Consider the following 57671-nt stretch of genomic DNA (forward strand, 5'->3'; position numbering starts at 1 on the left):
TTTGCTAGGGTATGGTTGGGTGTTAGTTTTGTTTTAGACAATGGTCCTTCCTCAGAGTCCGGAATGACAGAGGGGGGTGCTGTCCCGCCAGCATTTCAGTTCGGCTCATAACTGTCACTCGATCTCCGCCCCCAGCCCCTTCATCAGGCCCATGAACTCCGGAAAACTCGTCGCGATCATCGCCTGGTCGTCGATAGTGACAGGCTTTTCCGTTGCCAGTCCCATGACCAGAAAACTCATGGCAATACGGTGGTCGAGATGGGTCTGGACGACAGTGTTGGGTCCATTGGGATGTTGACCGAGCCCCTTGCCGCCGGGTTTTCCACGCACCGCCAGTGTGGCCTCGCTCTCGGTACAGTCGACGCCGTTGAGCTTCAGCCCTTCGGCCACTGCCGACAGCCGGTCTGACTCCTTCACCCGCAACTCTTCCAGTCCCTGCATCAGCGTCTCGCCCTCGGCGAAGCTGGCGGCGACGGCAAGCACCGGATATTCGTCGATCATCGTCGGCGCCCGTTCGGGCGGCACGGTGACGCCCTTCAGCTCGGAATAGCGCACGCGCAGATCGGCGACGTCTTCGCCACCTTCATTGCGCGGGTCGACAATGTCGATCCGGGCGCCCATTTCCTGCAGCGTCAAAAGCAGACCGGTGCGGGTCGGGTTCATCAGCACGTTTTCGATTGTGATGTCCGAGCCTGGCACGATCAGCGCCGCCACCAGCGGGAAGCCGGCCGAGGACGGGTCGCCCGGCACGGCGATCGTCTGGCCGGTGAGCTTGCCCTGGCCCTCGATGAAGATGTGGCGCACGCCGCGCTCGTCGGTCTCGACCGACAGATTGGCACCGAATCCCTTCAGCATCTTTTCGGTGTGGTCGCGCGTCATCACCGGCTCGATGACGGTGGTGACGCCGGGCGTGTTCAGGCCGGCGAGCAGCACCGCCGACTTCACCTGCGCCGAGGCCATCGGTACGCGGTAGGTGATGGGTGCGGCGTGCTTGGGCCCGTGCAGCGTGATCGGCATGCGGTCGCCGGGCGTTGCCTTCAGCACCTGCACGCCCATCTGGCGCAGCGGCTCGAGCACGCGGCCCATCGGGCGCCCGGATAGCGAGGCGTCGCCGATGAAGGTCGTCTCCATGTCGTAGGTGCCGACCAGGCCCATGGTGAGGCGCGAGCCGGTGCCGGCATTGCCGAAATCGAGCGGGCCTTCCGGCTGCAGCAACGCGCCGTTGCCGGTGCCGCGGATCACCCACTCGGTGCCGTGCTTCTCGATATGCGCGCCCATCGCCTTCATCGCCGCGCCCGTGCGCATCACGTCCTCGCCTTCCAGCAGGCCGGTGATGCGGGTCTCGCCAGAGGCGAGGCCGCCGAACATGAACGAGCGGTGCGAGATCGACTTGTCGCCAGGCACCCGCGCCGCGCCGGAAAGTGCCGATGATCTGCGGGCGGTGGCCGGTTTCGGGGCGGCAGTATGCGACATGGATTTTCCCTGATCAAAACGCCGGCGGCCGGCCTTTTTCTTTTGGTTTGCGCGGTCTCGTATCACGGCGGACCGAAATGGTCATCCCCTCGCGAGAGGTCGCTCAACGCGGGGATTTGCGACGCTGGCTTTAGGCTTTGACAGCGCCGTAAACTGTGGTTATGGGGACCAAACTTTCATCGACGAGGCTTGCTGTGGCAAAACCCGAACTTGGCACCAAACGCATCGACCCCGAGACGGGTCAAAAATTCTACGACCTGAACAAGGATCCGATCGTCTCGCCCTATACCGGCAAGAGCTATCCGCGTTCCTATTTCGAGGAAGGCAAGATTGCCGCTCTCGAGGAGGAAGAGGAAGTTCCCGAGAAGGAAGTGGACGCCGAGGAGGAAGAGGGCGTCGAGGTCGTCTCGCTCGAAGAGGCGGACGAGGATGCGAAAGCCGACGATCTTCCCGATCTCGGCGATGACGAGGACGATGTGGACCTCGGTGATGACGACGACGATACTTTCCTCGCTGACGAAGAGGAAGAAGACGACGACGTCGCCGACATGATCGGCGTCGGCGACGACGACGACGAAGTCTGATCCGGCCTGTGGCGCAAGCGCCTGCCGACTTTCGCGGCGTCTTGAGAAAAAGCGGCTCTTGAAGGCTTGATATTGACGGAAGGCGGGGTTAGAAGCCGCTGCACTAACGGCGCGGTCTCAACCCGCGCCGGATCTCTTCGCCGGTAACGGCGCCGGTAGACTGCCGGAAGTGGGGCCATAGCTCAGTTGGGAGAGCGCTTGAATGGCATTCAAGAGGTCGTCGGTTCGATTCCGATTGGCTCCACCAATTTTCTCCTACGGAAATCAGTCTATTTAGGCCTGCCTATCACTGGCAGGCTTCACAAAACCGGTCGGTCCTCCTGTTCGCTGTATTTCTGCTAGTCGACGCCTTGCGGTGACATCCGCTGCAGGATTGCTAGCGGTCGCCTGAAGCGAAAACCCCGGCAACCCACCGGGGTTTCAGCACACTATTTGCTAATAATACCAATCCCAGATCCAAACACGCCTGCGAAAGCACCGTCTGCGCGGACGGCCATTTCGCCAGACACGACGACAGATCCTTCTCCAAGCGCGCCGCCGGCGCCGCCGCCTTCGATGTCACCGCCGATGGCGGACCGGCTCCGCTTGAGTATCTTCATCCTCGAAGGCTTCCGTATCCGGCGCGTCGAGTTCATCGAGAATGCCGCTTCTGGCGCCTGGTACACCGGCTACCGCGTTGATTGGCCGAACTGCGGTCGCAAGGGCTGCTGCCCCAGCAATGCCAAACATTCCTGTCAAAAATAATCGCCGATCCATGGAAACCTCCAATCCTCTAGCCAGCGAGACAAGGTTCGCAAACCGAAAGATAGCGCAGTCGATACAAAAGCAAAGTACACCCTATGAATGATATTTAAAGAAGCTTAACGGGTCGGCTCCGCAGACATGTAGCAGTCCCCAAAGCGATAACTGCGTCAATTCTCATATGCCGCATTGCACAATCGCGCGGCGTGCGCAAAATGCGGCATGATCCGGAAATCCCTCACCGTCCTGGTGATCGACGAAAACCACATCCGCGCCTCCATCATTGAGGCGGGATTGCGGGAGGCCGGGCATGAGCAGGTCACGGTCGTTCACGATGTTGCCGGAATTGCGCGGCGCATCGCCGAGATCGAACCAGACGTAATCGTCATCGATCTCGAAAATCCCAACCGCGACATGCTTGAAAACATGTTCCAGCTGTCGCGCGTGGTGAAGCGGCCGATCGCCATGTTCGTGGATCGGTCGGATCAGGCTTCGATCGAAGCTGCGGTGGAAGCGGGGGTCTCCGCCTATGTCGTCGACGGGCTGCGCCAGGAGCGCGTCAAGCCGATCCTCGATATGGCGATCAGCCGCTTCAACGCGTTCTCGCGGATGGCGCGCGAACTGGAAGAAGCCCGCAGTGAATTGGAGGACCGCAAGGTCATCGACCGCGCCAAGGGCATCCTTATGAGGTCGCGCGGCCTGTCGGAGGACGCGGCCTACACGCTTCTGCGCAAGACCGCGATGAACCAGAATCGCAAGATCAGCGAAATCGCGCAGAGCCTGGTGACGGCGGCAGGCCTTCTGGATCCCGGAGAGAGTTAAGCATGGCGGCCGAACACCAGATCAATGCCGGTTTCATACCGCTCTTCGACAGCGCGGTTCTTGTCGCAGCGCGCGAGATCGGCTTTGCCGCGCGCGAAGGCGTCGACCTGACGCTCAGTCGCGAGACATCCTGGGCCAACATCCGCGACCGCATCGCGATTGGGCATTTCGATCTGGCTCATATGCTGGGGCCGATGCCGATCGCCTGCAATCTGGGGCTCACGCCACTCGCCTCCGATACGATCGTGCCGTTCTCGCTGGGACTGGGCGGCAATTGCGTAACGGTTTCGAACGTGGTCTGGGCGGGCATGGCCGCGCACGGCGCCTTGCCCGACGTCGATCCGGCGCGAGCCGGCAAGGCCTTGGGAGCGCTAATCCGTGAACGGGCAAATGCCGGTCGCGATCCGCTGCGCTTTGCGGTCGTGCATCCGCACTCCGGACACAATTACGAACTGCGCTACTGGCTCGCGGCCTGCGGCATCGATCCGTCGCGCGAAATAGAAATCGTCATCGTGCCGCCGCCCTTCATGGCCGACGCACTCGCCGCCGGCAGGATCGACGGCTACTGCGCCGGCGAACCCTGGAACAGCGTCTCGGTTGTCGCCGGCACTGGCCATATCGCCACGGTCAAGGCCGCTATCTGGAAGACCAGCCCCGAAAAAGTCCTTGGCGTGCGCAAGGCCTGGGCCGAAAAACACCCTGAAGCCCTTTCAGCCCTGCTGCGCGCGCTCCATTACGCTGCGCGCTGGTGCCAGGATCCGGCAAACCGCGGCGAACTGGCCGCCCTGATGGCGCAGTCTGCCTTCCTCGGCCTGCATGCGGCAGTGCAGATGCCGATACTGAGCGGACATCTCCAACTCGGCAGTGGCGCGGAACGAACGGTCGAGGATTTCTTCCTGCCCTTCGACAAGGCCGCCAACTTTCCGTGGAAGAGCCATGCGCTGTGGTTCTACACGCAGATGGTGCGCTGGGGGCATGTCGCGCACACGCCGGAAAACCTCGCTATTGCTCGCGACTGCTACCGCCCCGATCTTTACCGATCGGCGCTGAAGCCGCTCGGCGTCGCACTTCCCGGCGCCAATTCTAAGGTCGAGGGCGCGCTGGCGTCTGCCACCCCTGTCGGCTCCGCCGGCGCCAGTCTGGTGCTCGGCCCCGATGGTTTCTTCGATGGCCAGATATTCGATCCCGACGAGATCGACGCCTACATTGCCGGGCAGAAATTGGCGCGCGCCGAAGCCTGATCATTTTCGCGCCATTCTTGTGCATTGCACAAAAATTGTGCGTGCAACTGTGCTAATGAACAATCTTTGGCTTGCTCGCCCAGCGGGCCAGCGCGCCCACGATTGTGGCATGCCGTTGATCCCATTGATGTTTGTCATCCATCCCGAAACTGGCACGGTTCCTGCTTTGTAATAGGCAGACTCTTCTCGGGGTCACGGAACAGCGTCCAATGGCGGGCGCTACAGGCAAAGCTGCCGCTCAGGTCAACACGCGATCCCGGATGGATGGACGCGCGCGGCCTGGCTGGCGGCTTTTTTGTTTTGACCGAACACGCAATCGACGGCGCTGATCCCAAGCAGTGCCCAACGGGAGACGACGATGACGAAACGCACCAAGACTGAAGCCCCTCTCGAGGGCATGACCCGCCGCAATTTTCTGATGGCAAGTGCTGCCACCGCGGCCACCCTGGCGGCGGCACGCGCGCTGCTGCCGTCCGGCGCCTATGCGGCGACGGCAGCGCCGGAAGTCACCGGCGCCAAGCTCGGCTTCATCGCGCTGACCGATGCAGCGCCGCTGATGATCGCCAAGGAGAAGGGCCTGTTCGAAAAATTCGGCATGCCCGATGTCGAGGTGCTCAAGCAGGCCTCCTGGGGCGCGACACGCGACAATCTGATGCTCGGCGGCGAAGCCAACGGCATCGACGGCGCCCATATCCTGACGCCGATGCCTTACCTGATGCATACCGGCAAGGTGACGCAGAACAACCAGCCGATGCCGATGGCGATCGTGGCGCGGCTCAACTACGACTGCCAGGCGATTTCCGTCGCGCAGGAATATGCCGGCACCGGCGTCGGCCTCGATGCCTCCAAGCTGAAGGACGTCTTCGCAGCCAAGAAGGCCGAGGGCAAAGAGGTGAAGGCCGCCATGACCTTCCCGGGCGGCACTCATGATCTCTGGTTGCGCTACTGGCTGGCTGCCGGCGGTATCGATCCCGACAAGGATGTCTCGACCATCGTCGTGCCGCCGCCGCAGATGGTCGCCAACATGAAGGTTGGCAATATGGACGTGTTCTGCGTCGGCGAGCCGTGGAACGAGCAACTCGTCCATCAGGGTGTCGGCTTCACCGCCACCACGACAGGCGAACTCTGGAAAGGCCATCCGGAAAAGGCGCTCGGCCTGCGCGCCGCCTTCATTGATAAGAACCCGAACGCCACCAAGGCGATCCTGATGGCCGTCATGGAAGCCCAGAAATGGTGCGAAGCCATGGAAAACAAGGATGAGATGGCGGCTATCATCGGCAAGCGGCAATGGATGAACGTGCCGACCGCTGACATCATCGGTCGCCTCAAGGGCGACATCAACTACGGCAATGGCCGCGTCGCCACCGGCACCGATCTCTACATGAAGTTCTGGAAGGGCGGTGTGTCCTATCCGTTCAAGAGCCACGACAGCTGGTTCCTCGCCGAGAACATCCGCTGGGGCAAATTCGCGGCGACCACCGACATCAAGGCGCTGGTCGATCAGGTCAACCGCGAAGATCTGTGGCGCGAGGCGGCGAAGGATCTCGGCGTCGCTGCGGCCGACATCCCGGCGTCTTCATCGCGCGGCGTCGAGACCTTCTTCGACGGCAAGATCTTCGATCCGGCCAATCCGTCCGCCTATCTCGACAGCCTGAAGATCAAGGCATCGGCCTGACGTCGCCGGCAAGCGGTGCCAGCGGCGCCGCCTGTCACTCCAATGCTCAAGGAGCTTTTTGCGAAAATGTCTGTCCAAGCCATCGAGGACCCCAAGGTGAAGGCGTTCCCCACGCCTGCCAAGCCCGCAGAGGTCGTAGCTTTCACCGCCAAGGTGAGGAGCCGCTTCGATCCCGCCGTGATCGCCGGCAAGCTGGCAAGCACGCTGGTGCCGCCGGCAGTCGTCATCGTCGTCATGCTCGTCATCTGGCAGATCGCCTGCTCGTCGCCCAACGCCAGCTTGCCGCCACCCAGCCAGGTATGGAACGAGGCCTACGATCTGATCGCCCATCCGTTCTTCGACTACGGTCCGCAGGATATCGGACTGGCCTGGCGGGTGCTGATCTCGCTGCAGCGCGTCGCCATCGGCTTCGGCCTGGCTGCAATCGTCGGCGTTGCGCTCGGCGCGCTGGTCGGCCAATCGATCTGGGCGATGCGCGGCCTCGACCCTGTGTTCCAGATACTGCGCACCGTGCCGCCGCTCGCCTGGCTGCCGCTGTCGCTGGCCGCCTTCCGCGATTCCAGCCCATCGGCGATCTTCGTCATCTTCATCACCTCGATCTGGCCGGTGATCATCAACACCGCCGTCGGCGTCCGCAACATTCCAGAGGATTATCGCAACGTCTCCCGCATCCTCAGGCTCAACCAGCTCGAGTTCTTCGTGAAGATCATGGTGCCGGCCGCGGCGCCTTATATCTTCACCGGCCTGCGCATCGGCATCGGCCTATCCTGGCTTGCCATCGTCGCCGCCGAAATGCTGACAGGCGGCGTCGGCATCGGCTTCTTCATCTGGGATGCCTGGAACTCGTCGCGGCTGCCCGACATCATCGTTGCGCTCGCCTATATCGGCATCACCGGCTTTTGCCTCGATCGCCTGGTCGCGGCGGTCGGTGCTTTCGTCACCCGCGGCACAACGGCAAAGTGAGGAGAGGGCAATGTCGGCCTATCTGAAACTCGACCATATCGACAAATCCTTCACCCGCGGCGGCCAGGTCAGCGAGGTGCTGAATGACATCCGGCTGACCATCGACAAGGGCGAATTCGTCTCCATCATCGGCCATTCCGGCTGCGGCAAGTCGACCTTGCTCAACCTGATCGCTGGGCTGACGAAAGTGTCCGCCGGGGCGGTCCTGCTAGAAGACAAGGAGGTTGACAGCCCCGGTCCTGAACGCGCCGTGGTGTTCCAGAACCACAGCCTGCTGCCATGGCTCACCGTCTACGAAAACATCAACCTGGCGGTGTCGAAGGTGTTCGGCCGCACCAGGAGCCGGGCCGAACGGCACGACTGGATCATGCGCAACCTCGACCTCGTGCAGATGGCGCACGCCAAGGACAAGCGGCCCGCCGAAATATCGGGCGGCATGAAGCAGCGCGTCGGCATCGCCCGCGCGCTAGCCATGGAGCCGAAGATCCTGTTGCTCGACGAGCCCTTCGGCGCGCTTGACGCGCTGACGCGCGCTCATCTGCAGGACGCGGTGATGGATATCCATTCGAGGCTTGGCTCGACGACGATCATGATCACCCACGATGTCGACGAGGCGGTGCTGTTGTCCGACCGCATTGTCATGATGACCAACGGTCCAGCGGCGACCATCGGCGAGGTGCTTGCCGTGCCGCTGGCCCGGCCGCGCCGGCGCATCGAGCTTTCCTCCGACCGGACCTTCCTGCGCTGCCGCGAGGCGGTGCTGAAGTTCCTCCACGAACGCCACCGCTTCGTCGAAGCCGCGGAGTAAGGCCATGACCGAAAAACGCGTCATCATCTACAATTGGCAATCTGCATCGGCAATGGGCAATCTGCCGCATTGCACAAATATTACGCTGCTGTGCAAGTCATTCTGACTAATCTTTGATCCGCTGCCGGGCTTGGTCAAAAATCGCGCGGCTGCGGTTCACATTGATTTCATTCGATAATCTGAAGTGCTGTCGAATTGGCACGCTTCCTGCTTTTTAGAATGTAGGTCCGCAAGGGCCAAGTGACACGGCGTCCAATGGCGGGCGCCACAGGCAAAGCTGCCGCTCAGGTCAATACGCGATCCCGGATGGACGGACGCGCGAAGACCTGGCCGGCGGCTTTTTTGTTTTTACGCGATCGACGGCGCTGGTCCCAAGCGGCGCCCAACCGGAGACGACGATGACGAAACGGATCGGAACTGGCGCGTCCCTCGCGGACTTCACACGCCGCGATTTTCTGGCCAGCAGCGCGCTGACGGCGGCGCTGTTCACCGCCGCGCTCCTGCTGTTTCCCGTCGGCGCCAAGACGGAAAGCAAAGACCTGACCGTGGCGAGCCCGGTCTCGTTGCACGCACCGATGCCGCGCTGCTGATCATTCACCCACAAACATCCGCGGTGCCTCCCACGCCGCAAACCGGAGCCAGACATTGACCGCAAATCTCCCAGCCGCGCCCAGCCAGGACAGTGCTCCCCAGCAGGCGCTTGTGATGTCCACCATCGCCTTCACCGTCTGCTTCGCGGTGTGGACGATCTTTTCAATCATCGGCGTGCGCATAAAGCAGGACCTTGGGTTGAACGAGACGGAGTTCGGCCTGCTGGTCGGCACGCCGATCCTCACCGGTTCGCTCGTGCGCATGGTGCTCGGTGTCTGGACCGACCGTTTTGGCGGACGGCTGGTATACACCGCAACCATGCTTGCGGCGGCGGTCGCGACCTTCCTGCTCGCTTTTGCGCACACCTACGGACAGATGCTGGTCGCCGCGCTAGGCGTTGGGCTCGCCGGCGGTTCCTTCGCCGTCGGTGTCGCCTATGTCTCGCGCTTCTTCCCGGCCGGCAAGCAAGGCACGGCGCTTGGCATTTTCGGTGTCGGCAATGTCGGCGCCGCGGTCACCAAGTTCCTGGCACCGTTCGTGCTTCTCTACTGGGGCTGGCAGTCGGTCGCGCTGATCTGGGCGGCAGCACTTGTCGTCATGGCCGCCGTCTTCTGGTTCACGACCAGCGACGATCCGGTCATCCGCGAGCGCCGTGCCTGCAAGGCAGCGCCCGTGAGAAGCTTCTTGCAGGAATTCGCGCCGCTCAAGAACCTGCAGGTCTGGCGCTTCGCCTTCTATTATTTCTTCGCCTTCGGTGCATTCGTCGCGCTGTCGCTGTGGCTGCCCCGCTACCTGATCGGCGTCTACGGCTTCGGGCTTGCGTCCGCCGGCATGATCGGCGCGGCCTATTCAATTCCGGCAAGTATTTTCCGCGCCTATGGTGGCGTGCTTTCCGACCGGATCGGCGCCCGCACCGTGCTCTACTGGACCTTCGCTGTCAGTGCCGTCGCGACTCTCGTTCTGTCTCTCCCCTCGGCAGACTACGTCGTGCACGGCATCAGCGGGCCGATCGCCTTCCATTTCGAGATCGGCCCGCTCGCCTTCATAGCCGTTGCCTGCGTGCTCGGCTTCTTCATGAGCCTTGGCAAGGCCGCCGTCTACAAGCACATCCCGGCTTACTACCCGCAGAGTGTCGGCGCGGTCGGGGGCGTTGTCGGCATGATTGGCGGACTCGGCGGCTTTATCCTGCCAATCGCCTTCGGCGCACTCAACGACCTCACCGGCGTCTGGTCGAGCTGCTTCATGCTGCTCTTCGTCATCGTCGCCACCTGCTTTGCTTGGATGCATTTTTCCATCCGACGGATGGAGCGCACGGCGTCTGCCGAAGCTTCAGGCCTTTCCTACGCGGCTGAGTGAGACCGAAGTGGATCAGCACATGACCGAAAAACTCGTCATCATCGGCAACGGCATGGCCCCCGGGCGCATGCTGGAGCATCTCCTGGAAAAGGCGCCTGGGCGCTACCAGGTCACCATCTTCAACGCCGAGCCGCGCGTGAACTACGACCGCATCATGCTGTCGCCGGTTCTGTCAGGCGAAAAGGCCTATGAGGAGATCATCATCCATGGCGATGGCTGGTACATCAAGCACGGGATCACCCTCTACAAGGGCCACAAGATCGTCGCCATCGACCGGCAGGCAAAGACCGTCACCTCCGATCATGGCGTGACCGAGCCCTACGACAAGCTCGTCATCGCCACCGGCTCGGTGCCGTTTATAATCCCGGTGCCCGGCCATGATCTGCCCGGCGTGCTGACCTATCGCGATCTCGACGACGTTCGGGCGATGATGCTGGCCGCGCAGTCACGGGCCAAAGCCGTGGTTATCGGCGGCGGCCTGCTCGGGCTGGAGGCGGCTGCCGGCCTGAACGCGCAAGGCATGGACGTCACCGTGCTGCATGTCATGCCGACGCTGATGGAGCGCCAGCTCGATCCAGCTGCCGGATATCTGCTGCAGCGCGCTGTCGAGCAGCGCGGCATCAAAGTCATCACCAAGGCCAACACTCAGGCGATCACGGGCAAGGGCAAGGTCAAGCAGGTGGAACTCGCCGACGGAACCATCATCCCGGCGACGCTGGTGGTGATGGCGGTCGGCATAAGGCCGAACGCCTCTCTCGCCAAAGAGGCCGGTATTGCAGTCAATCGCGGCATCGTCGTCGATGCCGGCATGCGCAGCAACGACCCCGACATCTTCGCGCTGGGCGAATGCGCCGAGGTCAACGGCATGGTCTACGGCCTGGTCGCACCGCTCTATGAGATGGCGCGTGTCGCCGCCAGCCAGTTGGCCGGCGACGAGGCCGCCGCCTTCGTCCATTCGGACACGCCCACCAAGCTCAAGGTTACCGGCATCGAGCTGTTCTCGCTCGGCGACTTCGCCGAGGGCGAGGACCGCCAGGAGATCGTGCTGCGCGATGCCGCGGCCGGCGTCTACAAGCGCCTGGTGCTCAGGGATGACCGCATCATCGGTACCGTGCTCTATGGCGAGACGGCCGACGGCGCCTGGTTCAACGACCTCAAGAAGAAGCAGACCGATATATCGGGAATGCGCGACACGCTTATCTTCGGCCAGTCATACCAGGGAGGCGCCTCCCTGGACCCTATGGCGGCCGTTGCAGCCTTGCCGGATGATGCGGAAATCTGCGGCTGCAACGGCGTTTGCAAGGGAAAGATATCAGGCGCGATCACGGCCAAGGGCCTGACCTCGCTCGACGACGTGCGTGCCCACACCAAGGCTTCCGCTTCGTGCGGCTCCTGCACCGGTCTGGTCGAGAAGCTGATGGTGCTGACCATCGGCGACAAATACAATCCGGCAGCTGTGCAACCGATGTGCGGCTGCACCACCCTCGGCCATGACGAAGTGCGCCGGCTGATCAAGGCCAAGGGCCTGAAGACCATCCCCGCCGTCATGCAGGAGCTGGAATGGAAGACCTCCTGCGGCTGCGCCAAATGCCGGCCGGCGCTCAACTACTATCTCGTCTGCGACTGGCCGGACGAGTATGCCGACGACTACCAGTCGCGCTTCATCAACGAGCGCGTCCACGCCAACATCCAGAAGGACGGGACCTATTCGGTGGTGCCGCGCATGTGGGGCGGCGTCACCAATGCCGCCGAACTGCGCGCCATCGCCGATGTTGTCGATAAGTTCGAGATCCCGATGGTCAAGGTCACCGGCGGCCAGCGCATCGACATGCTCGGCATCCGCAAGGAGGACCTGCCCGCGGTGTGGGCCGACCTCGGCCAGGCCGGCTTCGTCTCCGGCCACGCCTATGCCAAAGGTCTACGCACCGTAAAGACCTGCGTCGGTTCGGACTGGTGCCGCTTCGGCACCCAGGATTCGACGGGGTTCGGCGTCCGTATCGAGAAATTCATGTGGGGCTCGTGGACCCCCGCCAAGGTCAAGATGGCGGTGTCGGGCTGTCCTAGGAACTGTGCGGAAGCAACCTGCAAGGATGTCGGCGTGATCTGCGTCGATTCGGGTTACGAGATCCATTTCGCCGGTGCTGCCGGCCTCGACATCAAGGGCACAGAGGTGCTCGGCCTGGTCAAGACCGAGGACGAGGCGCTCGAGCATATCGTGGCGCTGACGCAGATGTATCGCGAGCAGGGCCGCTATCTCGAGCGTATCTACAAATGGGCCAAGCGCATCGGCATCGCCGAAATCAAGCGTCAGATCATGGACGATGGCGAGAAGCGCAAGGCCTATTTCGACCGCTTCGTCTTTTCGCAAAAATTCGCACAGGTCGATCCGTGGTCGGAACGTGTTTCCGGCAAGGACAAGCACGAATTCCGGCCGATGGCTTCGGTCGGATTCGTGCAGGCGGCGGAGTGACCATGATGAACTGGGTATCAATCGGCACGCTCTCAGACATTCCGCGCCGCGGCGCGCGCTGTGTCGCCACGCCTCAAGGCAAGGTTGCAGTCTTCCGCACCGCTGACGATCAGGTCTTCGCTATCGACGACCATTGTCCGCATAAGGGCGGACCGCTCTCGCAGGGCATCGTCCACGGCGCGGCGGTGACCTGTCCCCTGCACAATTGGGTGATCTCACTGGAGACCGGCAAGGCGCTCGGCGCCGATGAAGGTGCGGTGCGGACCATTCCGGTGCGGATCGAGGGCGAGCGTCTGTTCATTGCGCTGGAAGCGCTGGCCAGCCGCGCGGCTTGAATCATGAAGATCGACGAAGCGCGCGAGGTGAGGACCACCTGCCCCTATTGCGGGGTAGGTTGCGGCGTGCTGGCGAAGGTCGCCGCGGACGGTGAGGTAACCGTTCGCGGCGATCCTGACCATCCGGCGAATTTCGGCCGGCTCTGTTCCAAGGGCTCGGCACTGGCCGAGACGATCGACCTCGACGGAAGGTTGCTATACCCAGAGATAAACGGTCGCCGCACCGGCTGGGACGAAGCGCTCGACCTCGTCGCCTCGACTTTTTCGCGGACTATCGCCGAGCACGGCCCCGACGCGGTCGCCTTCTACGTCTCCGGCCAGTTGCTGACCGAAGACTATTACGTCGCCAACAAGCTGATGAAAGGCTTTATCGGCTCGGCCAATATCGACACCAATTCGCGCCTGTGCATGGCCTCGTCGGTTGCCGGCCACCGCCGTGCCTTCGGCTCCGACACTGTGCCGGGCAGTTATGAGGATCTGGAGCTTGCCGACCTGATCGTGCTGGTCGGCTCCAATCTCGCCTGGTGCCATCCCGTGCTCTACCAGCGCATCGCCGCGGCCCGGGAAAAAAGACCCGAGATGAAGGTGGTGCTGATCGACCCGCGCCGCACCATGACCTCAGATCTCGCCGACATGCATCTGGCGATCGCGCCCGATGGCGACGCCGCGCTGTTCACCGGCCTGCTCGCCTATCTTGGCAAAAATGACGCTCTGGACCGCGCCTATATCGCAGCACACACGACGGGCTTTGACGGCGCGATTGCCGCCGCCTCGGCGCTCGACCTTGCCGGCATTGCCGCTGCCACGGGCCTCGGCGAGGACGAGCTTGTCCGCTTCTACAGCCTGTTTGCCGCGACGGCGAAAACGGTGACCGTCTATAGCCAGGGCGTGAACCAGTCGTCCTCGGGCACCGACAAGGTCAACGCCATCATCAATTGCCATCTCGCCACCGGCCGCATCGGCAAGCCCGGTACCGGGCCGTTTTCGGTGACCGGCCAGCCCAACGCCATGGGCGGCCGTGAGGTCGGCGGCTTGGCCAACATGCTGGCCGCCCATATGGAGATCGAAAACCCCGAACACCGCGGCCGCGTGCAGCGCTTCTGGAGCGCGCCGGCCATCGCCGAAAAACCCGGCTTGAAGGCGGTCGAGATGTTCCAGGCGGTGGCCGACAGGCGGATCAAGGCGCTGTGGATCATGGCGACCAACCCGGTCGATTCGATGCCGGATGCCGATGCCGTCGAAGCGGCGATCAAGGCCTGCCCGTTTGTCGTGGTATCGGACGTGCTGGCCAAGACCGACACGGTCCGCCACGCCCATGTCCGGTTGCCTGCCGCCGCATGGGGCGAGAAGGACGGCACCGTCACCAACTCGGAGCGCCGCATCTCGCGCCAACGGGCTTTTTTGGCCACGCCCGGCGAGGCAAGAGCCGACTGGTGGATCATCGCCGAAGTGGCCAAGCAGATGGGTTTTGGTGAAGCGTTTTCGCATGCGTCGCCGGCCGAGATTTTCGCTGAACATGCAGCGCTGTCGGCCTTCGAGAATGACGGCGCCCGCGATTTCGATATAGGCGCGTGCGCCGGGGCCGATGGAGAAGACTACGACGCGCTGGTGCCTTTCCAGTGGCCAGCGCCGAGCCAAAGCACCCCCCTCTGGCCTGCCGGCCATCTCCCCCGCAAGGGGGGAGATCAGCCGTCATCATGGCCTTCGCCAGTTGTCAGCGTTGCAGAAAGAGCGCCGTCGGTGAAACTGCCAATCTCCCCCCTTGCGGGGGAGATGGCCGGCAGGCCAGAGGGGGGTGTTCAAGCTGGGCTTTCGTCAGAAGAGCATGTCCAGGCTGGGCGGAGGCTGGAAGGTAACGCCAGCAGCCCTTCCACTACCCGCTTCTTCGCCAACGGCGGCTTCTACACACCCGACCGCAAGGCGCGTTTCATCGCCGTTCGCCCGACCGCACACATCCGCACCAGTCCGGACTATCCGCTGATCCTCAACACCGGACGGGTTCGCGACCATTGGCACACGATGACGCGGACCGGCAAGAGCCAGCGGCTGTCCCAGCACCTGGCTGAGCCCTTCGCCGAAATCCATCCGCTGGATGCGCACCACTTCGCCATCGGCGATGCCGACATCGTCCGCGTCTCGACTGTGCACGGCGAGGTGCTGGTTCGCGCGCTGGTGACAGCGCGGCAGCGGCCAGGCTCGGTCTTCGTGCCGATGCACTGGACGGACCAGTTCTCCGCGCGCGCTCGCGTCGATGCACTGGTGGCGCCCATCACTGATGCGATTTCAGGCCAGCCGGCCTTGAAGAATATTGCCGCCCGCGTCGAACGCTTTGCCGCCACCGCCTTTGGCTTCGCGGTGCTTGCCGAACGGCCGGCCTCGATCGACGCCGATTATTGGAGCCTCGCCCGCTGCGCCGCCGGCTGGCGCCTCGAGTTTGCGTTGACGGCTGGCCGGGATTGTCCGGTTTTCGCGGCTTCGCTTCTCGGGGCTGACGCGGTAGGCGAGACGCTCGCCTATCATGATGTCGCCGGCGGGCATTATCGCTTCGCCCGTTTCGCTGGCAGCCGGCTGGCCGGCGCGCTTTATCTCGCGCCCAAGCCGGTCGCAGTGTCGCGCAGCTGGGCGGTGGAGCAGTTGAGCGCGGACCATGCCGATCGTCGCGGGCGGCTGGCGATCGTCGCCGGGCGGCCGGGCGGCAATCGCGTCGACCGGGGCGCCATCGTATGCTCCTGTTTCGGGGTTGGCGCCAATCAGATCGCGGAAGCAGTGCGCGGCGGCTGCGTAAGCGTCGAGGCGATCGGCGCCACCCTGAATGCCGGCACCAACTGCGGCTCCTGCCGCGCCGAGATCAGGACCATCATCGGGGCGCGACGCCTTCAGGCGGCGGAGTGAGGGCGTCGAGAAACTCTGTCACGCCGGGCTCGACGCTTACCAGCAATTTACAAACCATGGGCTACCAACGTCCTTATTCGATTCGTTCCGAACAGGACCCTTATGAGCAAAGCCCTCACTTCATTCGCATTGGTTGCCATATTGACGGCTTTGCTGATGGCGCTCAGCCTGGCAGTGGCCAGGCATGGCTATCCCTATGGTGCGATCGGCGCAAAACGCCTGGACGACATCGCCGATGCCGGAACGTTTATCCCGCTCGCTGCCGTGTACTTCTTCAGCGCGCTGCTGATGATGATCCTGCCGATCAGGGCCGCCGGCGTCGTCCTAACGAACGCCGCGGATGCGGTCTTCTGGACAGTCGTCGTGTTGTTCGCGGCTATCATTGGCGGCCTCGCCGCCAGATGGGCTTTCGATCGAAGCAATATCCTGCCTGCGCTGCTGAACTGGCGGTTCCTGTTTCTCGTCGCCATCGTCGGCTGCCATCTCTTCATGAACGAGCTGCGCCGAAATATCCTGCTGAGAAGCCTGTTCTTTGTCGTCTTCGCCGCAGCGACGCTGGCCTGCCTGTTCTGGTCGTTCACCATCTGAGAAACCCGTGCAGGCGCTGGCTTTGACGGCTCAATTCTTGTCGACCGGTTTCGAACGCATCCGTGAAACGGTTTCGCGTTCGGCCCGCTTCGAACGCATCGGCGGCAGGCCCCGGTCAATCAGGTCCATGTCCTCCAGCACCATGTCGCCCATGCGCTTGAAAGCGATGTCGAGCGCGCCGGCCCGGTGGGCGGAACGCAGGAAGCCGGGCAGCGAGCGGACGGGATGATCCTGCGCCAGCGGCTCTTCCGGAAACACGTCGCTGGCGGCGACGATGTGGCCGCTGCGAACGGCCTCCATCAGCGCCGGAAAATCGACCACACCGGCACGGCTGAGCAGGATGAAGGCGGCTCCCTTGCGCATCCTGGCAAAGGCCTCAGTGCCGAGAAATCCCTGGTTTTCGCTGGTCACCGAAGCGACGACGAAGACGAAATCGCTGGTCGACAGAACCGTGTCGAGCGTAGCCGGCTCGACGCCGTTCTCGACGAGGATCGACGGCGGCAGCCACGGATCGAAGACCTTGGTCCGCGTGCGAAAGCCTGACAGTAGCCGGTTGAGCGCGCGGCCGAGATCGCCGAAGCCGATGATACCGACATCCGCGCCGGACAGAAGTCGCGCGGTCCGGTTGCCGTCGCCGCCCCACAGTTCCTTGCCCTCACGAAACGCGAGGTCGGCGTCGACGATGTCGCGGGCGAGGTTGAGCGCCATGGCAAGGCCGAGCTCAGCAACGGGCTCGGCGAACACCAGCCCGGTGGTGACGACATGAATGCCGCGCGAAAACAGCGTTTCATACGGCATGTTGTTGATGAGGTTGCTCTCGACATTGAAGACGCAGCGCAGGGCTTGCATCTTGTCGAGCGTCTCCGGCGCGATCGGCGGCTGGCCGACAATGTAGCGCGCCTCGGCGAGCACATCGGCCGGCAGGGCCGCGACGGCTTCGGGCGACGTCTCGACGATGCGGTATTTGGCGCGGAATCTCGCCAGTGCCTCGGGCGTGAAAATCAGGTCGAGCGTGCGTGGCTCGGGCGCGCTGATCACCAGCGGCAACGCGCTGTCGGACATGGCGGTTTCCTCCTGGCGCGATCCGCGTCGCACCACACTAGAATCAACTTTTACCGCCTCGACACCTAGCACATGCCTGTCGAGCAAGAGAACTTTGCCGCCGGCGGCCTTGCGGTGTGGCGGTCGGTGGTCCAGATAGACGGCAATCGAAGGACGACAAGGAAGACAGCGACATGATCCCGTTTCGAAAGAACCTCATCGGTGGCGAGTGGGTGGGCGATGCCGGCTCCCGCAACATCAACCCGTCCAATCTCGACGACGTGGTCGGCGAATATGCGTCGGGGGACGCCGAGCAGACCCGGCAGGCCATCGCGGCGGCGAAAGCGGCATTTCCGGCTTGGTCCCGATCGGGCCTGCTGGCACGCCATGCGGTGCTGAGGAAGGCGTCGGACGAGATCACCGCGCGTAAAGATGAGATCGGCCGGGCGTTGGCGCGCGAAGAAGGCAAGACGCTGGTCGAGGGCATTGGCGAGACCGTGCGGGCAGCCCAGATCTTCGATTTCTTTGCTGGTGAGACGCTGCGCCTCTCGGGCGAGCTGGTTCCAAGCGTGCGGCCCGGCGTCGGTGTCGAGATTACGCGGGAGGCGGTCGGCGTCGTCGGCATCATCACGCCGTGGAATTTCCCGATCGCCATTCCGGCGTGGAAAATCGCACCAGCCCTGGCCTACGGCAACACCATCGTCTTCAAGCCGGCCGAGCTGGTTCCGGAGAGCGCCTGGACCATTGTCGACATCCTGCACCGCGCCGGCCTGCCGAAGGGGGTGCTCAATCTCGTCATGGGCAAGGGTTCGGTGGTCGGCCAGGCCATGCTCGACAGCCCTGACCTCAACGCCATCACCTTCACCGGTTCGGTCGGCACCGGCAAGCGCGTCGCTGCCGCGAGCGTCAAGCACATGCGCAAGTTCCAGCTCGAAATGGGGGGCAAGAATCCGCTTGTCGTGCTCGATGATGCAGATCTTGCCGTCGCCGTCGACTGCGCGATCAATGGCGCCTATTTCTCGACCGGCCAGCGCTGCACGGCATCGTCCCGCCTCGTCGTGACCGATGGCATCCATGACCGCTTCGTTGACGCGATGAAAGATCGCCTGGGCAAGCTGGTCGTCGGCGACGCTCTCGATGCCAAAACCCAGATCGGTCCCGTCGTCGACCAGAGCCAGTTGAAGCAGGACGAAGACTACATCGCCATCGGCCGCCAGGAAGGCGCCGATCTCGCCTTCGGTGGTGAACGGCTCGACGGCGAAACCCGCGGCTTTTACCTGCAGCCGGCGCTGTTTACGCAAGCCACCAACGCCATGCGCATTTCACGCGAGGAGATTTTCGGACCGGTCGCCAACGTCATCCGCGTCAAGGACTATGACGAGGCACTGGCGGTGGCCAACGACACGCCGTTCGGGCTGACGTCGGGCATCTGCACAGCGAGCCTCAAGCACGCCACGCATTTCAAGCGCAACTCGGAGGCCGGCATGGTGATGGTCAATCTGCCGACGGCGGGCGTCGACTTCCATGTGCCTTTCGGCGGCCGCAAGGGATCGAGCTACGGCCCGCGCGAGCAAGGCCGCTACGCAGCGGAATTCTACACTACGGTAAAGACCGCCTACACGTTCTCCGGCTAAGTAAATCAAGCCAGACGAAATCGAACGTCCTTCCCAGCAAGCGCGAGTTGCTGGGAGGGCGAACGTCTTCGTGCCCGACACAACAGCAACAGCTGGGCAGCAGCCGTCATTCAGCAGGTGTTCTCGGGCTCGCCGGCTGCGACAACCAGCCGCCGCTGAACCCGGCCTTGAACAGGCCGCGACGGATATGCGGACTCGACCGCATCAGGTTCCAGATCAGGCGCGAGCGGTGGTTTTCGATCATCAGCACGACGATGCCCTGGTCCAGTCCGTAATGCGCATCCGATATCCAGCCGTTCGGCCCGAACGTCCGCCGGTTCGCCAGCGTCGGGTTGAAGCCGCTCGGCATCCTGAAACTGTCGACCACCTCAGGGTGGCGCTCTCTGAGGTGACGCAGCGCCGGCAGGCAGATTTCCGGCGCGAACGGCAGCGATGCGAGATACGACCAGGGCGCTATCGTTCCGTCATCAGGGCCGAACGGTGCGCCGCGCGCCGCATAGCCGGAAAATTTGCGCGGCCGCTGCTCGATTCGCACGCGGAATTTGCCGGGTCCGTCACCCGCCGAAAGACCCCAAAGTCCTTCGCCGTAGCCATCGTAGCCAGAGGGATTGTGCCGCGCATACTCCCGGTGAAGGTAGGTCGCGCGGCGGCTGTTTTCGAAATAGTCCGAGTTCTTCTCCCGCATGAACGCGTCCCGAATGCCGTCGAAGTCGATCCAGGCATGCGAGAACTGGTGCATGAACAGCGGGCCGCCGTAGAGCACGTCGTAGCCGTAGATGTTTTCCCACTGATATGTCGCCGTCCAGCCGGCATAGCTGTCGTCCGAGGCTGGCTTGTCAGGGGCGGCCATTGCCAGCACGTAGAGGATCGCCGCTTCGTTGTAGCCTTCCCAGCCATAACGCAGAAAACCGCTCTTCGGCTTCCAGCCCTGTCGCAGGGTCGGACTGCTGCCTTGCATCCATCGCCAGTCGATGCGCCGGTAGAGCATTTCTGCCAGGTCGCGAATTTCGGTTTCGTCGTCAGTGTCGGCTGTGAAATAGGCGCCAGCCACGAGCACGCCGGCGATCAGCAGCGCCGTGTCCACCACCGACAACTCGCATCGCCAGGCGCGCAGGCCGGTCCGCATGTCGAGGAAATGGTAATAAAAACCTTTGTGGCCGGTGACGCCGTCGCCATTGCCTTGCCGGCTGTTCCAGAAGAAACGCAGTGCGGCAAGCGTCAGCTTCAAGGCTGCATCTCGCGTCATCCAGCCGCGCTCGACCCCGACCGGATAGCAGGACAGGGCGAAGCCGACGACCGCAATGCTTGCCGGCCAATTTGGTCGCGAGGTGTCGGCGACCAGCCCGTTCTCCGGGTTCACGCTTTCCAGGAAATAGCCGAAGGCCGCGCGCTGGAAGCGGTCGAGCAGATCTTCGTCGGACAGTGGAGGTTCGACGCTAAGCAAACGACGTGAACTCCAGTCTGGCCGGCGGCAGATCGCGCCTGACGTGCTTCAATAGGTTGCCCGGCCGCCGGAAACGTCGAAGACGGCAGCCGTCGTGAAGGAGCATTCCTCGGAAGCGATCCACGAGATCAGCGCTGCCACCTCTTCGACCTCGCCAAACCGCGCCATCGGTATCTTCGACAGCATGAAATCGATGTGCTGCTGGCTCATCTGCTGGAAGATCGCGGTGCGCACGGCCGCCGGCGTGACGCAGTTCACCGTCACCTTGGTCTTGGCCAGTTCCTTGCCCAGCGACTTGGTCAGGCCGATCACTGCCGCTTTTGACGTGCTGTAGGCCGACGCATTCGGGTTTCCCTCTTTGCCGGCGATCGAGGCGATGTTGACGATCCTGCCGTAATTGCGCTCGAGCATATGCGGAACCAGCGCCTTGTTGCAGAAGAAGACGCCGTTGATGTTGATGTCGATGACCCGGCGCCAATCCTCCACCGAATAGTCCCAGGTCGTCATGTTCGGTCCGGTGATGGCGGCACTGGTGACCAGGATATCGACCGCGCCAAGGGCATCGATCGTCTGCCGGGCGGCCTGTTCGACCGCCACGGGATCGGCGACGTCGATAGTCACGCTATGCAAATCGGCAATGACAGCCTTGGCCTGCTCGATCTGGGTGGGGTCACGATCCCAGACGCAAACGCGTCCGCCCTCTTCAACGATTCTTTGCGCGACAGCCAGGCCGATGCCCGAGGCGCCGCCGGTGATCACGGCCGATCGTCCGGCAAACCGTCCCGCAAAACTCATCGTCATGTGCTCGTCCTCCCAATCGGCGGCGAATGTGAAGTCAACGACAGAGAAGTTCAAGCCGGAGTCTGGAGCCTCCGAACAGGTTCGTGGTGGGCCAGGAGCAGGCGGTTGAGAAGCTCCTCCTGGCTGCTACTCTCCATATGATACTGGGGCTGCGGTCGGCGGCAGGGCCGTCCGAGCGACTCCCATGCGCACAGTTCAGACGTTCTTGATCGACTTCCAATGGCTCAGCCGCTCTGCGATCAACTCCACGCGCTGCTGATTGTCGCGGCCGTCCAAGATGCTTAAGTCCTCAGGATCGGCGCGCAGATAGACACCGGAGGTGCGCGCGTTCAGTTTTGGCGGTGTGTCGGCTCGTGTGGTGAAGTACCCGGACGCACGATCGGCGGACTCCAGCCGGATCTCTCCTGTCCCGTACAACTGCGACGCGTTCGCGTCCAAGGGCCGTTCTCCATTCCAAAAGTTGAAGATGCCGGGAGGCTCCTTTCTCTCCTTTACCGCTTCGCTCCAGTGTCTCGCGGACAGACTGCCATTCTCCTGCCATGAGCGGCCGGTTAGCTCCAGCGCACCATCGCGGTCTCGCGAGATACGCAAGAGGCTCACGGCGGACGGCTCCCTCGCGGAGCGCTCCGTCAGGGAAAACTGCCACCAGAAGCCCTCTATGCGGGCGACGCGACTTTCATTCTCGATCGCATTCCGAAGCTTTTGGTTGATCGCCCTCATCTCCGCGCCGGTCGTCGCCTCGCCATACCTTACGGAGGTGAGGCCGAGGAGATCGCTTGGAAGCTTGGAGCCATTGGCATGGAGGATGAATGTTCGGCGCATTCCGAGGACTCCGCCGAAAAGGCCGGCTTCGAAGACCACATTGTCTCGCGGTGAGGCTTGAGCGGATACGGGAGCAGGCGATGCCGGCAGAGCCGTGCTTGTCCAGTCGTCCTGGGCGAACACAAAAGCAGCGAAGTCGACTTCACGCGTAAGCTCGAGGAGGCGCTCCAGTGTGGTTGTCCCCGGATTGAAGGATGTCGTCCAGGGTTCCACATGCGCGATGTCTTCAAGACCGCGTGTCAGCGCCTGCAGCAGTTTCTTCTGCTTCCCCGACGAGCCGAGGAAGATTCGAGGTTTGTCCATCCGTTTGCTCCAACCCAGCAGATCGGGATGACCAGCGTCTGCCAATTATCCTTGCGGCCATCGTCTGGTTGTTCCCGACATAGCGTACGCGGAGGGCCTCATTCATTGCAACGGATGCAAGGAATGCCGGCTGCTATTTTTCGGTCCGGTGCTGAAAGAACTGCAGAAACAATTCCCGCGCGGTGTGATGCCGAGCTTCTCATAAATACGGCGGCGATGGTTCTTGACGGTGCTGACAGTGATGCCCAGCCGTGCGGCAATGTTTGGTCCAGAAGCCGGCCGGGATGCTTGGGTTCTTGCCGCACGGCCTGTCGTGGCCTTCTACCGCCTTATGGCTGTTTTTGCCTCATTTGGGTGACAGGCTGCAGGGGATGGGTTATATTGCACTGCACAATGGAAGCGTTCGCGCATGGCGCGGCGGCGAATCGGCATTGAACTGCAAGGACGGGAATTCGCTACCGAGATGAAGATTCCAAAATCTCTGTTGGTCGACCCGGAGAAGAGCACGGTCTATGGCACATTTGCTGTTGCCATCTCCATTTGGGCGTTCTCCTACTCCTCCGTTTTCGGCCAGATCCTGATCCTGGCCTATTATGCGGTCTGGCTTCCCCTCATCCTGGTGGACTGCCGGCGGCTGTTGCGACATGTCTCCAACGCGTGGCTGCCGCTGGCGTTTGCAGTCTACGTCTGCCTCTCGGTGTTCTGGTCGGATGCCCCCGGCATCACGTTGAGAACGGCAATCCAGTATTGCTCCCATATCGCCTGCGCCTACATCGCCGCGCGCACCGTCAGCGTCCGGACATTGACGATAGGCTCACTGATCGGGATCTTTCTCGTCCTGCTCTATTCGCTCATGGTCGGGGGTTATTCCTATGATGTTCTCGACGGGACGTACAATTTCGTCGGCGCGTTCAGCTCCAAGAACCAGATCGGCTTTGTCGCGTCCCTTGGCATCTACTTCTGCATTGTCTTCCTGGCCTTCCTCAGGCGCGGCCGGATCAGCCTTTTCTTGACGGCGCCCGTCCTCGTCCTGTCGGCCTATCTGCTGGTCATTTCGCATTCAGCCACCTCGATGGCTTCGATACCGGCAGTTCTCGCTCTGGTCGCTCTGCTTGCCATGGCGAAGAAGCTTTCGCTCCGCTACCGACGGGTGATTTTCCTGGTCGGCGCATGCGGGCTGGTCGCGGTCACCGCGGTTGCCTTTGCGGGGCTTCTGGATTTCGTCCTTGGCGTCTTCGGAAAGGATTCCACGCTCACCGGACGGACCTATCTCTGGGAGCAGGGTTGGAATGCGGCGCAGCAAGCGCCGATCCTCGGCGTCGGCTACGCGGCCTATTGGGTGCAGGGTTTCGCCGAGGCCGAGCGGCTTTGGAACGAATTCTACATCACGACCCGAGGCGGCTTCCATTTCCACAACACCTATATCGAAGCCCTCGTCGAGCTTGGCTATGTCGGGGCGACGCTGATTTCGCTGATCATCGTGCGCACGCTGTGGGGCCACATATCGGCGCTGATATTCAGGACATGGCAAGCCGAGTCTGTGATTCTTGCCGGCGTGATGGTGCTTTTGTTCATCCGGTCCTTCGTCGAGGTCGAGACCCTGACCCCCTACATCATGGGCTCCTTCCTCCTGTATTACAGCTACTTCAAGCTGGTGAGGGTGCCGGTCGCTCGTCCTCGGTGGACTGCGGCCAGCCTCGCGGACCCAGAAACCGCAAAGAGCTAAGAAAAGCGCTGGATGTCGCCGTAATTTTCGTCTGTTAAAAATGGCGTCAAACATAGCCACTCCTCGCTGAGGAGCGTGCATCTATGCGGACGGCCTTGGCATGACGCTCCCTTTGAGCGTCAGCTGATGTTTGGGTATTCGATCGCTTGAAGGCCTATTGGCTAGCCATTGGCGCCAGCTTCACTTTGATCACGTCCCCTGGCAGCACGGGTGTGTCTTCGCTGGCGGCGATTTCGCTGGTCTTGCCGTCGACCACCCGAACCAGGGCAAACGACATCGTTGGCTCTTCGCCGTCGCGATAGCGTTGCAACGCAGGGTCCCCCGCCATGGCTTCGGCCATCAGGCCTGTTTGCATGTTCATCTTGAGCATTGTTTCGCTGAGATCGGCTTCTGCCTGTTGCCGGCCGGTGGCGAGGCCCGCATTCTGGGTGTTTTCCAGATCGATTGCGTCCTGGGTAGCCTTGCTGATCGACTGCTTGGCGGTGAGGATGGCCGTTTCGTAATCCAGGATCTGGCCTTCCAGGTCGGCGATCGTTTGTTGCGAATTCAGAACCCGCGTGTTGACGACAAGGCCCTTTTGCGCCAGCGAACCGATGCCGCTGAGCTGTTCCTTTGCCAGGTCGACCTGCCGCTGCTGGTTGACGATCTTTTTTTGCAGCGAATCGATCTCGCTCTGCAGCAGCATCTTCAAATCGTCGAGCGCCTGAAGGCGCAGTTTGAGATTCTTTTGATCGGCCGTCAGGATCGCCATCTCGTCGGCTACGATGCTTGCCAGCTTCGGATCGTCAGCCACCTCCTTCGGCACGTCGAATGTCGGCTTGTCCGCGATCTCCGCTTCGATGCGTGCGCGCCTGACGATCAGCCGGACCCGTTGGTCTTGGAGAACGTCAAATTCGCCCTTGGCATTGATCATGTCTCGGTCGTACCGCTGCCCTTCGGGGCTTCGCCGGACACCGCCGGCGATGCTCATCGCCCTCAGGACGGTCAGGCCCGGCACGTAAGGATACTGGCCAGGCGTCTGGACCTCCCCGGAAATGTAGAACGGCCTGTACTGCGCCATTTCGACGGAGGCTTCCGGCCGGTCCGCCAGAGCGAGCTTGCGCTGGAGCGCCTGGCCGATCGCTGCCGCGATCTCGGATGTGGTCTTGCCGGATGCCGGCATTTCGCCGACGAACGGCACGGACAATGTTCCGGCCGGGCCGACTGTGTACTCTCCGTTGACGGCCGTCCAGTCGCGGAACGTGCCTTCAACGGTCTGCCATTCGGCCACGCGGATGGTCAGCTTGTCCTGCGATCCAAGCCGGTACTCATCGGCGGCGGCGAGTTGGGGAATGGTGAGCGCCAGCGCGAGGCAAGTGGTCATAAGCCGCATCCGCCGCATGCGATTGCCGACGCAGGGGATTTCGAAGGTATTTGTTTTCAACTGAACGTTTTCCGATCCGTTTTAGCCCCGCCCGATGAAACTTGCTGCAGAATGTTTGGCGCCTGGACTGTCACTCCTCCACACAGAACCGGCTCCCGGCCGGTCAGTAGCAGCCCCGCGACATCCAGACGGCAGGCACGGTCTTGATGATGATGCGAATATCCTCGAACAGTGACCAGTTTTCGACATAGTGGCGATCGAATGCGACGCGGCTGTCATAGGAAACGTCGTTGCGGCCGCTGACTTGCCAAAGCCCGGTCAGGCCGGGGCGCGATTTCAGGTAATAGACGGCCGAACTGCCGTATATCTCAAGCTCGTCGCGCACGACGGGGCGAGGACCGACTAGGCTCATGTCACCCTGAAGGATGTTGATGATCTGCGGCAGTTCATCGAGGCTGAGCTTCCTCAGCACGGCCCCGACGCGCGTGACGCGCGGATCGTTCTTGAGCTTGCGGGTGGCTACCCATTCGGCGTTGGCTTCCGGGTTGGCGGCAAGATATGCCGCCAGCACCCGTTCGCCATCCTGAACCATGGTGCGAAACTTGAGGCACGGGAAAATCCGTCCTCCCCGACCGATCCGGCTGTGACCGTAGAAAATCGGCCCGCCGTCGGATAATTTGACAAGCAGCGCGACCATCACAAACAGCGGACTGAGAGCAACCAGGCCAATCAGTGAACCGGCAATATCGAAGCTGCGTTTGAGCAGGCCGCCGATTGGTGGAAAGTCGATACCGGCCTGCGAAAAATCCGCGTTGGCCGGCTTGGCTACGTCCCTCATGCGTAAACTCCATACGTTGAACGGATGGTTTACCACACAATATCAAAAAAATGCTGCATCGCAACACACAATTCCTTGAGCGCCTGAAATAATCACGTCATGAATTGACTAAATGATAAACCGATCCTGCACAAATTTTGGCCTTTATGGGCAGTTTGTGACAAATTATGGGCAACCTTGAAAAATTTAGTGCCTTTTTGAGGCTGATTTTGGGCGATTCGCTCTTTGTGCCTCGTCCTTGAGCATTGTGGCTCTGTAGATTTGTAAAATATAGAGAGATTTTAAAGTAAAATACTGATTAATATTGTGGCTCTTACTGATGTGAGTCCATACCGGGTGATTGGTCGTGACACCGGTGTGTGCATCGCAACATGGCAGAGTCGATCCCGCGAACTTATCAAAAATAATTTGCCGTTGGCCTTGCCCGCTATTGCCCATCTTAATAGAGTTGCAAATTGTTTCTGTCAGAGTATGGACAGCGTGAGAAGGCCGGAAGCAACCGGCCAAAGAAAGCGAGTGGCCTCAACAAGCTCGCATGGCGAAGGGAGGCTCGGGGTGGGTCAATCGTCGATTTTTGCCCGAGCAGGTTGACGGGCTGTCGGGTATGTCGCTACCAAAATTCATTGTCGGCATGATTTTCGCTCTGGCGATCGTGGTCGCCTGGTCTTATCTCGACGGCGCTTCGCTTGGCGCAACGCTTTTTCGCGCTATAGCCTGCGCCATTGTCATCCAGCTGGGCTACTTTCTGCTGGTTTTCGTCATGGTTGCCAGAAATACCCCGACGTCGGCTGATAAGATTCGCGATGCCGAACGAAAGCTGAGTTCGGCCGAAGCGGCCGATGGCGAGAAGTTCAGTGCCAGGAGAAGCCTCCACTGACCTGACGGCAGGTAGCGTCGGCCGGGTTCCTGGCGGACTGCTCGCCCGACAGCATCCTGGACAACCGGCTTCCGGATTTTTCTTCAGCCTCGACCCCTAATATTGCCTAAATTCTGTCGATCGACTGGTGATCAGCGATTCGAGTGCGCTGACGGCTCCATCCAGAGTGAGCAGGGACGGTTTGCGAAGCGGTCCGTCGATCCGCGGGCATTTCACCGCCCATCGATTTGCGCCATGACGATACCGACAGGAAAGACTGGACGGAGCGAATGATTTTGACGATGCTTTGCTTCGCACTTGCAGCATAAGCGTTGGCTGGCGCTTTTTAACGGCCGGACAGTCAGTGAGGACGAGAGCTGCATTGGCCATTCAACGGGGAACCAGCGAGGAAATCGGAGCTACCGTGCAGTCGAGAGGCGAATTGATGACAGAACCCCAGGTCTGCGTGGTCATCGCTGTCCGCAACGCGGCGCGGACAATCCCGGTTGCCATTGCATCGGCATTGCGCGAGCCGGAGGTGGCCGAAGTCGTCGTCGTCGATGACGCCTCCACCGACGATACCGCGAAAGTCGCTCGGTCGGCCGACGATGGCAGCGGCAGGCTTTCCGTCATCCGGCTCGAGGTCAACGGCGGTCCTTCCTTCGCCCGCAACGCCGCGATCGCCAGCTCCCAATCGCCGTTCATCAGCATTCTGGACGCCGACGATTTTTTTCTCGAGGGCAGATTTCGCGAGTTGTTCGCCAGCGCCGATTGGGATTTCGCTGCGGACAACATCATGATGATCAGGGACGATGCGGCGACCGACGTCTCAAAAATCACCGCTCCGCGGTTTTCGGCCGATCCGGAATTTCTCGATTTCGAGCGTTTCATCGAAGGCAACATTTCCAGTCGCCGTGTGCAGAGGGGTGAGTTGGGTTTCCTCAAACCGGTGATCAGCCGCGCATTTCTTGACCGCCATGGGCTGCGCTATGACGAAAACCTGCGTCTGGGCGAAGACTATGAACTCTATGCGCGCGCGGTTGCGTGCGGGGCGCGCTTCAAGGTCATCAGATCCTGCGGCTATGGCGCGATCGTTCGCGCGGATTCGCTGAGCGGCCAGCACAAGACGCAGGACCTCCAGCGTCTGGCCGACGCGGATCTGGCGCTGCTGGCGATCGACAGTTTGCCGGAACGCTCTAAGGCCGTGCTCAGAAGGCATGAACGGCAGGTCCGCAACAAATATCGGTTACGAAACTTCCTCGACGTGAAGAACGAGAAGGGGCTGACATCGGCTGCGGCCTACGCCCTGGCCAGCCAATCAAACCTCATCCCTATCGTTCGCGGCGTGGCCGCAGACAAGCTGGATGCGTTGTTTCGCCGCGCCGGCTTTGGCTCGAGACAGCCTGTGCCGCCGCTGCGCTTTCTCATGGCCGCAACCAGCCCGGTCGGCGAGACTTGAGCTGGTCCGCAACCGGCGCCATGCCGATCATGTCAACAGGTCCTTACCCTGCCTCAAAGTGATGCGAATTTCCGTTTCGCCGCACTAGGTGGTTGCCTACTCGCTTTGGGGATGGCATGTATGTTGCGGTGCAGCAATTTTGATAGGCTGTTTTGATAGGCTGTTTGAATCGGTCCGAAAATGTCCCCTGTCAGAGGAGCTGGACGATGCGACAAGACTTTTTGGCCCGGCCGGACGCAGGGATAGCCTTAGGCCGGCTATGACAGGAAACTGAGCGCATGGCCTCGATATTTGGCTTCAGATCAAGGGATCCGGCTCGAGACAGGCAGACCGACATCTCGCGCCTTGACCGCCTGGCAAAGCTGCTTGACCAGATCGCAGCCGAGGTCGAGGCGGAGAAAAACGGCCTCGAGAATCGCTACCGGGCAAAGGCCACCAACGCGGCCTTCCTGGTCGAGGCGATGGAAAATGGTGCGGCTTCCTCCAGCAGATCCTCCGAGGTGAGCGAACTGACGAAGTCGATCCTGAATTACGAGCGACGCATCGCGGCGCTCGCACGCCAGAACGAACTGATGAAGGATCTCCGTCATTCGCTGGATGCAATCTTCGACGAAGGCGCCCAGCGTAGCTCGACCGCCAAGGCTGATTTTGCCAAGCCGGCCGCCGACACAGGGTGAACTTCGAGATCCCTGGGTGGGCCCACAGGCAGGAGGTGTGGTGTCACTGGGCAAGTAAAGAGGCAGCACAAGGAAGGTATTGGCAGAAGGTCAAGGTCAGCTCGTTTCGTCATGGTTTGAACGTCGACTTTGGGTTGGGGGCGCAGCACAAAGGTGAGTTTGGTATGAACGCGGATCCGAAAAGCACGTCCACCCCCGCAGCCGGCGGCAGGCCGTTCACGCGCTCGATCAGGCAAGGGAACCTGAGGCAGCTATGTTCGCGCGGCGCGTTTCTGCTGCTCGCACTCGGCAGCCTGATTGCAGGCCCGACCCCTTCCCATTCGCAGGACATCCCGACCGCGCCATCGTTCGTCGATGATTTCACCAGCTTCGATCGTGCGCGCTGGTACATTGCCGACGGCTGGACGAACGGCAAGCACCAGAACTGCACCTGGTCCAAAAGCCAGGTCCGGCTTTCCGACGGCATGCTGACGCTCGGTTTCGAAAAGCGGAAACTAAAGGACCGCGACTTTGCCTGCGGCGAGGTCCAGACCAAGCAGCGCTTCGGCTATGGCACCTATGAGGCGCGGATGAAAACCGATGCGGCCTCCGGCATCAATGCAGCCTTCTTCACCTACATCGGCCCTACTGACAAGCAGCCGTGGGATGAAATCGACTTCGAGGTGCTGACCAAGGACACCTCCAAGGTGCAGGTCAACGCCTACATAGCCGGCAAGGGCAACAACGAGAAACTGGTGAATGTAGCTGGCGGCACCGACAAGGCTTTTAACGACTACGCCTTCGTCTGGGAGAAGGACCGGCTGCGCTGGTACGTCAACGGCCAACTGGTGAACACGATCACCGATCCGGCAAAGCTGCCCACCCATGCGCAAAAGATATTCTTCAGCCTCTGGGGCAGCGACACGTTGAAGGAATGGATGGGGCCGTTTTCGGATCCGGGCCGCAAACTCACCATGCAAGTGGATCGCGTCGCATTCACGGCGCTCGGCCAGCCATGCCAGTTTCCGGAATCGCTGGCATGCAGCATAAAGTAAAGATTAATCTGAACCGGCCGGACCGAAAGCGCTCCGAAGTCTTGAACAGGAATGAAACCAAATGAATTTGACGGTCTTTGGAATTGGCTATGTCGGTCTCGTGCAGGCGGCGGTGCTTGCCGAAGTCGGACACCAGGTGGTGTGCGTCGACATCGACGTGAAAAAGGTCGAGCGGCTCAATCAGGGCCTCATCCCGATTTTCGAGCCCGGGCTCGAAAACCTCGTCAAGGAGAACCACGCGGCCGGCCGCATCAAGTTCACCACCGACGCCGCGGCCGCCGTCAAGCATGGCCAGATACAAATGATCGCCGTCGGCACGCCTCCGGGCGAGGATGGTTCGGCCGACCTCAAATATGTGCTGGCCGTTGCCGAGGCCATCGGCCGGGAGATGGACGCGCCCAAGATCGTCGTCGGTAAGTCGACCGTGCCGGTCGGCACCTGCGAAAAGATAAAGGCCAGGATTGCCGCGACGCTGAAGGCGCGGGGCCGCGAGGATCTGGGTTTCGACGTCGCCTCCAATCCGGAATTCCTCAAGGAAGGCTCCGCGGTGGCCGACTGCATGAAGCCCGACCGCATCATCGTCGGCACCGGCAGTGAGGATACCGAGGCGGTGATGCGTGAGCTTTACGCTCCATTCAATCGCAACCACGAGAAGATGATCGTGATGGATGTGCGCAGCGCCGAGTTCACCAAATACGCGGCCAATTGCATGCTGGCGACCAAGATCAGCTTCATGAACGAAATGGCCAACCTGGCCGAGGAACTCGGCGCCGACATCGAGGAAGTCCGCAAGGGCATCGGCAGCGACCCGCGCATCGGCTACCACTTCATCTATCCGGGCCTCGGCTATGGCGGCTCATGCTTCCCCAAGGACGTGCGCGCCCTGATCAAGACCGCCGAAGGCGTCAAGTTCGATGCCAAGCTGCTGCGCGCGGTCGAGGAACGCAACAACGACCAGAAGTCGGTCCTGTTCGACAAGGTGAACCGCTATTTCAAGGGCAATCTGAAGGGCAAGACCTTTGCGCTGTGGGGCCTCGCTTTCAAGCCCAATACCGACGACATGCGCGAGGCGCCGGCGCGTGTCTTGATGGAAGCGCTCTGGAAGGCCGGTGCGAAAGTGCAGGCTTACGATCCCGAGGCGATGCAGGAATGCCAGGCCATCTATGGACTGCGCGAAGATCTGCTCTTGTGCGGGACCAAGGAGGCAGCGCTGCGTGGCGCCGATGCGCTCATGATCGCCACCGAGTGGAAGAACTTCCAGGCGCCGTCATTCGACGCGATGAAGGATGCGCTGATCACGCCGATCATCTTCGACGGCCGAAATCTCTACGACCCGAAGGTCATCGCTCGCTACGGCATCGAATATCACTCGATCGGCAGAATGGCGGCGTGACGATAGGGTGGTCCAGCAAGGAGCCAGGTCCATGAAAGTTCTGTTTGCAGGCGGCAACGGCTACACGCCGCAGTTCAGCGGTGGCGTTCAGTCGAGCACGCACCATCTGGTCGAGCAGCTGCGCGAGCACGGTCATGACGCCTCGGTTCTGGCGGCGCTGTTCGGTGACGGCATGTTCGGTTTCAAGGCGCGCGCCAAGATGAAGCTGCTTCGCCAGCGTGCTGTCATCGACAGCTATCCCGGCTATCCGGTCGTGCGGGCATGGTTTCCCTGGGAGGCGGCGCGCTTCGCGGTCGAACGGCTCGATCCCGATGTCGCCGTCGTGCAGTGCCACAAATCGGTGCCGATCGGAAAGGCGCTGCAGGCGCTCGACGTGCCGCTGGTGGTCTATCTGCGGAACGTCGAATTCCACGAACTGGCCGGCGACCTGCGCGAATTGCATTCGGCGCTTTATATCGCCAACTCCGAATTCACCGCGCGCACCTATAAGGAAAAGTTCGGCATCGATTCGACCGTGATCCCGCCGACCATCAATCCCGGGCTCTACAGCACGCCGACAACCGGCGAATTCGTCACACTGATCAACCCTTACAATGAAAAAGGGTTCGAACTCGCCGTGCGCATCGCCGGTCAATGCCCCGAAATCCCGTTCCTGTTCGTCGAAAGCTGGAAGCTCGACGACGACCACCGGGCGCAGATCGAACAGATCATCGCGCCGCTCCGCAACGTCAGGCTGGAAAGCCGCACCAGCGACATGAAGACGGTCTATGGCCGCACCAAGATCCTGCTGGCGCCCAGCAAATGGGAAGAGGCCTGGGGCCGAGTGGCATCCGAGGCCCATTGCAGCGGCATTCCGGTCGTCGGCTCCCGGCGCGGCGGCCTGCCGGAAGCGATTGGCGCCGGCGGCGTGGTGCTCGACTATGACGCACCGCTCGACGACTGGGTCGCCGCAGTGAGGCGGCTATGGAGCGACAAGGCCGAGTACGGCAGGCTGTCGGCGGCGGCGCAGCTGTTTTCGGAGCGGCCGCAGATGAACCCCGACATTCAGTTCGCGACCTTCCTCGGCGTTCTCGACAGCGCCAGGCAAGGGGCTATGGAGCGTGCCGCCTGATGCATTTCGTCCAAAACCATGCATGTCGCCCAAAAGCCTGCCTTCGCGCCTGACCCCGGGGTGCGAGCGGCTTTGGGAAAACAACACGCACAACAGCAGACGCTTGAAGCGCCTCGCAACGCGGCAACGGGCTTCAGCCCTTATCCGCGCGAGCAGATCGCCGACCGGTCTCGAAAGATCGTCCATTCGATGAAGATTTGCTTCGTAGTTGATAAATTCCCCTCTTTGTCGGAGACCTTCGTCCTCGACCAGATAGCCGGGTGCCTCGAGCGCGGCATGCAAGTCGGCGTCGTCTGCAATGAGACGTCCTTCGGCAAGGACAGCAATATCGACGATCGCCGCTGGCAGGCGCTGCCTGGCAAGGTCGTCTGCTGGTGGGGCGGACTGGGGCGCTTTCGCCCGACGCTCAGGAAATGGTCAGGCAGGTTCTGGGATAAACTCTCGACCGCTGTCGACATCGCCTTTGCGCGCAAATTGCAGAACGCCGACGTGATCGTCGCGCATTTCGGCAATAACGGCATGCGCGTCGCCCGCGCCATGAAACGAGGCCGGATTTCCGCGCCGCTGGTGACCATATTCCACGGCCGCGATGTCGGCGAACCGCTGCATGACGGCACGCTCACGCGCTATAAGATTGTTTTCGAAAAGGGCGTTCTCCAGCTGCCGGTGAACGCGTTTTTCCGCGACGCCCTGATCGGCGTCGGCGCACCCCCGGCGCAGGTCATGGTTCACCATATGGGCGTGCGGCCGGGCGAGATCGACTACCAATGGCGTTCTTGGGACCGGGACACGCTGTCCTTCATCTCAGTCTGCCGGCTGACCGAAAAGAAGGGCATCGAATTTGCGCTTCGCGCCCTCGCCAGCCTGCCGCGGCGCGACTGGGTCTATTCGGTGATTGGCGGCGGCGAATTGCTGGAGGAGTTGAAGAAGCTCGCCACAAATCTAGGCATTGCCGACAGGGTGACTTTCCTCGGGCCGCGTCCGCACGCCGAGGTCAAGCAGCGCCTGCGCGACGCCCACGTATTCCTGCTGCCCAGCGTTGCCGCACAGGACGGCGATCTCGAGGGTATTCCGGTGGCGCTGATGGAGGCAATGGCCGCCGGGCTGATCGTGGTCAGCACCTATCACTCGGGCATCCCCGAGCTGATCGAGGATCAGGAGACGGGCTTCCTCGCACCGGAGCGAGACGTTTCGACGTTGGCCCGCAAGCTTGTCTGGGTGGCCGAGAACCCGGAGAAATGCGAGCGCATAGCACGTGCGGCGCGCCGCAAGATCGAGCAGGATTTCAACGCGGACGTGCTCAACGACCGTTTTGCGAAGATCGTCGCCCAGCTGGCCGAAGCCAGGCACCCGGCATGAACGCCAACCCGCCCCCCCAGCTCGGTCGCGTCGCCCTGCGCGGCGGCGTCGTGACGATCGGCGCGCAAGGCTTCAAGATGGCGATCCAGTTTCTCTCGGTGATCGTGCTCGCTCGTCTGCTCGTGCCCGAGGATTTCGGTCTGGTGGCTTCCGTTGGGCCGATCGTGGCCTTTGTCGGGCTGCTTCAGAATCTCGGCCTGCAGCAGGCTGTGGTCCAGCGCAAGGATATCAGCGCGGAGCAGCTCAACCAGGTATTCTGGATCAGTGCGCTGGTTGGGCTGGGCAGTGCCGTGGTGGTGGTATGCCTGGCGCCCGCTATCGCCGCCTTCTACGGCGATCAACGCATGGTCGGGATCACCATCGGCTCTGCCTTGCCGCTGCTTCTTGGCACCCTTGCTGCGGTGCCCTTGGCGTTGATGAACCGTCATTTGCGCTTTGGCCAGCTCGCGCTGAACGACGTGATTACCGCCGCTGCCGGACTTGCGACTACCGCAATCGCCGCCTACGCGGGACTGGGCTATTGGTCGCTGGTCATCGGCCCGGCGGTTTCGGCTGTTGTCGCGCTGGCCGCGGCATGGCAGGTGGCGCGCTGGACGCCGTCGCGGCCGGACCTGAAGGTCGATACCGGCATATTGTCCTTCGGCGCCAATCTGACCGGTTTCAATCTGGCCAACTTCTTCTCGCGCAATCTCGACAACATCCTGATCGGAAAATATTCGGGCGCCGTCGAACTCGGCTACTATGACCGAGCCTACAAGCTCCTGCTGTTTCCGCTGCAGAACATCAACCAGCCGCTGACACGCGTGATGGTGCCGCTGCTGAGCCGCATCCATGAGGACAAGGCGCGGTTTCGCGACATCTATGTGCGAACCAACTGGATGCTGGCGGCCGTCACCATGCCTGGCATCGCGGCACTGACGCTGACGTCGGACCAGGTGGTGGGGCTTCTCTTCGGCGAGCGCTGGACAGCGGTGGCACCGATTTTCGCCTGGCTGGGCATCGCCAGCCTGATCCAGCCCGTATCGAGCACCACCGGATGGATCTTCATCTGCCAGGGCAAGACCAAGACCATGTTCCACTGGGGCATCTACTCGTCGCTGACGACGGTCGCCGCCTTCATCATTGGTCTGCACTGGGGCGCCGTCGGTGTCGCGGCGGCCTATGCGATCAGCGGCTACGTGCTGCGCGTCCCGGTGCTCGCCGTCCTTATCCACCGCGTCGGCCCGGTCACCGCAGCCGACTTCCTGATCATGCAGGGGCTCTTTATCGTGTCGTCCCTGCTCGCCTGGTCGGCGTACCGGGAGTTGCCGGTATCTCTGACCGGCCGGTCAGACCTGCTCGCGGTGCTCCTGGCGGTTGCACTCAACTATTCGATCGGCCTGATCCTCATGCTTGCCCTTCGCCAGTCGCGCAGCGCCCTGTTCACCACACTTTCCAGCGCCATGCGCAACGCCCGCTAGGCGAGCGATTACCGGTCTCAACAGCTCACCTGCCGACATCGCCGACGCGTGCTCCTCAAGCACTGCCTGAAGGCTCGTCCTGCGATAGAGGTCGAGATTGGCGGTAAGTCTGCCGAGCTTCTGGCTCGCTTCCTCAGGTGTCACCGTATCGATGTCGAGCAGCAGGTCGGCGACGCCGATCCGCTTGGCGAGTTCCTTGGTCTTGAATTCATAGGCGATAGGCAGTACCGGCGTGCCGACGCAGAGCGACATGATCATCATGTGCATGCGCGTTGCGACGACGAAGTCGAAGCCTTTCACCAGTGCCATCAGTTGCTCCGGCGTGTGGAACGAAGCGTCCACACTTACATGCTTGGCGATCTCCGAATCGAGCTCGGCAACGATCGCCCGCGCCGTCTTGGAATCGTCATGGGCGTATTCCGGTACCCCTTGGCAAGTGGAGACGAACGTCACCTCCTTGGCGTGGTCCCTGACAAGGATAGTGGCGATCTCGCGAATCGAGTCGATGTAGCGGCGCATGCCGCCCTCGCCGTCGCTGACATAGTTCCAGTGACGGACGGAAATGGCGACACGGCCGGTGACCGTCGCCGACTGGCCGGAGGCCAGAAGATTTCCGATCCTGTCGGTATCGGCCAGGGCAAAGACTGCGTCGGCCACGACGTGGCATTTGCCAGGGTCTTTCACCATGTCCACAATGTGGCCTCTCGAACGTTCGTCGCGCAGCAGCATGAGCGGGCTCCGGTCGAAGATCGGGTTCAACTCCTGGCGATTGTAACGTTTGTTGAACGGGCCAAGCGATTGCGTGAAGAAGACCGGGTCCTTGCCCAGAATCGCGTCGATCCGGAATTGGTTGAGGCGCCGTTCCAGATTGTAGGTCTCGACGAGATAGGTTCCGCCTGTCGTGACCACGAGATCGGCGTCTTTGTAGATATCGAGACCGCGGCGATTGCTTGGGCTGAACAAACGCCCGAGAATGCCGCCGGTGCCGAACCGCCGCAGGGCATTGAGTACGAGCCGATTGTAGATCGGCTTGAACAGATTCTTCAGCCCGCTGCCGTATTTGTAACGGAACAGCGATTCCGACAGCAGCTTGTGGAATTCGAGATCCGGATACTCTTTCTTCGTGTAGAGCCTCGCCGCCACCTCCGGCTGGCTGTCGAAGACGTAGAACTGGATGTCGTCTTGCACGATCGTCTTGAAAACATGGCGGATCGCCAGGAGGATCGCTGCATCCCCGGTATTCAGGCAGACGGTGTTTTCAACCGCGATCTTCATGGAATGACCTCATTTCGTGAGTAGTCCCGTGGTTCCATCGACGGTTGCCAAAGGAAGCGGATTGCGGCGGGTTGGCCGAAAATGCTGTCGCCACGGATGGTCCTCGCGTCGTGATTATTGGCGCGCAGCCCGATGGCAGGCCAACGCGCGGTCCATGCGGCCCAAGCAGAGCGAGATTAACCCATCGATTTTGCAGCGCAACAAAAAACGTGGATTTTTGCTACGCTGCACCAAAAATGTTGCGATGCAGCACGAGCTGTACTAGGATTCTTGCGGGTGGGCCAACAGCGGTCGAGTTTTCATGCTGCATGTCTTGTACTTGGTACACGACGTCTCCGACCCGGCAGTGCGCCGGCGGATCATAATGCTTAAGGCAGGCGGCGCCCAGGTTACACTGGCGGGCTTCCGTCGGACGGCAAGCCCGGTCACCGACGTCGAAGGCTTGCGCCCTATCGACCTTGGCGCGACGCGCGACGGCCGATTCGCCCAGCGGCTGGCAGCAGTCACAAAGGCGGCGGTCTTGATCGCCTCGAAACTCGGCTCGATGCCAAGACCCGACCTCATCATCGCGCGCAATCTAGAAATGCTGGCGCTTGCCCGGCGTGCCAGATCGGCGTTCCAGGCGGCGGTGCCGATCGTCTACGAGTGTCTCGACATCCATCGCCTGCTGCTCCGCGACGACTTTCTCGGCAAGGCGATGCGCGGCGCGGAGCGCTATCTGGCCAGGGATATAAATCTGCTGGTGACCAGTTCGCCGGCGTTTATTGCCAACTATTTCAAGCCGTTCGGGCAGATTGCCGCGCCGGTCGAACTGCTCGAAAACAAATATTTCGAGCCTGCCGCGGTTGCGCTGGATGATCGCATAGTGGCGGATGATCCTGTCGCTCCGCCTTGGCGGATCGGCTGGTTCGGCGCGCTCCGGTGCCGCCGCTCCCTAGAGCTTCTGGCCGAATTTTCCCGACAGCTCGACGGTCGCTTCGAAATCATCCTCAGGGGTCGCCCGGCGCTTTCCGAATTTCCGGATTTTCACGGTTTTGTCGAAGCCGAGCCCTGGCTTTCGTTTGGTGGGCCCTATCGGAACCCCGAGGATATGGCGACGGTCTACCGCGAGGTCCATTTCTCCTGGGCCATCGATTTTTTCGAGCAGGGGCTGAATTCCGAATGGCTGCTGCCCAACCGTCTCTACGAGGGCTGCCGCTTCGGCGCCGTGCCGATCTCGATGGGCAACACCGAAACCGGCCGGTTTCTCGACCGGCAGGGCATCGGCGTTCTTTTGCCTCAGGCCACGCCCGAGGCACTCGAAGCCGCCCTGGGCGATATGGTCGAGCATCGTTTCGGGAAATTGCGGGCGCGTGTTCTTGCCCGCAATCCGCGAACCTGGAGCCACGATCGGAGCGATTGCCGGGCGCTCGTCGAGAAGCTTCGCGGGTTGACGGTTGCGCAGGGTCCGTATGCTGCCCGGGCACTTGCCTAGGATGGCGAGGGATGGATATGGGCCGATGACGCCAACCGAAATGCTTCCTCCCAGCCTGATCGTGATTCCGTGCCTGAACGAAGCGGCTCACATCGGTGCGCTTGTTCATGAGCTTCGACCGGCGGCCGAGAGGCTCGGCGCCAGGATCGTCGTTGCCGATGGCGGCAGTACGGATGGCACAAGGGCGATCGTCGGGGAGATTGCCGGGAAGGATCCGCGGATTATCCTTCTTCACAATGAAAAGCGCCTCCAGAGCGCGGCGATCAATCTCGCCGTCGCCAGTTACGGCGAGGGGGCTGAATATCTCATTCGTATCGACGCGCATGGCGGCTATCCCCCGGACTATTGCGATCGGCTGGTCGAGGAGGCGCTGGCCACTGGCGCCGATTCGGTCGTCGTCTCGATGCTGACCAGCGGCAGCGGCACGGTGCAGAAAGCGGTGGCGGCCGCACAGAATTCCAAGCTCGGCACGGGCGGCTCCAAGCACCGGCATCTCTCGGCGGGCGAGTGGGTCGATCACGGCCACCATGCGCTGATGCGGATATCGGCCTTCAAGGCGGTGGGCGGCTATGACGAGACGTTCAGCCACAACGAGGATGCGGAGCTCGACTATCGGCTCCGTCAGGCCGGTTACCGGATCTGGATGAGCGGCAAGACGCAAATGATCTACTACCCGCGCTCGTCGCTCGCCGGCCTGTATTTCCAGTATCTCGGCTATGGCCGCGGCCGCGCAAAGAACGTTCTCAAGCACCGCATGATACCGAAGGTCCGACAGATGGTGCCGCTCCTGGTATTCCCTGTCGTCCTTCTCTCTGCCTTTTTCTTCGTGCATTGGCTGGCGGTCGTGCCACTTCTGGTGTGGGCGTCGGTTTGCCTCGGCTATGGCGTGTGGACCGCCATCAGCCAGCGCAATCCGGACAGTGCGCTTGCCGGGATTTCGGCGATGGTCATGCATTTCGGCTGGTCCGTCGGCTTTTGGCTGCAACTGCTTGGACCGCGATCGCAGCATAGGAGGGTAGCGTGATGGGTGTGGCCGAGAAAAACCGCAGCAAAAACCGCAGCATCGACATTTGCGTCTGCACGTTTCGGCGGCCGGAGCTTGCCGACACGCTTCGCTCCATAGCCGCCCTGGAGGTGCCTTCGGGATTCGACATCCGCGTCATCGTCGCCGACAATGATGACGGCCCGACGGCCGAGCTGCTGGTGGCGACGCTGGCGGAGACGCTGAAGCTGCCGATCAGCTACCGTCATTGCCCGGCGCGCAACATCTCGATCGCCCGCAACGCCTGCCTCGACGCCAGCACGGCGGATTTCGTCGCCTTCCTCGACGATGACGAAACGGCATCGTCGAGATGGCTCGCCGAATTGGTTGCGACGGCGGAAGTGAGTGGTGCTGCCGCCGTGCTCGGGCCGGTGCGGGCGCGCTATCGGCCGGACGCGCCCGACTGGATGCGCCGCGGCGATTTCCACTCCACCCTGCCCGTCTGGGTGGGCGGCGAGATCCGCACCGGCTACACCTGCAACGTCCTGCTCAGGATGGGCGCCGACTGCCTCCGCGGCCGGCGGTTCAGCCTGGCGCGTGGCCAGACCGGCGGCGAGGACACCGAATTCTTCGACCATATGGTCAAGGCCGGCGGTCGCATCGTCTTTTCGCCGCAGGCCTGGGTCGATGAAGTGGTGCCACGCGCCAGGGCCGCATTCGACTGGCTCCGTCGCCGCCGGTTCCGCGTCGGGCAGACGCATGGGCACCTCCTGGGACGCGACGCGAGTGGCCTCGCGCTGGTCAGGCAAGTCGGCCTTGCCTCGGCAAAGGCGGTTTTTTGTTTCGCATCGGCAATCCCGGTCGCCATCAGTCCCGTGCGCAGGAACCGCAGCGTGCTTCGCGGCATTATGCATGTCGGCGTCGTGAGCGGTCTCGTCGGCGTGCGTGAAATCCGCCAATACGGCCTGCCCACGCCGCAGGGAGGGGGCAAGCGTGCAGCCTGACGTCACCTTTGTCATTGCCGCCTACAATGCGGAGCTGACCATCGAGCGGGCGATCGCCAGCGCCATCGCCCAGCGCAATGTCAGCGTTGAGGTGATCGTCGTCGACGACCAGTCACGCGACCGGACGCTCGATCTGGCGCGATCCTACCCCGAGGACATCGTGCGCGTCGTCGCCCTTGAGCAAAACCGTGGTCCCGGCGGCGCCAGGAATGCCGGGCTTGAGCTTGCCCGTGGCAGATGGGTCGCGGTCCTCGATTCCGACGATGCCGTCTATCCCGGGCGGATCTGCACCATGATTGACCGCGCCGAAAAAGCGGGTGCCGAGATCGCGGTCGACAATCTCCAGGTCGTTCGCGAGGACGGCGTTGCCGAAGAGACGATGTTCCCGGCCGACTATCTCGAGGGCTTAAGTGAAATCTCGCTGGCCGACTATATCGCCGGCAATGTGGTCTTCGAATCCAGGTTCAACCTCGGCTATCTCAAACCGATCTTCCAGCGACGCTTTCTGAACGAAAACGCGCTTCGCTATGACGAAAGCCTGATCATCGGCGAAGACTACATCCTGCTGGCCAGTGCTCTGGCCAAAGGCGGAAAATGCGTGGTCGAGCCGACGACCGGCTATGTCTACCATATCCGGACCGGCTCCATTTCCCGCGTGCTTGAACTTAATCACGTCGAGGCGATGCGCAAGGCCGACCTCGTCTTCGCCAGAACCCATTCGATGGATGCAAAGGCCGAGGCCGCTTTCGCAAGACGCACACGCAGCCTGCGCAAGGCGGCGTCGTTCCTGTCGCTGGTCCAGCACATCAAGGCGCGCTCCCCGCTCAAGGCGGTGTGGACGGCGCTGAGCGATCCGGCGGCGGTTCGGCATATGAGCATGCCGATCGCCGTCCGGCTGCGAAGGGTGGCGGCGCAATTTGCCGTGGGTGCGGGGGAGGTAAAAGGTGCAGGCAGGTGAAAACAGTTTTCGCGGCCTGCGACAGGTTGAAGTCGATCTCCTCAGAAGGAATAAGCGATGAAGAAAGTCAGGAAGGCAGTCATACCGGTAGCGGGGCTTGGAACGCGGTTCCTGCCGGCGACCAAGTCGATGCCGAAGGAAATGCTGCCGGTCGTCGACAGGCCTGTCGTGCAATATGCGGTGGATGAGGCGTTCGAAGCCGGCATCGAGCACATTGTCTTCGTGACGGGCCGCAACAAGGCGGTCATTGAGGATTATTTCGACCTGCATCCAGAATTGATCGGGACTTTGGAACAGACCGGCAAGACGGCGCAGCTTCAGGCGCTGGAAAGCCTGCTTCCCGTGGCTGGTGCGACGAGCTTCATCCGCCAGCAGTCGCCGCAAGGTCTCGGCCATGCGGTGTGGTGCGCCCGGGAAGTCATCGGCGATGAGCCCTTCGCATTGCTGTTGCCCGACATGGTGTCCTTCGGCGGGCGCGGATGTCTCGCTGAAATTGCCGACCTCTATGCGCAGACCGGCGGCAACGTCATTGCCGTCGAGCGCTGCGACCCGACCGAGACCAGCAAATACGGCATCGTCGGATGCGGCGCGGATGTCGGCTCGGGTTTCGAGGTCACCGCCATGGTCGAAAAGCCGGCTCCGGCCAACGCGCCGTCGAACTATTACATCAACGGCCGCTATATCCTGCAGCCTGGGATATTCGCGCTGCTCGGCAATCAGCAGCGCGGCGCCGGCAATGAGATCCAGCTGACTGACGCCATGGTCCGCCTTGCGCAAAGCCAGGCTTTCTTCGCCCAGCCCTTCAACGGGCGGATGTTCGATTGCGGCTCGAAAGAAGGGTTCATCCAGGCCAATATCGCCTTCGCGCTGGCGCGCGACGACATGAAGGGGCCGATCTTCGAGATGCTTCAGGAGTTCGTCCGATCGCATGAGCGCCGGGTGGAAGCCGCATAATGTCCATTTTTTGGGAGGATAGGTGACGCAAGACGCTCCGCATGAATATGTGCTGATGCTTCCGATCCTGCTTTAGGCCTGCAAACGGGAGCATCGGACCCAAAAGTATAGAGCGGTTTTGGGGAATCCGATGCTCGAACAAGAGATAGAGCGGCGGCACAGGTCGACGTGAGGGACCGCCGCTCTAGATGTAAACTAGAATTGGACCGAAGATGAATTATGCCAATTTTCCTCTCGACAAGAGGAAACCATTGCCGAGTTCGGACGCAGTCAGCGCCGACGATTTCATCGATGTCGAGCGCCTGCTCAGCATGGCAGCAAGGCAGGCAAAGGTGGTCGCGGCATGCGCTGCCATCGGTCTTTTTCTGGGCGTGCTCTATTTGCAGACCACGCCTCCCACCTACATGGCGACGAGCCGCGTGCTTATCGACGAAGGCTTGAATAAGGTCGTTGACGAGGTGTCGGCGGCGTCGGTCAGCATGCAGACCGATTCCGCCATTCTGAGCCAGATCGAAATTCTTCACTCGGCGAGGTTGGCGGCGGTGGTCGTCGACAAGCAGAAGCTCGATCAGAATGACGCCTTCCTGTATCCTCCGACGTCGGCGGTTTCGAAGGCTGTCGGTTTTGTGCGCGGTGTGATCCGGTATTTCCGTCCCAGCCCCGCCGTGAGCACCACCGACGTTACCCAGCTCGATCCGGCGACGCGTGACGCGATGATTGCCTCGTCACGCCGCGATTACGCGATCCTCAAACTGCAAAACGAGGTGCAAGCCGAGCGCATAGGTCGAAGCTATGTGATCTCCATCGCCTATCAGGCGACGGATCCCGCACTTGCGACCGCGATCACCAAAGCCTATGCCGACGCCTATCTCGCGGACCAGCTCGATGCGAGCTTCGATGCGACCGAGCGCGCGGCGGTCTGGCTGCAAGGCCGGCTGACGGAGCTTCGTGAAAGTTCCCAGGCAGCGGCGCTCGCCGTCGAGAAGTTCAGGGCCGAACATGGGTTGGCCGTCAACGATGGCCAATTGATCAGCGACAAGCAACTGGGCGACCTCAACAGTCAGCTCATTGAGGCGCAGGCCGATACCGCGCGCGCCAGCGCCCGCTACCAGCAATACAAGTCGATCGTCGAAAGCGGTTCTGACAACGCATTCAGGGATGCCGCCATATCCGCCGACCAGCCGGCCAACTCGATCATTTCAACGCTCAAGACCCGCTATCTCACTGTCGCCAAGCGGCAGCAGGATATCGAAGCCAATTTCGGGGCTGAGCATCCCCAGGCGGTCGCACTCGCCAAGGAAAAGGCCGACATATCAGCGCAGATTTTCGGCGAGCTGAAGCAGTTGACCGAAAGCTACCGCAACGAATACGAAGTCGCTCTCGCGCGCGAGACGGCGCTCCGCGCAAATGTCGCGTTAGCGGCTGGCAAGAGTTCCATCGATAACCAGTCGCAGGTCAAGCTGCGCGAACTCGAGCAGAAGGCAACGGCGCTCTCGACGCTCTATCAGACGTTCCTTGGCCGCTACGAAGAAGCCTCCCAGCAGCAATCCTTCCCGGTCGGCAAGATCCGCGTCATCTCGGACGCGACGCTGCCGCAGTCCGCGGCAACCCCGCGCACGTCCATAGTGCTGGGACTTTCGCTTGTGCTTGGCGTGATGATGGGGGCCGGGGTTGGTGGCCTGAATGAATTCAGGGAACGGTTCTTCAGGACCGGCGAGGACGTTCGCGATCGCGTCGGCCTAAAATTCCTCGGCTACCTGCCGATCATCGGCAGCAAGGTCGCTAAGGAAGACAAGCGTGATGACGGTCCGGCGGACGTCAAAACCGCCCAATCACCGTCGGCTGCTGAAAGACGCGCGCGCATGCGGGTGAGCGTCGATGCGCCGGCATCGATGTTTTCCGAAACGCTTCGCAGCGCCAAAATTGCCTTCGACGTCGTGATGGAAGGGCAGGGCAGCCGGGTCATTGGCGTGATCTCGGTCCTTCCCGGCGAGGGCAAGTCGACCGTGGCGGCGAATCTGGCAGGACTGCTTGCTGCCAACGGGTCGAAAACCCTGCTGGTGGACGGCGATCTGCGCAACCCCGGCCTCAGCCGCAGTCTTGGCATGGAAGCCGAGCAAGGCCTGATGGAAGCGGTGGTGAGCGGGCAGACCTGGCAGTCCGTCGGCAAGATCGACCGGCAGACCAAGCTGGCGATCGTCCCGGCTGTGCCGCGCGGCCATTTCTCGCACACGAGTGAGCTTCTGTCGTCGGCCGGGATGCGGCGTTTCATCGACAATGCCAAGGAGACCTTCGAGTACGTCATCGTCGATCTGCCGCCGCTCGGCCCGGTGGTCGATGCCAAGGCCTTTGCTCCGCTTGCCGACGGCTTCGTGCTCGTAACCGAGTGGGGGCACACGCCGCGTGCGATGGTGCAATCCATCCTGAGCTCGGAACCCTATATCGCCAACAAGATCGTCGGCGTCGTCTTGAACAAGGTCGATTTGAAGAAGCTGGCGAAATATGGATCGATCGGCGGCTCGGAAAAATTCTTCGACAGATACTCGTCCTACTATCTGGAAAAGTCGGAAGCGCGGACGAAGGCAAAGACCTGAGGCCGGTCTATAGGAACGGACATTGAGCAGAGCGTCGTCGTCCTGCGCGGCCAGGCCGAACCGGGCCAGAGGCCGTCGTGAGCGAACACGAATATCCCTCGAACAGACCATAACCGGCAGCCGGCGCTCAAGGTCGATCGAGCCGCGACGGTGGCGCAAAAGTGGTGGGCACCATGCTTCGCGCCGCACATTCCACAGCAGGACGTTTGCAGCCAGGAACCGGCGTGACACGCCGGCGCCGTTACGCCGCCTTGAGACGATAGCGGAAGATGGTGTGGTCGAGCAGAAGCCGGACTCGCGGTTCGGCCTCGATCGCAATCAGCCAGCTCGCCGCGATCATGGTCGCCCCGACGATGACCACCGAAAGCAGGTATGGCACTCCCGCACGCATCAAGGCGCCGAGAATGGCCGCGCCGACGACATCATGGATCAGATAGAGCGGATAAGTCATCAGGCCGATCCGGCGCCAGCCGCGCCAGGACAGATCGAGCCGCAACGACCATGCCATCAGGGCGATGGCAACCAGGAAGAAGAAGATCGGCGGCGCGTATGGCATCTGCTCTTCGACCTTCACAGTGTGAACATCGACCGAACTGGCGATCTGCAGGACGCAGCCGGCCAGAAACAGCGCGCAGAGGACAAGACGGAACGGCGTCACCGCCTTGAATCGCATCAGCCAGATCATGACGCCCGTCGCAAAGAAGCATCCGTGATGCACCAACAGCAGGGCGAGCCAACGCGCCTCGGCAAACTCGGACCAGTCGAGCGGATAATACAGGCACCAGAAGAGCGTGCTGATCAGGCCGATCACGATGGCCACGACCTCCATCAGATGGAAGCGGCCCAGCCACAGCAAGGTCCAGACGACGGCGTAAAAGGCGATCTCGATGCCGAGCGTCCAATAGACGCTGTCGACCCAGGGGGAGTAGGGAGCAAACAATGCCGTGCGAATGAGCCGGGTCACGGCATCTGTCGGCCAGCTGAGCCCGACGAGGAGCAGCACCGCCGCGGTGACCGGCGCGCAGATCCAGACCGCCGGCGCCAGCCGCCTCACCCTTGCCTCGAAAAACCGCAACGCGGTCGAGTTTTCGGCGCTGAAGGCGATGACGAAGCCGCTGATGACGAAAAACACCTGGACGCCGACCCATCCGGAGCCGAGCATCTCCAGTTCCGGATGCGGCGGGATGCCGCCGGTGGCCTGTGCCGAAACGCCGGCGGGAAAGGCCCACACCCAGTAACCATAGTGGTAGACATCACGAGGACTGCGGCGAGAAATCGAAGTATGTCGACGCCGCCAAATGTGGTTTTTTGCTGAGCCATGCCGTATCGTCGGTGGGCGCCCCGACAAAACTGTATGGCGATTTGCTGCATGCACAATAGCCAATTGGCTACCGGCGCGCTGTCGATGGCCCGATGTCTTTACCGGCCGATTCCGCGTCCCTTCAGCGCTGCGGTGATTTCGTCGAGAATGACCGGGTCGTCGATGGTCGCCGGCATCGTCCATTCTTCCTTGTCGGCAATCTTCTGCATGGTTCCGCGCAGGATTTTGCCGGAGCGCGTCTTTGGCAAGCGCTTGATCGTCACTACCGTCTTGAAGGCGGCGACCGGGCCGATCCGCTCGCGCACCAGGGTGACCACCTCGGTCTCGATGGCGCGGGTGTCGCGCGCGACACCCGCATTCAGAACGACGAAGCCGAGCGGAACCTGGCCTTTCATCGCATCCGCGATGCCGATGACGGCGCATTCGGCAACGTCGGGATGGGCGGCCAGCACCTCCTCCATGGCGCCGGTCGACAGCCGGTGGCCGGCGACATTGATGATGTCGTCGGTCCGGGCCATGACGAACAAATAGCCGTCCTCGTCCATCATGCCGGCATCCGCCGTTTTGTAGAAGCCGGGAAATTCCTCGAGATAGGCTTGGCGAAACCGGTCATCGGCGTTCCACAGCGTCGGCAGGCAGCCGGCCGGCAGCGGCAGCTTGACCACGACATTGCCCAACGTGCCGCGTGGCACTTCGTGGCCGGCATCGTCGAGCACGCGGATGTCGTAGCCAGGCATCGGCACGCCGGGCGAGCCGTATTTCACCGGCAGCAGGCCCAATCCGGCTGGGTTGATCGTCATCGGCGAGCCGGTCTCGGTCTGCCACCAATGGTCGATCACCGGCACGTTCAATTTCTGCTCCGCCCATTTGATGGTCTCCGGATCGGCGCGCTCGCCGGCGAGGAACAGCGTGCGGAATTTCGACAGGTCGTATTTCGGGACGAATTCGCCCTTTGGGTCCTGTCCCTTGATGGCGCGGAAGGCGGTCGGCGCGGTGAACAGCGCGACCACCCCGTGCTCTGATATCACTCGCCAGTAGGTGCCGGCGTCGGGCGTGCCGACCGGCTTGCCCTCGAACATGACGCTCGTGCAGCCATGCAGCAGCGGGCCGTAGACGATATAGGAATGGCCGACCACCCAGCCGACGTCGGAAGCCGCCCAGAACACCTCGCCCGGCTTGACGCCGAACTCGTTCTCCATCGACCATTTCAGCGCAACCATGTGGCCGCCATTGTCGCGCACGATGCCCTTGGGCTGGCCGGTCGTACCGGACGTGTAGATGATGTAGAGCGGGTCGGTGGCGAGCACCGGAACGCAGTCGACATTGGCGCCCGCGGCCCGCTCACGGGCGACGGCGTCGGCATAGTCGATGTCGTGGTTTTCCCTGAACTCGCAGCGCAGCTGGTCGCGCTGCAGGATGAGGCAGGCCTCGGGCTTGTGCCGCGACATCTCGATCGCCTTGTCGAGCAGCGGCTTGTAGGCGACGACGCGCCCGGGCTCCAGGCCGCAGGAGGCGGAAATGATCAGCTTTGGCCTGGCGTCGTCGATGCGCGTGGCGAGCTCGTGCGAGGCAAAGCCGCCGAAAACGACCGAATGCACGGCGCCGATGCGGGCGCAGGCAAGCATGGCAAAGGCAGCTTCCGGCACCATCGGCATATAGATGATGACCCGATCGCCTTTTTGGACGCCGCGATTCTTCAGCACCGACGTCAGCGCGACCACCTCGCGTTTCAGTTCGGCATAGGTGAATTTCCTGATCGTGCCGGAAATCGCGCTGTCATGGATCAGCGCGATCTGATCGGCGCGGCCACCCGCCACGTGGCGGTCGACGGCGTTGAAGCAGGTGTTGCAGGAGGCGCCGCCAAACCAGCGCCCATAGACGCCGGCATTCGGATCGAAGACCTTGTCGAACGGTGTGAACCAGTCGATGGCCCTGGCCGCATCCGCCCAGAATTTTTCCGGATCGCGTTTCCAGCCGTCATAGACCTCATGGTAGCGTGACGCCATCAAGCTTCCTCCCCAGGAATGTTTGCTGTCTTTGAAATAGCGTATGCTGTTTTTGCAAGCATATGCAATTTCGTCTTTTGGCGTTCTCGCTTGGTCGACGCTACAGGGACAGGATGGCAAGCCGTTCAAGTTGCTGCATAAGGACAAGACCGTGCCCGGCTCGAGGAATTGCCCGACCTCTTGCAGCCTGTCGGTATCCTATGCATACACTCCGGATGGCAAACCGGCAGTTCTTGTCGTGCTTGTGCAACGCTTCAGCCAGGGATTTGAAGGACGGGACCGCCGTTTTATCGCCGTGACCGGCCAGCTGCGCTGAAAATTGCCTGCTTGCGCTCAAATCCGGTTCTAGAGCGGCAGCGCCGCGAGCATGAGGCCGACACCGCCGGCGATCAGCAAGGCAGCGGTCAGCGCCTTTCTGTGACGTTCGAAACCCGTCGGCGCCCGATCCCAATTGTAACGCATGTTCTGCTCTCCCAAAACCCACCGGATTCCTTACCTTACCAAAGGTAAACAAAGCAACATTGTGTCTAACTCCACCACACTGGCCTGACAATGCTCGGGATAGCGCAGGACATTGGTGTCACCGACTGTTTCTGGGGTTCTTGCAAAGGCCCGCTTCGCAGATCGAAGCGGGTTTTGCTTTTTGACAGCCGCTTCTTGTCGTAAGCCGCAGCGCGGCGTTGGCGGTTCTACATCCCCCAGCGCAGCGCAGCCGTATGCATCGGTGCGTCCCACAATGCGGTCGTCTCGTCGTCGAGCATGGTCAGCGTGATCGAGCAGCCGGCCATGTCGAGCGATGTCACATAGGATCCGACGAGTGATCGGGCGACCGTCACGCCGGTGTTCTCGAAGATTTTCCGGGCACTGTTGTACATCAGGTAGAGCTCCATCAGCGGCGTGCCGCCGAAGCCGTTGACGAAGAGCAGCGCCGGGCCTTTTGCCCTGTCTCCCAGATCGCCTGATATCGCCGCACAAATTTCCTCGGCGATGGCGTCGGCGCTCTTCAACGGGTCGCGGCGACGCCCGGGCTCGCCATGGATGCCGACGCCGAATTCCATCTCGCCGTCGCCGATATCGAAGGTCGGCTTTCCGGCGGCCGGTACGGTGCAACTGGTCAACGCAACGCCCATAGAGCGCGTGGCGCCATTGACGCGTTCGCCAAGCGCCTTCAACGGCTTCAGCGCCATGCCTTGCTCGGCCGCGGCGCCAAGGATCTTCTCGACCACCAGCGTGCCGGCGACGCCGCGCCGGCCGGTGGTGTAGGAGGAGTTCTCGACCGCGACGTCGTCATTGGTCACGACTTGCATGACGCCCTCCGACATTTCGGCGGCCATCTCGAAATTCATCACATCGCCCTCGTAGTTCTTGACGATGAACAGGCAGCCGGCACCGGTGTTGACCGCTTCCGCCGCCGCCAGCATCTGGTCCGGCGTCGGCGAGGTGAACACCTGGCCGGGGCAGGCTGCGTCCAGCATGCCATGGCCGACCAGCCCGCCATGCAGCGGCTCGTGGCCAGAGCCGCCGCCGGAAACCAGCGCCACCTTGCCCGGCTTGAGCACCTTGCGGCGCACGAATTTATGCTCGTCGCCAAGCACAAGGATATCGGCATGGGCGGCAACGAAGCCGTCGAGGCTTTCGGTCAGCACCGTGTCCACAGAATTCAGAAACTTCTTCATGGCCGTCTCCTCCCGAAATAGCTGAAAATGGCGCGACTATGTCCCGCCCTTGCCGGCGATGCTGGTGATCTTCTGGATGAAATCGTTGACCGCCCGGTCGAGCGCCGCATTCTGTTTGTCATCGCCGAAATCGGGAACGATCAGCGAGACATGCCGCGTCTTGCGCATGCCTGATGCCACCGACATTTTTCCGGGATGCGCCTGATGATAGGCGGCAAGAAAATGGTCGCGTTCGGCCGGGCTGAAATGGCAGACGGAGAAGATAGCCGGCAAATGTTTTGACGGGATCGGGATCGAGTACGCCGGGCTGGAAATCTGCGTGACGAAGCTGCGGTGCTTGCCGAGCGCGTCGGCAAGGCGCTGGCGCATGCCGGACGGGCGCTGGTCGAGGACCTGCGACAGGATCGTCTTGTAGGCGCGGATCGCCTCTTCGGAGCCGGCTTCGGGTGTCTTGTCGGCCATGCCCGCGCCTAGATCGAAACGTCCGCAATGGCCGCCTTGGCCATTGCGAGTTGGGCGGGAACCACGGAAAGGTCGCGCAGGCCGGCCTCAATCAGCGCCGGGATCGCCGCCGGATCGCCGCCGGCGTCGCCGCACAGGCTGACCGGAATCTTTTGCACGCGGCCGAACGCTGCAACCGAGGCGATCAGCCGAAGCACGGCCGGATGCCTGATCGAGTTGAGATGCGCAACCGACGCGTTGTCGCGCGCCGCCGCCATCACATACTGCGTCAGGTCGTTCGAGCCGATCGAGAAGAAGGCGACCTCGGTAAAAGCCTCAGGAACGATCGCCACCGACGGCACCTCGACCATGATACCGAGCGGCGGCATTTTTTGCGCGACGCCGCTCGCGGCAAGCGCGGCCTGCTCTTCCGCGAAGAGCGCGGCTGCTCGCTGATACTCGTCCCAAACGGCGATCATCGGGAACATCACCTTGAGATTGCCATGCACGGCGGCGCGCAGCAGCGCCCTGATCTGCACCCGAAAAACCTCGGGTCTTGCCAGCGATAGCCTGATGCCGCGCAGGCCGAGAAACGGATTGCCCTCCTCGACGGTGAAGCCCGGCACCGGCTTGTCGCCGCCGGCGTCGACGGTGCGGAGGGTCACCGGTTTGTCTTCAGCCCATTCGAGCACCTTGCGGTAGGCGCGATACTGCGTTTCCTCGTCCGGCAGTGTCTTGCCGAACAGGAACTCGGTTCGCATCAGCCCGACGCCGTCGCAGGTCGAGACGTCGATGTTGTCGACATCGGACGGATCGGCGATGTTGACCTGCACCCGCACCGCCGTACCGGCCTTCGTCACCGCCGGCCGGGTCAAAAAAGTTTCCGCCCTGTCGCGACGCGCCGCGAAAGAGGACGACGATTGCCGGAACGCCTCGAACTCTGCCCTTGATGGCGCCAATACGACGCCGCCATGCTCGGCATCAAGCAGGGCGACGCCGGCAAGGTGAGCCGGCGAAGCACCGAGCCCGACTGCCCCAAGGCCAACTACCATCGGCACGCCGCGCGAACGCGCCAGCATGGCGACGTGGCTGGCGGCACTGCCCGCCTTTAGCGCAATGCCGCCGCCGAAACTCCAGTCAGTTTCAAGAAAGCGCGTTGGCGCGATGTCCTCGCCGTAGAAGATAGCTCCTGCCGGCGCGGCAGCCTCGCTGTCCGCGGTCAGCGCGCGCAGCACCTGGTCTCTGATGTCGCGCATGTCGGCGGCGCGCGCCTGGAAATAGTCCTGGTCTGACGTTTCGTAGCCCGCAATTTCGGCGTCGAGCGCCTGTCGCCACGCCGCATCCGCCGGCCGGCCGGCGGCAATCGCGGCAAAAGCCGGGCCAGTCAGCGCATCATCCTCCAGCATGGCGATCTGGAATTCGAGAATGTCGGCGGCGTCGCCCTCGGTCGCTTCGATCAGCGTCGCAAGCCGGCCCCTCGCGGTGCCGATTGCGGTTTCGAGCGCGAGCCTCTCGTCAGCGGCGGTCGCCTTACGGCCATAGCGCGAGACAACCGGGTCGAGGTTGAATAGCGGCCCTTCGGCATAGCCGGCCGAAGCCGGAATCCCCTTCAGCCTAAGCGGTTCGGGCATGGTCCACGCCCTCGTCGAAGTCTCGCCGCACCAGATCGACCAGCGCGCCGACCGCCTCGCCGGCGCCGTCACCCTTGGCTCGGATATGCAGCACCGTGCCTTTCGGCGCCTTGGCCGCCATCACCTTGACGATGCTCTTGGCGTCGAACCAAGGCCCGTTGGCGGCGAGCGCCACTTCGATTTCGGCAGAAAATGTCTTGGCGAGCTTGGTGAATTTCACCGAAGGGCGGGCATGCAGGCCGACCTCATGGGTGATCAGAATGGTGGCTTCGGCGGATGCGGACATTGAGTCAAAATTCCTGTTCATTCACGATGGCGACAATTCGTGTGCCGTCGCCACCACTTCCCTAAGCGAGGCGCCGCCTGACGCCTCCGTCGCCGCCATCACCGCGCCCTCGACGATCGGCGCATTGCAGACGATGATCTTGTGCGCGCGCGGCTGACCGATCATCTCGACCGCCATCTCGCTGTTGGTCTCGGCGCCGCCAAGATCGACAAGTATGGCGACACCCGCCTCCGACCAGGCCTTGTCGATCGCGCCCATGATCGCCTCGACATTGGTTCCCAGCCCGCCATGGCCGTTTCCGCCGCACCATGCAAGCGGCACTTCGTCGCCGACCATCTGGCGCACCATATCGGCCGTGCCCTCGGCGACCAGCGGTGAATGCGATACGATGACGATGCCGACATTGCTCATGCGTGCCCCTCGATGCTTTCGACGACAGCCCGCACCAGAAGCGCGACCGAGCGCCCGCCGGCATCCATATGGCCGATCGAGCGATCGCCGAGAAACGACGCGCGGCCGCGCAAAGCCTTCATCGGCACGGTGGCGTCGGCTGCCCTGTCAGCGGCGTCAATGATTTCCGCCCCGGTCTTTCCCTGCAGCAGGGCATCATGCACCGGCTGCAGCACGTCGAGCATTGTCTTTTGCCCCACCTGCGACTTCCCCCTGGCTGCCACCGCTTCGATCGCCTTGCCGAAAGCCGCTGTCAGATTGGCGCGATCCGGCTCTGCGGAAATCTCCTTGCCGAGCGCCATGAACAGCGTCCCGAACAGCGGTCCCGATGCCCCGCCGACGGTCATCACCAGCTTGGTGCCGATCGCCTTTAGCGCCTCCGGCAATGGCTTTGCCGTAAACGCCTCGGCCTCCGCCCGCACCGCCTCGAAGCCGCGCTTCATGTTCAGCCCATGGTCGCCGTCGCCGATCGCCTGGTCGAGCGCGGTCAGTTCGTCCGCGTGGGCGGCAATCGCGTCGGCGGTGACGGATATCAGTGTCTTCAGGTCAACCTTGTCCATCGTCCCAGTCTTAACCATCGTCCGAGCGCTCATCGGTTTGCAATCCTATTGCCGGCCTGGTCGAAGAACAGCGGCGCCCGGTAGCGGATAATCACCCTGTCGCCCTTTTCCAATTGGGTGTCGGGGTTGGTCAGCGTCACCAGCTTTCTGCTCCCCACCGTCACATGCAGGTGGTTCTGGTCGCCTAAATGTTCGACCCAGTTAACAACGCCGTCGGCGGGGCCATTCGATGCCTTGCCGATCGACAGATGTTCTGTACGCGCGCCGATCGTTTTGGTTCCCGCGGGCATATCGCCATCCGGCAGCAGGCCGGTTGGCAACAGATTGATCGCCGGCTGGCCGAGCCTTGCGGCGACATGAAGGTTTGCCGGCTCCGAGTAGATGGTGCGGGGCGTGCCGATCTGCACCAGCACGCCGTCGGCGAGAATGCCGATGCGATCGGCCATCGTCATCGCTTCGATCTGGTCGTGCGTGACATAAAGCATGGTGGCGCCGAGCTCGGCCTGGATCCGCTTGAGCTCGAGCCGGAGGTCGGCGCGCAGCTTGGCATCGAGCGACGACAGCGGCTCGTCCATCAGGTAGATCGAAGGCTTGCGCACCAGGGCGCGGCCGATGGCGACGCGCTGCATCTCGCCGCCGGAAAGCTTGGTGGAGCGGTTGGAGAGCTTGTGGTGGATACGCACCATCTTGGCCACATCCTCGACGCGGCGGCGCACCGCGTCCTCGCTCAGCCGCCGCGCCGGCGAGCGCAGCGGAAAGGCCAAATTGTCGTAGACCGACAGATGCGGATAGAGCGAATATTGCTGGAAGACGAAGGCCGTGTCGCGCTCGGCCGGCGACAACATTGTCGCATCGCGGCCGCCGATATGGATTGAGCCCATATCCGGCCGTTCCAATCCGGCGATAAGTCTGAGCGTCGTGGTCTTGCCGGCGCCGGTCGGGCCGAGCAGCACGACGAATTCGCCATCGGCGACGTGCAGATCGAGAGTATCCACGGCGACATGCTCGCCGAAGCTCTTGGTCACGCTCTTGATGTGCACGTCAGCCATGATGCGCTCTTCCCTGGGAAGCCCCGTCATGGATTGCGGTTCGCACCGCGCGGCCGGAGCCCTTCTCGAACAGCGACAGCCGTGCGCTGCTCAGTGCTAGGCCGACATGGTCGCCCGCATTGAGCCGGATTTCGGCCGGCACCCGCGCCTTGATGATGCCGCCGGATGTCTCCACCGCAACGATCTGCGTGGTGCCGAGATATTCGGTGCCATAGACGGCGCCGCGCAGCTTCGAGCCGTCGTCGAAGCGGATGTGTTCCGGCCGGATGCCGAGCGCCATGTCGGCCGGCGCGATGTCCTCGCGCACCTCCGGCACCGCCACTTTGGCTCCTTGCACCTCGATCTCCCTGGCGCCCTTTGAAAGCCCGCCGCCGAAGCCGAGAAAATTCATCGGTGGCGAGCCGATGAAATCGGCGACGAACATCGTCGCCGGCCGGTCGTAGATTTCGCGTGGGCTTCCGAACTGCTCGATGACGCCGTGGTTCATCACCGCGATCTTGTCGGCCATCGACATCGCTTCCATCTGGTCATGCGTGACGTAGACCGTGGTGGCGCGGATGCGGTTGTGCAGTTCGCGCAACTCATGGACCATGAGATCGCGGAATTCGGTGTCGAGCGTGCCGAGCGGCTCGTCCATAAGGAAGCATTTTGGCCGCCGCACGATGGCGCGGCCGAGCGCGACGCGCTGGCGATCACCGCCGGCAAGGCCGGAGACCGATTTGTTGAGCAGATGGTCGATGCGCAACAGCTTCGCCGTCTCCTCGACGCGCTGGCGGATTTCGATGCCGGGCATGCCTTGCGCCAGCAGCGGGAAGCCGATGTTCTTGCGCACATTCATATGCGGATAGAGTGCGAACAGCTGGAAGACGAAGGCGATGTCGCGCTCGCGGGCACGCCGCATGGTGACGTCCTCGCCACCGAGCAGGATCTTGCCGCCGGTCGGCAGTTCCAGCCCGGCAATCATGCGCAGCGTCGTCGTCTTGCCGCAACCCGACGGCCCGAGCATGACGAAGAATTCGCCATCCCCGACGACGAAGTTGGAATCCTGCACGGCGACGAAATCGCCGAATGCCTTTCTCAGATGCTCGACCCTGATCTCCGCCATCGTCTACTCCGGAAACTTCGAGACGATGATGAACATCGCCGTGCCGACGAGCATGGTGATGAACGAATACGTGTAGAGCGACAGCGCGAAGGGCTGGAACAGCATCAGGAAGCCAATGGCGATGATCGCGGTGGCGATATTCTCCATCAGTCCGCGCCTGGCCCATGCCGGCCAGCGCGACTTGCGTTTTGCGGGTTGGGTCAGGCTCATTTGCGCACCGCGCCGAAGGTGATGCCGCGCAGCAACTGCTTGCGAAGCAGGATGGTGAACACCAGGATCGGCACCAGGAAGATCGTCGTGCCGGCAGCGACCGCCGGCCAGTCCTGGCCGCCTTCGCCGATGATGGTGGGGATGAAGGGCGGTGCGGTCTGCGCCGTGCCCGAGGTCAAAAGGGCGGCGAACGCATACTCGTTCCAGGCGAAGATCAGGCAGAAGATGGCTGTCGCGGCAATGCCGGTGGTCGCCTGAGGCAGCACGGTGCGCCAGAAGGCCTGCAGCCGCGTATAGCCGTCGATCATCGCCGCTTCCTCGTATTCGCGCGGGATCTCGTCGATGAAGCCCTTCAGCAGCCACACGGCGAGCGACACATTGACCGCCGTGTAGAGCAGGATCATTCCGAGCGCGGTGTCCGACAGGCCAAGCTCGCGGTACATCAGGTAGATGGGAATAGCGACCGCGATCGGCGGCATCATCCGTGTCGACAGGATGAAGAACAGGAGATCGTCGGCCAGCGGCACCTTGAAGCGCGAGAAGCCATAGGCCGACAACGTGCCGAGGAACACCGCGCAAAAGGTCGAGCCGAAGGCGATGATCAGCGAATTGATGAAGCGCGGCATGAAGTTGGACGGGCCGGCGATCACCATGTTGCGCTTACGCACGGTCTCGTCGCAGACGCCTGTCGCCGGTCCCAGCGAGTTGATGTATTCCGGTGTCTGCCGGGTGCGGGTCGAGAACAGATTGCAGTAGCCCTCCAGGCTCGGCTGGAACAGGATCTTCGGCGGATAGGCGATCGAATCCGGCGGTGTTTTGAAGCTGGTGGCGAAGATCCACAGCAGCGGCACGATCGAGATCAGCGCGTAAAGCACGATGATCGTGCCGGCGACGCGCTTCGACGTGGGCGAGGGTGCGACAACCGAATGGGCTGACGTAAGGCTCATCTCTGCTTCACCTTGTTGAGCGCCTTGACGTAGATGTTGGCCAGCCCAAATACCGCGACGAACAGGATGATGGCGAAGGCTGAGGAATAGCCCGTCCGCCAGCTTTCGAAGGCCTGCCGCTTCAGCGTGATCGAGGCGACCTCGGTGGTCGATCCCGGTCCGCCGCCGGTCAAGAGGTTGACCATGTCGAACATCTTGAAGTTCTCGATGCCGCGGAACAGCACCGCCAGCATGATGAACGGCAGCGCCATCGGCAGCGTGATCGACCAGAACTGCCGCCAGTTGGAGGCACGGTCGACCTCGGCCGCCTCATAGATGTATTCGGGGATCGAACGCAGCCCGGCGAGACAGATCAGCATCACGTATGGCGTCCACATCCAGGTGTCGACGATGACGATCGACCACGGCGCCAGCGCCACGTTGGAGAGCATGCCGATCTGCGTTGCCGGAATGCCTGACACGAACGAGATGGCATAGGCGAACAGACCGATCTGCGGCTCGTAGAGGAAGCGCCAGAAATTGCCGACAACTGCCGGCGACAGCATCATCGGCACCAGAATGATGGTCGTCCAGAAGGCGTGGCCACGAAACTTCCGGTCGATCAGCCAGGCCAGAGTGAAGCCGATCAGCGTCTGCAGCAGGATGGTCCAGAACACGAAATGCGCCGTCGTCTGCATGGCGATCCAGATGTCCTGGTCGCCGAGAATGCGTTTATAATTGGCAAGGCCAACATTCCTGACCACCTCGTTGGGGCGATTGGCGCGGTAATTGGTGAAGGAAAGATAGATCGCCCAGAACAGCGGGAAGATGTTGATGGCGAGCAGCAACAGGATGGTCGGCGAGATGAACAGCCAGGCGAGGCCCTTGTCGCTGATTCCCCGGACCTTG

At 62.1% G+C, this 57671-nt stretch carries 50 protein-coding genes, 1 tRNA gene and 2 pseudogenes (1 of these 53 running past the window's edge); 30 read left to right on the forward strand and 23 right to left on the reverse strand.

What is annotated here, in order from left to right; translation table 11 throughout:
- Positions 1-114 precede the first annotated feature (114 nt).
- On the reverse strand, positions 115-1473 hold the full coding sequence (gene aroA, locus NKH12_RS13100) for a 3-phosphoshikimate 1-carboxyvinyltransferase (protein WP_352953494.1): 1359 nt from the start codon (positions 1471-1473) through the stop codon (positions 115-117).
- Between the two features lie 194 nt (positions 1474-1667).
- Between aroA and NKH12_RS13105 the strand changes: the two genes are divergently transcribed.
- Both NKH12_RS13105 and NKH12_RS13110 read left to right on the forward strand, forming a co-directional pair.
- A complete protein-coding gene (locus tag NKH12_RS13105; RefSeq protein ID WP_352953495.1) occupies positions 1668-2057 on the forward strand; it encodes a TIGR02300 family protein in 390 nt (129 codons plus the stop codon).
- Between the two features lie 171 nt (positions 2058-2228).
- Positions 2229-2304, forward strand: a tRNA-Ala gene (locus NKH12_RS13110).
- Positions 2305-2615: 311 nt separating this feature from the next.
- On the opposite strand, the gene NKH12_RS13115 is transcribed toward NKH12_RS13110, so the two are convergent.
- Positions 2616-2813: a hypothetical protein gene (locus NKH12_RS13115; protein ID WP_352953496.1), complete on the reverse strand. Its 198-nt coding sequence runs from the start codon at positions 2811-2813 to the stop codon at positions 2616-2618.
- Positions 2814-3020: 207 nt separating this feature from the next.
- On the opposite strand from NKH12_RS13115, the gene NKH12_RS13120 reads away from it, so the two are divergent.
- The 11 genes from NKH12_RS13120 to NKH12_RS13170 all read left to right on the forward strand — a co-directional run bounded on the left by NKH12_RS13120 (position 3021) and on the right by NKH12_RS13170 (position 16539).
- On the forward strand, positions 3021-3620 hold the full coding sequence (locus NKH12_RS13120) for an ANTAR domain-containing response regulator (RefSeq protein WP_023796771.1): 600 nt from the start codon (positions 3021-3023) through the stop codon (positions 3618-3620).
- 2 nt (positions 3621-3622) lie between these two features.
- Positions 3623-4861 carry a CmpA/NrtA family ABC transporter substrate-binding protein gene (locus NKH12_RS13125; RefSeq protein ID WP_352953497.1) on the forward strand — a complete coding sequence of 413 codons (1239 nt, stop codon included), beginning with the start codon at positions 3623-3625 and terminating at the stop codon, positions 4859-4861.
- A 358-nt stretch (positions 4862-5219) separates the two neighbouring features.
- Positions 5220-6536: a CmpA/NrtA family ABC transporter substrate-binding protein gene (locus NKH12_RS13130; protein ID WP_352953498.1), complete on the forward strand. Its 1317-nt coding sequence runs from the start codon at positions 5220-5222 to the stop codon at positions 6534-6536.
- A 66-nt stretch (positions 6537-6602) separates the two neighbouring features.
- On the forward strand, positions 6603-7499 hold the full coding sequence (gene ntrB / locus NKH12_RS13135; protein WP_352953499.1) for a nitrate ABC transporter permease: 897 nt from the start codon (positions 6603-6605) through the stop codon (positions 7497-7499).
- A gap of 10 nt (positions 7500-7509) precedes the next feature.
- Complete coding sequence (locus NKH12_RS13140; RefSeq protein ID WP_352953500.1) at positions 7510-8307, forward strand: ABC transporter ATP-binding protein; 798 nt, start codon at positions 7510-7512, stop codon at positions 8305-8307.
- 398 nt (positions 8308-8705) lie between these two features.
- On the forward strand, positions 8706-8897 hold the full coding sequence (locus NKH12_RS13145) for a hypothetical protein (protein ID WP_352953501.1): 192 nt from the start codon (positions 8706-8708) through the stop codon (positions 8895-8897).
- A gap of 115 nt (positions 8898-9012) precedes the next feature.
- The gene (locus NKH12_RS13150) at positions 9013-10254 is read left to right on the forward strand and encodes an MFS transporter (protein WP_502910789.1); all 1242 of its coding nucleotides are present in this window, start codon (positions 9013-9015) and stop codon (positions 10252-10254) included.
- A gap of 19 nt (positions 10255-10273) precedes the next feature.
- Complete coding sequence (nirB, locus tag NKH12_RS13155) at positions 10274-12724, forward strand: nitrite reductase large subunit NirB (RefSeq protein WP_352953503.1); 2451 nt, start codon at positions 10274-10276, stop codon at positions 12722-12724.
- A gap of 5 nt (positions 12725-12729) precedes the next feature.
- Positions 12730-13059, forward strand: coding sequence for a nitrite reductase small subunit NirD (gene nirD, locus NKH12_RS13160; RefSeq protein WP_352953536.1), 330 nt, complete (start codon positions 12730-12732; stop codon positions 13057-13059).
- Between the two features lie 3 nt (positions 13060-13062).
- Positions 13063-15951: a nitrate reductase gene (locus tag NKH12_RS13165; RefSeq protein WP_352953504.1), complete on the forward strand. Its 2889-nt coding sequence runs from the start codon at positions 13063-13065 to the stop codon at positions 15949-15951.
- A gap of 102 nt (positions 15952-16053) precedes the next feature.
- Entirely contained in the window at positions 16054-16539 is a 486-nt protein-coding gene (locus NKH12_RS13170; RefSeq protein WP_352953505.1) for a hypothetical protein, read from the forward strand.
- 30 nt (positions 16540-16569) lie between these two features.
- Here NKH12_RS13170 and NKH12_RS13175 read toward each other — a convergent pair whose 3' ends face one another.
- The gene (locus tag NKH12_RS13175; RefSeq protein WP_352953506.1) at positions 16570-17601 is read right to left on the reverse strand and encodes a hydroxyacid dehydrogenase; all 1032 of its coding nucleotides are present in this window, start codon (positions 17599-17601) and stop codon (positions 16570-16572) included.
- A gap of 176 nt (positions 17602-17777) precedes the next feature.
- Here NKH12_RS13175 and NKH12_RS13180 point away from each other — a divergent pair, with 176 nt between their 5' ends.
- Positions 17778-19214 (forward strand): aldehyde dehydrogenase family protein, encoded by a 1437-nt coding sequence (locus NKH12_RS13180; protein WP_352953537.1) that lies wholly within the window; start codon positions 17778-17780, stop codon positions 19212-19214.
- A gap of 106 nt (positions 19215-19320) precedes the next feature.
- Here NKH12_RS13180 and NKH12_RS13185 read toward each other — a convergent pair whose 3' ends face one another.
- The 4 genes and pseudogenes from NKH12_RS13185 to NKH12_RS13200 form a co-directional block, all read right to left on the reverse strand.
- Complete coding sequence (locus tag NKH12_RS13185) at positions 19321-20658, reverse strand: glucoamylase family protein (protein WP_352953507.1); 1338 nt, start codon at positions 20656-20658, stop codon at positions 19321-19323.
- Positions 20659-20706: 48 nt separating this feature from the next.
- A complete protein-coding gene (locus tag NKH12_RS13190; RefSeq protein WP_352953508.1) occupies positions 20707-21459 on the reverse strand; it encodes an SDR family NAD(P)-dependent oxidoreductase in 753 nt (250 codons plus the stop codon).
- Between the two features lie 195 nt (positions 21460-21654).
- The gene (locus NKH12_RS13195) at positions 21655-22584 is read right to left on the reverse strand and encodes a TIR domain-containing protein (RefSeq protein ID WP_352953509.1); all 930 of its coding nucleotides are present in this window, start codon (positions 22582-22584) and stop codon (positions 21655-21657) included.
- Between the two features lie 133 nt (positions 22585-22717).
- Positions 22718-22845, reverse strand: a pseudogene (locus NKH12_RS13200) (LuxR C-terminal-related transcriptional regulator); the annotation flags it as partial.
- A gap of 202 nt (positions 22846-23047) precedes the next feature.
- Between NKH12_RS13200 and NKH12_RS13205 the strand changes: the two are divergent.
- On the forward strand, positions 23048-24310 hold the full coding sequence (locus NKH12_RS13205) for an O-antigen ligase family protein (RefSeq protein WP_352953538.1): 1263 nt from the start codon (positions 23048-23050) through the stop codon (positions 24308-24310).
- Between the two features lie 154 nt (positions 24311-24464).
- On the opposite strand, the gene NKH12_RS13210 is transcribed toward NKH12_RS13205, so the two are convergent.
- The gene (locus NKH12_RS13210; RefSeq protein WP_352953510.1) at positions 24465-25673 is read right to left on the reverse strand and encodes a polysaccharide biosynthesis/export family protein; all 1209 of its coding nucleotides are present in this window, start codon (positions 25671-25673) and stop codon (positions 24465-24467) included.
- A 163-nt stretch (positions 25674-25836) separates the two neighbouring features.
- Positions 25837-26511 (reverse strand): sugar transferase, encoded by a 675-nt coding sequence (locus NKH12_RS13215; protein WP_352953511.1) that lies wholly within the window; start codon positions 26509-26511, stop codon positions 25837-25839.
- A 535-nt stretch (positions 26512-27046) separates the two neighbouring features.
- Here NKH12_RS13215 and NKH12_RS13220 point away from each other — a divergent pair.
- From NKH12_RS13220 to NKH12_RS13255, 8 genes are all read left to right on the forward strand, one after another.
- A complete protein-coding gene (locus NKH12_RS13220; protein ID WP_352953512.1) occupies positions 27047-27388 on the forward strand; it encodes an exopolysaccharide production repressor protein in 342 nt (113 codons plus the stop codon).
- A 424-nt stretch (positions 27389-27812) separates the two neighbouring features.
- Positions 27813-28826 carry a glycosyltransferase family 2 protein gene (locus NKH12_RS13225; RefSeq protein WP_352953513.1) on the forward strand — a complete coding sequence of 338 codons (1014 nt, stop codon included), beginning with the start codon at positions 27813-27815 and terminating at the stop codon, positions 28824-28826.
- Between the two features lie 278 nt (positions 28827-29104).
- Complete coding sequence (locus NKH12_RS13230) at positions 29105-29503, forward strand: hypothetical protein (protein ID WP_352953514.1); 399 nt, start codon at positions 29105-29107, stop codon at positions 29501-29503.
- Positions 29504-29667: 164 nt separating this feature from the next.
- Positions 29668-30537 carry an endo-1,3-1,4-beta-glycanase ExoK gene (gene exoK, locus NKH12_RS13235; RefSeq protein WP_352953539.1) on the forward strand — a complete coding sequence of 290 codons (870 nt, stop codon included), beginning with the start codon at positions 29668-29670 and terminating at the stop codon, positions 30535-30537.
- A 61-nt stretch (positions 30538-30598) separates the two neighbouring features.
- Positions 30599-31930, forward strand: a complete 1332-nt coding sequence (locus tag NKH12_RS13240) for a UDP-glucose dehydrogenase family protein (RefSeq protein WP_352953515.1) — start codon at positions 30599-30601, stop codon at positions 31928-31930.
- A 31-nt stretch (positions 31931-31961) separates the two neighbouring features.
- Positions 31962-33041 (forward strand): glycosyltransferase, encoded by a 1080-nt coding sequence (locus NKH12_RS13245; protein ID WP_352953516.1) that lies wholly within the window; start codon positions 31962-31964, stop codon positions 33039-33041.
- A gap of 72 nt (positions 33042-33113) precedes the next feature.
- Positions 33114-34400 carry a glycosyltransferase gene (locus NKH12_RS13250; protein ID WP_352953517.1) on the forward strand — a complete coding sequence of 429 codons (1287 nt, stop codon included), beginning with the start codon at positions 33114-33116 and terminating at the stop codon, positions 34398-34400.
- A complete protein-coding gene (locus NKH12_RS13255) occupies positions 34397-35860 on the forward strand; it encodes a lipopolysaccharide biosynthesis protein (protein WP_352953518.1) in 1464 nt (487 codons plus the stop codon). The genes NKH12_RS13250 and NKH12_RS13255 overlap by 4 nt, the downstream gene beginning before the upstream one ends.
- A 222-nt stretch (positions 35861-36082) precedes the next feature.
- On the opposite strand, the pseudogene NKH12_RS13260 reads toward NKH12_RS13255, so the two are convergent.
- Positions 36083-37135, reverse strand: a pseudogene (locus NKH12_RS13260) (polysaccharide pyruvyl transferase family protein); the annotation flags it as partial.
- 301 nt (positions 37136-37436) lie between these two features.
- On the opposite strand from NKH12_RS13260, the gene NKH12_RS13265 reads away from it, so the two are divergent.
- The 6 genes from NKH12_RS13265 to NKH12_RS13290 all read left to right on the forward strand — a co-directional run bounded on the left by NKH12_RS13265 (position 37437) and on the right by NKH12_RS13290 (position 45101).
- A complete protein-coding gene (locus NKH12_RS13265; protein ID WP_352953519.1) occupies positions 37437-38609 on the forward strand; it encodes a glycosyltransferase family protein in 1173 nt (390 codons plus the stop codon).
- A gap of 25 nt (positions 38610-38634) precedes the next feature.
- On the forward strand, positions 38635-39633 hold the full coding sequence (locus NKH12_RS13270) for a glycosyltransferase family 2 protein (protein ID WP_352953520.1): 999 nt from the start codon (positions 38635-38637) through the stop codon (positions 39631-39633).
- Complete coding sequence (locus NKH12_RS13275) at positions 39633-40595, forward strand: glycosyltransferase family 2 protein (protein ID WP_352953521.1); 963 nt, start codon at positions 39633-39635, stop codon at positions 40593-40595. The genes NKH12_RS13270 and NKH12_RS13275 overlap by 1 nt, the downstream gene beginning before the upstream one ends.
- Positions 40585-41553: a glycosyltransferase family 2 protein gene (locus NKH12_RS13280; protein WP_352953522.1), complete on the forward strand. Its 969-nt coding sequence runs from the start codon at positions 40585-40587 to the stop codon at positions 41551-41553. The genes NKH12_RS13275 and NKH12_RS13280 overlap by 11 nt, the downstream gene beginning before the upstream one ends.
- Positions 41554-41610: 57 nt before the next feature.
- Positions 41611-42507: a UTP--glucose-1-phosphate uridylyltransferase gene (locus NKH12_RS13285; protein ID WP_352953523.1), complete on the forward strand. Its 897-nt coding sequence runs from the start codon at positions 41611-41613 to the stop codon at positions 42505-42507.
- A 212-nt stretch (positions 42508-42719) separates the two neighbouring features.
- Positions 42720-45101: a polysaccharide biosynthesis tyrosine autokinase gene (locus NKH12_RS13290; RefSeq protein WP_352953524.1), complete on the forward strand. Its 2382-nt coding sequence runs from the start codon at positions 42720-42722 to the stop codon at positions 45099-45101.
- A gap of 241 nt (positions 45102-45342) precedes the next feature.
- Here NKH12_RS13290 and NKH12_RS13295 read toward each other — a convergent pair whose 3' ends face one another.
- A complete protein-coding gene (locus NKH12_RS13295) occupies positions 45343-46332 on the reverse strand; it encodes an acyltransferase family protein (RefSeq protein ID WP_352953525.1) in 990 nt (329 codons plus the stop codon).
- 188 nt (positions 46333-46520) lie between these two features.
- Positions 46521-48428 carry a propionyl-CoA synthetase gene (locus tag NKH12_RS13300; RefSeq protein WP_352953526.1) on the reverse strand — a complete coding sequence of 636 codons (1908 nt, stop codon included), beginning with the start codon at positions 48426-48428 and terminating at the stop codon, positions 46521-46523.
- 43 nt (positions 48429-48471) lie between these two features.
- Between NKH12_RS13300 and NKH12_RS13305 the strand changes: the two genes are divergently transcribed.
- Positions 48472-48744 (forward strand): DUF2259 domain-containing protein, encoded by a 273-nt coding sequence (locus tag NKH12_RS13305; protein ID WP_352953528.1) that lies wholly within the window; start codon positions 48472-48474, stop codon positions 48742-48744.
- 373 nt (positions 48745-49117) lie between these two features.
- Here NKH12_RS13305 and dhaK read toward each other — a convergent pair whose 3' ends face one another.
- The 11 genes in view from dhaK to NKH12_RS13360 are tightly spaced (at most 36 nt apart) and all read right to left on the reverse strand, a layout consistent with a single transcriptional unit that may run on beyond the window.
- A complete protein-coding gene (dhaK, locus tag NKH12_RS13310; protein WP_352953529.1) occupies positions 49118-50104 on the reverse strand; it encodes a dihydroxyacetone kinase subunit DhaK in 987 nt (328 codons plus the stop codon).
- A gap of 36 nt (positions 50105-50140) precedes the next feature.
- Complete coding sequence (locus tag NKH12_RS13315; RefSeq protein WP_095493850.1) at positions 50141-50566, reverse strand: hypothetical protein; 426 nt, start codon at positions 50564-50566, stop codon at positions 50141-50143.
- Between the two features lie 8 nt (positions 50567-50574).
- A complete protein-coding gene (gene ptsP, locus NKH12_RS13320; RefSeq protein WP_352953530.1) occupies positions 50575-52176 on the reverse strand; it encodes a phosphoenolpyruvate--protein phosphotransferase in 1602 nt (533 codons plus the stop codon).
- On the reverse strand, positions 52160-52462 hold the full coding sequence (locus NKH12_RS13325) for an HPr family phosphocarrier protein (RefSeq protein WP_352953531.1): 303 nt from the start codon (positions 52460-52462) through the stop codon (positions 52160-52162). Before NKH12_RS13325 ends, ptsP begins: the two co-directional genes overlap by 17 nt.
- Positions 52463-52483: 21 nt before the next feature.
- On the reverse strand, positions 52484-52873 hold the full coding sequence (gene dhaM, locus NKH12_RS13330; protein WP_352953532.1) for a dihydroxyacetone kinase phosphoryl donor subunit DhaM: 390 nt from the start codon (positions 52871-52873) through the stop codon (positions 52484-52486).
- On the reverse strand, positions 52870-53472 hold the full coding sequence (gene dhaL / locus NKH12_RS13335) for a dihydroxyacetone kinase subunit DhaL (protein WP_352953540.1): 603 nt from the start codon (positions 53470-53472) through the stop codon (positions 52870-52872). The genes dhaM and dhaL overlap by 4 nt, the downstream gene beginning before the upstream one ends.
- A gap of 29 nt (positions 53473-53501) precedes the next feature.
- Entirely contained in the window at positions 53502-54521 is a 1020-nt protein-coding gene (locus NKH12_RS13340) for an ABC transporter ATP-binding protein (protein WP_352953533.1), read from the reverse strand.
- The gene (locus NKH12_RS13345) at positions 54514-55626 is read right to left on the reverse strand and encodes an ABC transporter ATP-binding protein (protein WP_352953534.1); all 1113 of its coding nucleotides are present in this window, start codon (positions 55624-55626) and stop codon (positions 54514-54516) included. The genes NKH12_RS13340 and NKH12_RS13345 overlap by 8 nt, the downstream gene beginning before the upstream one ends.
- A 3-nt stretch (positions 55627-55629) precedes the next feature.
- Entirely contained in the window at positions 55630-55836 is a 207-nt protein-coding gene (locus NKH12_RS13350) for a hypothetical protein (protein WP_352953535.1), read from the reverse strand.
- Positions 55833-56783 (reverse strand): carbohydrate ABC transporter permease, encoded by a 951-nt coding sequence (locus NKH12_RS13355; RefSeq protein ID WP_258120721.1) that lies wholly within the window; start codon positions 56781-56783, stop codon positions 55833-55835. The genes NKH12_RS13350 and NKH12_RS13355 overlap by 4 nt, the downstream gene beginning before the upstream one ends.
- Positions 56780-57671 carry the 3' portion of a carbohydrate ABC transporter permease gene (locus NKH12_RS13360; protein WP_352953541.1) on the reverse strand. Its footprint extends 56 nt past the window's final position, so 892 of the gene's 948 nt are visible here — the last part of the coding sequence; its start codon lies off the right edge, out of view; it ends in the stop codon at positions 56780-56782. The genes NKH12_RS13355 and NKH12_RS13360 overlap by 4 nt, the downstream gene beginning before the upstream one ends.

Source organism: Mesorhizobium sp. M1322, from assembly GCF_040318085.1.
GTDB lineage: Bacteria > Pseudomonadota > Alphaproteobacteria > Rhizobiales > Rhizobiaceae > Mesorhizobium.

Excerpts from the sequence above, each read along its gene's own strand:
- aroA (WP_352953494.1), bottom strand. The coding sequence starts at position 1,473 with ATGTCGCATACTGCCGCCCCGAAACCGGCCACCGCCCGCAGATCATCG.
- NKH12_RS13115 (WP_352953496.1), bottom strand. The coding sequence starts at position 2,813 with ATGGATCGGCGATTATTTTTGACAGGAATGTTTGGCATTGCTGGGGCA.
- NKH12_RS13120 (WP_023796771.1), top strand. The coding sequence starts at position 3,021 with ATGATCCGGAAATCCCTCACCGTCCTGGTGATCGACGAAAACCACATC.
- NKH12_RS13125 (WP_352953497.1), top strand. The coding sequence starts at position 3,623 with ATGGCGGCCGAACACCAGATCAATGCCGGTTTCATACCGCTCTTCGAC.
- NKH12_RS13130 (WP_352953498.1), top strand. The coding sequence starts at position 5,220 with ATGACGAAACGCACCAAGACTGAAGCCCCTCTCGAGGGCATGACCCGC.
- ntrB (WP_352953499.1), top strand. The coding sequence starts at position 6,603 with ATGTCTGTCCAAGCCATCGAGGACCCCAAGGTGAAGGCGTTCCCCACG.
- NKH12_RS13140 (WP_352953500.1), top strand. The coding sequence starts at position 7,510 with ATGTCGGCCTATCTGAAACTCGACCATATCGACAAATCCTTCACCCGC.
- NKH12_RS13145 (WP_352953501.1), top strand. The coding sequence starts at position 8,706 with ATGACGAAACGGATCGGAACTGGCGCGTCCCTCGCGGACTTCACACGC.
- NKH12_RS13150 (WP_502910789.1), top strand. The coding sequence starts at position 9,013 with ATGTCCACCATCGCCTTCACCGTCTGCTTCGCGGTGTGGACGATCTTT.
- nirB (WP_352953503.1), top strand. The coding sequence starts at position 10,274 with ATGACCGAAAAACTCGTCATCATCGGCAACGGCATGGCCCCCGGGCGC.
- nirD (WP_352953536.1), top strand. The coding sequence starts at position 12,730 with ATGAACTGGGTATCAATCGGCACGCTCTCAGACATTCCGCGCCGCGGC.
- NKH12_RS13165 (WP_352953504.1), top strand. The coding sequence starts at position 13,063 with ATGAAGATCGACGAAGCGCGCGAGGTGAGGACCACCTGCCCCTATTGC.
- NKH12_RS13170 (WP_352953505.1), top strand. The coding sequence starts at position 16,054 with ATGAGCAAAGCCCTCACTTCATTCGCATTGGTTGCCATATTGACGGCT.
- NKH12_RS13175 (WP_352953506.1), bottom strand. The coding sequence starts at position 17,601 with ATGTCCGACAGCGCGTTGCCGCTGGTGATCAGCGCGCCCGAGCCACGC.
- NKH12_RS13190 (WP_352953508.1), bottom strand. The coding sequence starts at position 21,459 with ATGACGATGAGTTTTGCGGGACGGTTTGCCGGACGATCGGCCGTGATC.
- NKH12_RS13195 (WP_352953509.1), bottom strand. The coding sequence starts at position 22,584 with ATGGACAAACCTCGAATCTTCCTCGGCTCGTCGGGGAAGCAGAAGAAA.
- NKH12_RS13205 (WP_352953538.1), top strand. The coding sequence starts at position 23,048 with ATGAAGATTCCAAAATCTCTGTTGGTCGACCCGGAGAAGAGCACGGTC.
- NKH12_RS13210 (WP_352953510.1), bottom strand. The coding sequence starts at position 25,673 with ATGACCACTTGCCTCGCGCTGGCGCTCACCATTCCCCAACTCGCCGCC.
- NKH12_RS13215 (WP_352953511.1), bottom strand. The coding sequence starts at position 26,511 with ATGAGGGACGTAGCCAAGCCGGCCAACGCGGATTTTTCGCAGGCCGGT.
- NKH12_RS13220 (WP_352953512.1), top strand. The coding sequence starts at position 27,047 with ATGGCGAAGGGAGGCTCGGGGTGGGTCAATCGTCGATTTTTGCCCGAG.
- NKH12_RS13225 (WP_352953513.1), top strand. The coding sequence starts at position 27,813 with ATGACAGAACCCCAGGTCTGCGTGGTCATCGCTGTCCGCAACGCGGCG.
- NKH12_RS13230 (WP_352953514.1), top strand. The coding sequence starts at position 29,105 with ATGGCCTCGATATTTGGCTTCAGATCAAGGGATCCGGCTCGAGACAGG.
- exoK (WP_352953539.1), top strand. The coding sequence starts at position 29,668 with ATGAACGCGGATCCGAAAAGCACGTCCACCCCCGCAGCCGGCGGCAGG.
- NKH12_RS13240 (WP_352953515.1), top strand. The coding sequence starts at position 30,599 with ATGAATTTGACGGTCTTTGGAATTGGCTATGTCGGTCTCGTGCAGGCG.
- NKH12_RS13245 (WP_352953516.1), top strand. The coding sequence starts at position 31,962 with ATGAAAGTTCTGTTTGCAGGCGGCAACGGCTACACGCCGCAGTTCAGC.
- NKH12_RS13255 (WP_352953518.1), top strand. The coding sequence starts at position 34,397 with ATGAACGCCAACCCGCCCCCCCAGCTCGGTCGCGTCGCCCTGCGCGGC.
- NKH12_RS13265 (WP_352953519.1), top strand. The coding sequence starts at position 37,437 with ATGCTGCATGTCTTGTACTTGGTACACGACGTCTCCGACCCGGCAGTG.
- NKH12_RS13270 (WP_352953520.1), top strand. The coding sequence starts at position 38,635 with ATGACGCCAACCGAAATGCTTCCTCCCAGCCTGATCGTGATTCCGTGC.
- NKH12_RS13275 (WP_352953521.1), top strand. The coding sequence starts at position 39,633 with ATGGGTGTGGCCGAGAAAAACCGCAGCAAAAACCGCAGCATCGACATT.
- NKH12_RS13285 (WP_352953523.1), top strand. The coding sequence starts at position 41,611 with ATGAAGAAAGTCAGGAAGGCAGTCATACCGGTAGCGGGGCTTGGAACG.
- NKH12_RS13290 (WP_352953524.1), top strand. The coding sequence starts at position 42,720 with ATGAATTATGCCAATTTTCCTCTCGACAAGAGGAAACCATTGCCGAGT.
- NKH12_RS13300 (WP_352953526.1), bottom strand. The coding sequence starts at position 48,428 with ATGGCGTCACGCTACCATGAGGTCTATGACGGCTGGAAACGCGATCCG.
- NKH12_RS13305 (WP_352953528.1), top strand. The coding sequence starts at position 48,472 with ATGCTGTTTTTGCAAGCATATGCAATTTCGTCTTTTGGCGTTCTCGCT.
- dhaK (WP_352953529.1), bottom strand. The coding sequence starts at position 50,104 with ATGAAGAAGTTTCTGAATTCTGTGGACACGGTGCTGACCGAAAGCCTC.
- NKH12_RS13315 (WP_095493850.1), bottom strand. The coding sequence starts at position 50,566 with ATGGCCGACAAGACACCCGAAGCCGGCTCCGAAGAGGCGATCCGCGCC.
- ptsP (WP_352953530.1), bottom strand. The coding sequence starts at position 52,176 with ATGCCCGAACCGCTTAGGCTGAAGGGGATTCCGGCTTCGGCCGGCTAT.
- NKH12_RS13325 (WP_352953531.1), bottom strand. The coding sequence starts at position 52,462 with ATGTCCGCATCCGCCGAAGCCACCATTCTGATCACCCATGAGGTCGGC.
- dhaM (WP_352953532.1), bottom strand. The coding sequence starts at position 52,873 with ATGAGCAATGTCGGCATCGTCATCGTATCGCATTCACCGCTGGTCGCC.
- dhaL (WP_352953540.1), bottom strand. The coding sequence starts at position 53,472 with ATGGACAAGGTTGACCTGAAGACACTGATATCCGTCACCGCCGACGCG.
- NKH12_RS13340 (WP_352953533.1), bottom strand. The coding sequence starts at position 54,521 with ATGGCTGACGTGCACATCAAGAGCGTGACCAAGAGCTTCGGCGAGCAT.
- NKH12_RS13345 (WP_352953534.1), bottom strand. The coding sequence starts at position 55,626 with ATGGCGGAGATCAGGGTCGAGCATCTGAGAAAGGCATTCGGCGATTTC.
- NKH12_RS13350 (WP_352953535.1), bottom strand. The coding sequence starts at position 55,836 with ATGAGCCTGACCCAACCCGCAAAACGCAAGTCGCGCTGGCCGGCATGG.
- NKH12_RS13355 (WP_258120721.1), bottom strand. The coding sequence starts at position 56,783 with ATGAGCCTTACGTCAGCCCATTCGGTTGTCGCACCCTCGCCCACGTCG.